Origin of the sequence: Xanthobacter sp. (genome assembly GCF_041911315.1) — a bacterium.
GTDB lineage: Bacteria > Pseudomonadota > Alphaproteobacteria > Rhizobiales > Xanthobacteraceae > Xanthobacter > Xanthobacter aminoxidans.
This window is the reverse complement of record NZ_JAYRPE010000059.1, coordinates 56406-111412: the sequence shown is the minus strand read 5'-3', so window position 1 is coordinate 111412 and position 55007 is coordinate 56406. Positions and strand designations below refer to the sequence as shown.

56 protein-coding genes (2 of these 56 cut by a window edge) are annotated in these 55007 nt (G+C 68.1%); 38 read left to right on the top strand and 18 right to left on the bottom strand.

The window, feature by feature from the left end; translation table 11 throughout:
- The 10 genes from ahcY to ACE3QW_RS17675 form a co-directional block, all read left to right on the top strand.
- Nucleotides 1–870: the 3' portion of an adenosylhomocysteinase gene (gene ahcY / locus ACE3QW_RS17720; protein WP_029556181.1), read on the top strand. The gene continues 528 nt to the left of window position 1, outside the view; only the last 870 of its 1398 coding nucleotides appear in the window; the start codon falls outside the window, past its left edge; its stop codon occupies nt 868–870.
- 483 nt (nt 871–1353) lie between these two features.
- The gene (locus tag ACE3QW_RS17715; protein ID WP_029556180.1) at nt 1354–3240 is read left to right on the top strand and encodes a potassium transporter Kup; all 1887 of its coding nucleotides are present in this window, start codon (nt 1354–1356) and stop codon (nt 3238–3240) included.
- A 184-nt stretch (nt 3241–3424) separates the two neighbouring features.
- Nucleotides 3425–4468 carry a lysylphosphatidylglycerol synthase domain-containing protein gene (locus tag ACE3QW_RS17710; protein ID WP_250165392.1) on the top strand — a complete coding sequence of 348 codons (1044 nt, stop codon included), beginning with the start codon at nt 3425–3427 and terminating at the stop codon, nt 4466–4468.
- 143 nt (nt 4469–4611) lie between these two features.
- The gene (locus tag ACE3QW_RS17705; RefSeq protein ID WP_374252879.1) at nt 4612–5016 is read left to right on the top strand and encodes a DUF1398 domain-containing protein; all 405 of its coding nucleotides are present in this window, start codon (nt 4612–4614) and stop codon (nt 5014–5016) included.
- A gap of 95 nt (nt 5017–5111) precedes the next feature.
- Nucleotides 5112–5588: a TerB family tellurite resistance protein gene (locus ACE3QW_RS17700; RefSeq protein ID WP_029556177.1), complete on the top strand. Its 477-nt coding sequence runs from the start codon at nt 5112–5114 to the stop codon at nt 5586–5588.
- Between the two features lie 11 nt (nt 5589–5599).
- Nucleotides 5600–6349 (top strand): glutamine amidotransferase, encoded by a 750-nt coding sequence (locus ACE3QW_RS17695; RefSeq protein WP_374252877.1) that lies wholly within the window; start codon nt 5600–5602, stop codon nt 6347–6349.
- A gap of 165 nt (nt 6350–6514) precedes the next feature.
- Nucleotides 6515–7438: a sugar phosphate isomerase/epimerase gene (locus ACE3QW_RS17690; RefSeq protein WP_029556175.1), complete on the top strand. Its 924-nt coding sequence runs from the start codon at nt 6515–6517 to the stop codon at nt 7436–7438.
- A 139-nt stretch (nt 7439–7577) separates the two neighbouring features.
- Nucleotides 7578–9287: an FMN-binding glutamate synthase family protein gene (locus ACE3QW_RS17685; protein ID WP_250165388.1), complete on the top strand. Its 1710-nt coding sequence runs from the start codon at nt 7578–7580 to the stop codon at nt 9285–9287.
- 143 nt (nt 9288–9430) lie between these two features.
- Entirely contained in the window at nt 9431–9856 is a 426-nt protein-coding gene (locus ACE3QW_RS17680; protein WP_024276707.1) for an Hsp20 family protein, read from the top strand.
- Nucleotides 9857–9899: 43 nt separating this feature from the next.
- Nucleotides 9900–10166: a DUF1150 family protein gene (locus tag ACE3QW_RS17675; RefSeq protein ID WP_374252875.1), complete on the top strand. Its 267-nt coding sequence runs from the start codon at nt 9900–9902 to the stop codon at nt 10164–10166.
- Between the two features lie 84 nt (nt 10167–10250).
- On the opposite strand, the gene ptsN is transcribed toward ACE3QW_RS17675, so the two are convergent.
- The 4 genes from ptsN to ACE3QW_RS17655 form a co-directional block, all read right to left on the bottom strand.
- On the bottom strand, nt 10251–10715 hold the full coding sequence (gene ptsN / locus ACE3QW_RS17670) for a PTS IIA-like nitrogen regulatory protein PtsN (RefSeq protein WP_029556172.1): 465 nt from the start codon (nt 10713–10715) through the stop codon (nt 10251–10253).
- Nucleotides 10716–11111: 396 nt separating this feature from the next.
- Complete coding sequence (hpf, locus tag ACE3QW_RS17665) at nt 11112–11696, bottom strand: ribosome hibernation-promoting factor, HPF/YfiA family (protein WP_029556171.1); 585 nt, start codon at nt 11694–11696, stop codon at nt 11112–11114.
- 177 nt (nt 11697–11873) lie between these two features.
- Entirely contained in the window at nt 11874–12425 is a 552-nt protein-coding gene (locus ACE3QW_RS17660) for a cytochrome b (protein ID WP_374252872.1), read from the bottom strand.
- Entirely contained in the window at nt 12382–13194 is an 813-nt protein-coding gene (locus ACE3QW_RS17655; RefSeq protein ID WP_374252870.1) for a RibD family protein, read from the bottom strand. Before ACE3QW_RS17655 ends, ACE3QW_RS17660 begins: the two co-directional genes overlap by 44 nt.
- 129 nt (nt 13195–13323) lie before the next feature.
- On the opposite strand from ACE3QW_RS17655, the gene ribA reads away from it, so the two are divergent.
- Both ribA and ACE3QW_RS17645 read left to right on the top strand, forming a co-directional pair.
- On the top strand, nt 13324–14436 hold the full coding sequence (gene ribA, locus ACE3QW_RS17650) for a GTP cyclohydrolase II RibA (protein ID WP_250165385.1): 1113 nt from the start codon (nt 13324–13326) through the stop codon (nt 14434–14436).
- Nucleotides 14437–14522: 86 nt separating this feature from the next.
- Entirely contained in the window at nt 14523–15278 is a 756-nt protein-coding gene (locus tag ACE3QW_RS17645) for an SDR family oxidoreductase (protein ID WP_374252868.1), read from the top strand.
- A 90-nt stretch (nt 15279–15368) separates the two neighbouring features.
- On the opposite strand, the gene ACE3QW_RS17640 is transcribed toward ACE3QW_RS17645, so the two are convergent.
- Complete coding sequence (locus ACE3QW_RS17640; protein WP_029556166.1) at nt 15369–16154, bottom strand: Bax inhibitor-1/YccA family protein; 786 nt, start codon at nt 16152–16154, stop codon at nt 15369–15371.
- 318 nt (nt 16155–16472) lie between these two features.
- On the opposite strand from ACE3QW_RS17640, the gene ACE3QW_RS17635 reads away from it, so the two are divergent.
- Nucleotides 16473–17255, top strand: a complete 783-nt coding sequence (locus ACE3QW_RS17635; protein ID WP_374252866.1) for a hypothetical protein — start codon at nt 16473–16475, stop codon at nt 17253–17255.
- Here the strand turns inward: ACE3QW_RS17635 and ACE3QW_RS17630 are convergent.
- A complete protein-coding gene (locus ACE3QW_RS17630; protein ID WP_250165383.1) occupies nt 17243–18169 on the bottom strand; it encodes a DMT family transporter in 927 nt (308 codons plus the stop codon). The two genes, ACE3QW_RS17635 and ACE3QW_RS17630, sit on opposite strands and share 13 nt — an antisense overlap.
- Nucleotides 18170–18265: 96 nt before the next feature.
- Here ACE3QW_RS17630 and ACE3QW_RS17625 point away from each other — a divergent pair, with 96 nt between their 5' ends.
- Nucleotides 18266–19123 (top strand): LysR family transcriptional regulator, encoded by an 858-nt coding sequence (locus tag ACE3QW_RS17625; RefSeq protein ID WP_374252865.1) that lies wholly within the window; start codon nt 18266–18268, stop codon nt 19121–19123.
- A gap of 9 nt (nt 19124–19132) precedes the next feature.
- On the opposite strand, the gene ACE3QW_RS17620 is transcribed toward ACE3QW_RS17625, so the two are convergent.
- The 4 genes from ACE3QW_RS17620 to ACE3QW_RS17605 all read right to left on the bottom strand — a co-directional run bounded on the left by ACE3QW_RS17620 (nt 19133) and on the right by ACE3QW_RS17605 (nt 23188).
- The gene (locus ACE3QW_RS17620) at nt 19133–20074 is read right to left on the bottom strand and encodes an ROK family protein (protein ID WP_024276719.1); all 942 of its coding nucleotides are present in this window, start codon (nt 20072–20074) and stop codon (nt 19133–19135) included.
- A gap of 121 nt (nt 20075–20195) precedes the next feature.
- The gene (locus ACE3QW_RS17615) at nt 20196–21686 is read right to left on the bottom strand and encodes a tripartite tricarboxylate transporter permease (protein ID WP_374252864.1); all 1491 of its coding nucleotides are present in this window, start codon (nt 21684–21686) and stop codon (nt 20196–20198) included.
- Nucleotides 21683–22150 carry a tripartite tricarboxylate transporter TctB family protein gene (locus ACE3QW_RS17610; RefSeq protein ID WP_029556161.1) on the bottom strand — a complete coding sequence of 156 codons (468 nt, stop codon included), beginning with the start codon at nt 22148–22150 and terminating at the stop codon, nt 21683–21685. The genes ACE3QW_RS17615 and ACE3QW_RS17610 overlap by 4 nt, the downstream gene beginning before the upstream one ends.
- A 63-nt stretch (nt 22151–22213) precedes the next feature.
- On the bottom strand, nt 22214–23188 hold the full coding sequence (locus ACE3QW_RS17605; RefSeq protein ID WP_374252862.1) for a tripartite tricarboxylate transporter substrate binding protein: 975 nt from the start codon (nt 23186–23188) through the stop codon (nt 22214–22216).
- Nucleotides 23189–23504: 316 nt separating this feature from the next.
- Between ACE3QW_RS17605 and ACE3QW_RS17600 the strand changes: the two genes are divergently transcribed.
- From ACE3QW_RS17600 to ACE3QW_RS17590, 3 genes are read left to right on the top strand one after another with little or no spacing between them, the layout of a single operon-like run.
- A complete protein-coding gene (locus tag ACE3QW_RS17600) occupies nt 23505–24218 on the top strand; it encodes a Tim44/TimA family putative adaptor protein (protein WP_197024095.1) in 714 nt (237 codons plus the stop codon).
- A gap of 3 nt (nt 24219–24221) precedes the next feature.
- Nucleotides 24222–25517, top strand: coding sequence for a murein transglycosylase A (locus tag ACE3QW_RS17595; RefSeq protein ID WP_374252861.1), 1296 nt, complete (start codon nt 24222–24224; stop codon nt 25515–25517).
- Entirely contained in the window at nt 25514–26107 is a 594-nt protein-coding gene (locus tag ACE3QW_RS17590) for a Smr/MutS family protein (protein ID WP_374252859.1), read from the top strand. Before ACE3QW_RS17595 ends, ACE3QW_RS17590 begins: the two co-directional genes overlap by 4 nt.
- An 11-nt stretch (nt 26108–26118) precedes the next feature.
- On the opposite strand, the gene pdeM is transcribed toward ACE3QW_RS17590, so the two are convergent.
- The 3 genes from pdeM to ACE3QW_RS17575 form a co-directional block, all read right to left on the bottom strand.
- A complete protein-coding gene (gene pdeM, locus ACE3QW_RS17585) occupies nt 26119–26820 on the bottom strand; it encodes a ligase-associated DNA damage response endonuclease PdeM (RefSeq protein ID WP_374252858.1) in 702 nt (233 codons plus the stop codon).
- A 67-nt stretch (nt 26821–26887) separates the two neighbouring features.
- Nucleotides 26888–27349 (bottom strand): NUDIX hydrolase, encoded by a 462-nt coding sequence (locus ACE3QW_RS17580; protein WP_374252857.1) that lies wholly within the window; start codon nt 27347–27349, stop codon nt 26888–26890.
- Entirely contained in the window at nt 27346–29523 is a 2178-nt protein-coding gene (locus ACE3QW_RS17575; RefSeq protein ID WP_374252855.1) for a primosomal protein N', read from the bottom strand. The genes ACE3QW_RS17580 and ACE3QW_RS17575 overlap by 4 nt, the downstream gene beginning before the upstream one ends.
- Before the next feature lie 153 nt (nt 29524–29676).
- Here ACE3QW_RS17575 and ACE3QW_RS17570 point away from each other — a divergent pair, with 153 nt between their 5' ends.
- From ACE3QW_RS17570 to ACE3QW_RS17520, 11 genes are all read left to right on the top strand, one after another.
- Nucleotides 29677–30126 (top strand): ricin-type beta-trefoil lectin domain protein, encoded by a 450-nt coding sequence (locus ACE3QW_RS17570; RefSeq protein ID WP_374252853.1) that lies wholly within the window; start codon nt 29677–29679, stop codon nt 30124–30126.
- 123 nt (nt 30127–30249) lie between these two features.
- A complete protein-coding gene (obgE, locus tag ACE3QW_RS17565; protein ID WP_024276730.1) occupies nt 30250–31287 on the top strand; it encodes a GTPase ObgE in 1038 nt (345 codons plus the stop codon).
- A 62-nt stretch (nt 31288–31349) separates the two neighbouring features.
- Nucleotides 31350–31442, top strand: a complete 93-nt coding sequence (locus ACE3QW_RS17560; protein WP_374252851.1) for a type II toxin-antitoxin system VapC family toxin — start codon at nt 31350–31352, stop codon at nt 31440–31442.
- 24 nt (nt 31443–31466) lie between these two features.
- A complete protein-coding gene (gene proB / locus ACE3QW_RS17555; RefSeq protein ID WP_374252850.1) occupies nt 31467–32654 on the top strand; it encodes a glutamate 5-kinase in 1188 nt (395 codons plus the stop codon).
- A gap of 144 nt (nt 32655–32798) precedes the next feature.
- Complete coding sequence (locus ACE3QW_RS17550) at nt 32799–33746, top strand: hypothetical protein (RefSeq protein WP_374252849.1); 948 nt, start codon at nt 32799–32801, stop codon at nt 33744–33746.
- Between the two features lie 182 nt (nt 33747–33928).
- Nucleotides 33929–35170: a glutamate-5-semialdehyde dehydrogenase gene (locus tag ACE3QW_RS17545; protein WP_374252906.1), complete on the top strand. Its 1242-nt coding sequence runs from the start codon at nt 33929–33931 to the stop codon at nt 35168–35170.
- Nucleotides 35170–35847 carry a nicotinate-nucleotide adenylyltransferase gene (locus ACE3QW_RS17540; RefSeq protein ID WP_374252847.1) on the top strand — a complete coding sequence of 226 codons (678 nt, stop codon included), beginning with the start codon at nt 35170–35172 and terminating at the stop codon, nt 35845–35847. Before ACE3QW_RS17545 ends, ACE3QW_RS17540 begins: the two co-directional genes overlap by 1 nt.
- A gap of 85 nt (nt 35848–35932) precedes the next feature.
- Complete coding sequence (gene rsfS / locus ACE3QW_RS17535; protein ID WP_024276735.1) at nt 35933–36337, top strand: ribosome silencing factor; 405 nt, start codon at nt 35933–35935, stop codon at nt 36335–36337.
- A 34-nt stretch (nt 36338–36371) separates the two neighbouring features.
- Nucleotides 36372–36854 (top strand): 23S rRNA (pseudouridine(1915)-N(3))-methyltransferase RlmH, encoded by a 483-nt coding sequence (gene rlmH, locus ACE3QW_RS17530; protein WP_029556148.1) that lies wholly within the window; start codon nt 36372–36374, stop codon nt 36852–36854.
- Nucleotides 36855–37000: 146 nt separating this feature from the next.
- On the top strand, nt 37001–37126 hold the full coding sequence (gene ykgO, locus ACE3QW_RS17525) for a type B 50S ribosomal protein L36 (protein ID WP_024276737.1): 126 nt from the start codon (nt 37001–37003) through the stop codon (nt 37124–37126).
- A 143-nt stretch (nt 37127–37269) separates the two neighbouring features.
- Nucleotides 37270–37944, top strand: a complete 675-nt coding sequence (locus ACE3QW_RS17520) for a tetratricopeptide repeat protein (RefSeq protein WP_374252844.1) — start codon at nt 37270–37272, stop codon at nt 37942–37944.
- Between the two features lie 6 nt (nt 37945–37950).
- Here ACE3QW_RS17520 and ACE3QW_RS17515 read toward each other — a convergent pair whose 3' ends face one another.
- Nucleotides 37951–38478, bottom strand: a complete 528-nt coding sequence (locus tag ACE3QW_RS17515; protein ID WP_029556146.1) for a DUF1036 domain-containing protein — start codon at nt 38476–38478, stop codon at nt 37951–37953.
- Nucleotides 38479–38549: 71 nt separating this feature from the next.
- Nucleotides 38550–39482: a DMT family transporter gene (locus ACE3QW_RS17510; RefSeq protein WP_374252843.1), complete on the bottom strand. Its 933-nt coding sequence runs from the start codon at nt 39480–39482 to the stop codon at nt 38550–38552.
- Between the two features lie 201 nt (nt 39483–39683).
- Here ACE3QW_RS17510 and ACE3QW_RS17505 point away from each other — a divergent pair, with 201 nt between their 5' ends.
- A complete protein-coding gene (locus tag ACE3QW_RS17505) occupies nt 39684–39947 on the top strand; it encodes a DUF2312 domain-containing protein (RefSeq protein ID WP_029556144.1) in 264 nt (87 codons plus the stop codon).
- A 33-nt stretch (nt 39948–39980) separates the two neighbouring features.
- Here ACE3QW_RS17505 and ACE3QW_RS17500 read toward each other — a convergent pair whose 3' ends face one another.
- The 3 genes from ACE3QW_RS17500 to ACE3QW_RS17490 all read right to left on the bottom strand — a co-directional run bounded on the left by ACE3QW_RS17500 (nt 39981) and on the right by ACE3QW_RS17490 (nt 44685).
- On the bottom strand, nt 39981–41516 hold the full coding sequence (locus tag ACE3QW_RS17500; protein ID WP_374252841.1) for a DUF882 domain-containing protein: 1536 nt from the start codon (nt 41514–41516) through the stop codon (nt 39981–39983).
- A 355-nt stretch (nt 41517–41871) separates the two neighbouring features.
- The gene (locus tag ACE3QW_RS17495) at nt 41872–43863 is read right to left on the bottom strand and encodes a murein L,D-transpeptidase (RefSeq protein WP_374252840.1); all 1992 of its coding nucleotides are present in this window, start codon (nt 43861–43863) and stop codon (nt 41872–41874) included.
- A gap of 96 nt (nt 43864–43959) precedes the next feature.
- On the bottom strand, nt 43960–44685 hold the full coding sequence (locus tag ACE3QW_RS17490; protein WP_374252838.1) for a response regulator: 726 nt from the start codon (nt 44683–44685) through the stop codon (nt 43960–43962).
- Between the two features lie 277 nt (nt 44686–44962).
- Here ACE3QW_RS17490 and ACE3QW_RS17485 point away from each other — a divergent pair, with 277 nt between their 5' ends.
- The 9 genes from ACE3QW_RS17485 to atpA form a co-directional block, all read left to right on the top strand.
- Nucleotides 44963–46825, top strand: a complete 1863-nt coding sequence (locus ACE3QW_RS17485) for a M3 family oligoendopeptidase (protein ID WP_374252904.1) — start codon at nt 44963–44965, stop codon at nt 46823–46825.
- 92 nt (nt 46826–46917) lie between these two features.
- Nucleotides 46918–48351 carry a murein hydrolase activator EnvC gene (locus ACE3QW_RS17480; protein WP_374252836.1) on the top strand — a complete coding sequence of 478 codons (1434 nt, stop codon included), beginning with the start codon at nt 46918–46920 and terminating at the stop codon, nt 48349–48351.
- Nucleotides 48348–49697 (top strand): S41 family peptidase, encoded by a 1350-nt coding sequence (locus tag ACE3QW_RS17475; protein WP_029556138.1) that lies wholly within the window; start codon nt 48348–48350, stop codon nt 49695–49697. Before ACE3QW_RS17480 ends, ACE3QW_RS17475 begins: the two co-directional genes overlap by 4 nt.
- Before the next feature lie 237 nt (nt 49698–49934).
- Nucleotides 49935–50744: a transporter substrate-binding domain-containing protein gene (locus ACE3QW_RS17470; protein WP_374252834.1), complete on the top strand. Its 810-nt coding sequence runs from the start codon at nt 49935–49937 to the stop codon at nt 50742–50744.
- A gap of 74 nt (nt 50745–50818) precedes the next feature.
- On the top strand, nt 50819–51493 hold the full coding sequence (locus ACE3QW_RS17465) for an amino acid ABC transporter permease (protein ID WP_374252832.1): 675 nt from the start codon (nt 50819–50821) through the stop codon (nt 51491–51493).
- Nucleotides 51490–52149 carry an amino acid ABC transporter permease gene (locus ACE3QW_RS17460; RefSeq protein ID WP_029556135.1) on the top strand — a complete coding sequence of 220 codons (660 nt, stop codon included), beginning with the start codon at nt 51490–51492 and terminating at the stop codon, nt 52147–52149. Before ACE3QW_RS17465 ends, ACE3QW_RS17460 begins: the two co-directional genes overlap by 4 nt.
- Nucleotides 52127–52852: an amino acid ABC transporter ATP-binding protein gene (locus ACE3QW_RS17455; protein ID WP_024276750.1), complete on the top strand. Its 726-nt coding sequence runs from the start codon at nt 52127–52129 to the stop codon at nt 52850–52852. Before ACE3QW_RS17460 ends, ACE3QW_RS17455 begins: the two co-directional genes overlap by 23 nt.
- Nucleotides 52853–53088: 236 nt before the next feature.
- On the top strand, nt 53089–53643 hold the full coding sequence (locus ACE3QW_RS17450; RefSeq protein ID WP_347881300.1) for a F0F1 ATP synthase subunit delta: 555 nt from the start codon (nt 53089–53091) through the stop codon (nt 53641–53643).
- Nucleotides 53643–55007, top strand: the 5' portion of a protein-coding gene (atpA, locus tag ACE3QW_RS17445; protein ID WP_250165366.1) for a F0F1 ATP synthase subunit alpha. 168 nt of this gene lie beyond the right edge of the window; only the first 1365 of its 1533 coding nucleotides appear in the window; its start codon is at nt 53643–53645; its stop codon lies beyond the right edge, outside the window. Before ACE3QW_RS17450 ends, atpA begins: the two co-directional genes overlap by 1 nt.

Genomic DNA, 55007 nt, shown 5'->3' with positions numbered 1-55007 from the left:
TGGTACTCGCAGCTCGCCAAGAACATCCAGGGCGTGACGGAAGAGACCACCACGGGCGTGCATCGCCTCTACGAGATGCAGAAGAAGGGCACGCTGCTGTGGCCCGCCATCAACGTGAACGACAGCGTCACCAAGTCGAAGTTCGACAACCTGTACGGCTGCCGTGAATCGCTGGTGGACGGCATCCGCCGCGGCACCGACGTGATGATGGCCGGCAAGGTGGCCATGGTCGCGGGCTTCGGCGACGTGGGCAAGGGCTCGGCCGCCTCGCTGCGCAATGCCGGCTGCCGCGTGATGGTCTCCGAGGTCGATCCCATCTGCGCCCTGCAGGCGGCGATGGAAGGCTATGAGGTCACCACCATGGAGGATGCCGCCACGCGCGCCGACATCTTCGTGACCGCCACCGGCAATCTGGACGTGATCACCGTGGACCACATGCGGGCCATGAAGGACCGCGCCATCGTCTGCAACATCGGCCACTTCGACAGCGAGATCCAGGTGGCCGGCCTCAAGAACCTGAAGTGGCACAACGTGAAGCCGCAGGTGGACGAGGTCGAGTTCGCCGACGGCAAGCGCATCATCCTCCTGTCCGAGGGGCGCCTCGTGAACCTCGGCAACGCCACCGGCCATCCGAGCTTCGTGATGTCGGCGTCGTTCACCAACCAGACGCTGGCGCAGATCGAGCTGTTCACCAAGCCCGGTCAGTACGACAAGAAGGTCTACACCCTGCCGAAGTCGCTGGACGAGAAGGTGGCGGCGCTGCACCTCGACAAGATCGGCGTGAAGCTCACCAAGCTCACCGATCAGCAGTCGGCCTATATCGGCGTGGCGCAGAAGGGCCCGTTCAAGCCCGAGCACTACCGCTACTGATTGCGCGATGGAGCGCGGCGCGCCGCGTCTGTCCTGATGTTCGCGAACGCCGGCCCTCGGGCCGGCGTTCTGCGTTTGGGGGCCTCGCGCGGGGTCCGTGTGGCACCGCATTGTGTTCACCTGCGAACGGGGATAGGTGTTGGGAACCCGCAACGCGCGGGAAGCCGGTTCCGCGATCGCCATGCGGCGGGGTGTCGGAACGGATCGATCCGGGGCATACCGCGCTCCGGGGCGAAGGCTTCCGGCGCCGAGCGGGGGCGGGTTCGGGCCTCGGGACGACCGGGGCGGAGACCTGCAGCGGGGCATGTGCGGGGGCTGGTTGCGGGGGCTTGGCCTTGGACGGTTACGTGCGACGCTCGCGAGGCGCCTTCCTGCGCGATGCATCCGGTTGCGATGCGCATTCTCCCGCCGGCCGGAGCGCCGGTCGCGGTTCGTCACGCTCACCCCTGACGTTCGCGCCCGGCTGAGAGGCAGCCGCCCTTCATGTCCACGAGCTTTTCCCGCGACCGTTCGCGCACCCTGCCGTTCGCTGCGGAGATCGGCGCCCTCGGCGTCGTCTTCGGCGACATCGGCACCAGCCCCCTCTACGCCCTCAAGCAGGGCGTGCTGGCGGTGGGCGGCACCAATTTCATCGGCGCCGACGTGCTCGGCCTGCTCTCCCTCATCACCTGGAGCATCATCCTCTCCGTCACGGTGAAGTACGTCTTCCTCGTGCTCAGGGCGGACAATGACGGCGAAGGCGGCATCCTCGCCCTTGTGACGCTGCTCGATCTCCATCGCAGCGCCATCGGCCTCAGATGGTATTTGCTTGCAGCCGGCCTCCTCGGCGCTGCCATGCTCATCGGCGACGGCGTGCTCACGCCGGCCATGTCGGTGCTCTCCGCCATCGAGGGCCTGCAGGTCATCGCGCCGGAGCTGGAGCATTGGGTGGTGGCGCTCACCTGCCTCGTGCTGGCGGCCATCTTCTTCTCCCAGCGCCTCGGCACCGAGCGCATCGCCTCATTCTTCGGCCCGGTGATGCTGCTGTGGTTCGGCTCGCTGGCGGCGCTCGGCATCTACGGCATCCTCCAGGCGCCGCAGGTGATCGCGGGCCTTGATCCGCGCCACGGCATCATGCTGATGGTCCAGCACCCCGGCCTTGCCGGCGTCATCCTCGGCGCCTGCTTCCTGGCGGTGACGGGCGGCGAGGCGCTTTATGCGGACCTCGGGCATTTCGGCCGGCCGGTGATCGCGCGGGCCTGGCTGTTCGTGGCCATGCCGGCGCTGCTGCTCAACTATTTCGGGCAGGGCGCGATCCTGCTGGTGGACCCGAGCGCGGTCCGCAATCCCTTCTACGACCTCTGCCCCGACATGTTCGACATTCCGCTGCTGTTCCTCGCGACGGCGGCGACCGTGATCGCCTCGCAATCCATCATCACCGGCGTGTTCTCGCTGGCGAAGCAGGCCATCGAGCTGGGCTATCTGCCGCCCATGCGCATCCGCTACACCTCGGAGCATAACGAGCAGCACATCTATGTGGGCCGGCTGAACTGGCTGCTGATGATCGCCTGCATCGCCGTGGTGCTGGGCTTCGAGGCGTCCGACCGGCTGGCGTCGGCCTACGGCATCGCGGTGGCGTTCGCCATGGTGACGACCTCCATCCTGTTCATCGCCCAGGTGAAGCGGGCGTGGGGCTGGCCCTCCTTCGCGGTGTGGGCCATGGCGGCGGGCCTGCTGACGGTGGATTTCGCCTTCGCCTCCGCCAACATGACCAAGATCCATGACGGCGGCTGGCTGCCGCTCTCTATCGCGGCGGTCATCATCTTCGTGATGGTCAGCTGGCGCCGCGGTCTCGAGGCGGTGGTGGCCCAGCAGGTGCGCTTTACCGAGCCGCTGGACAATTTCGTCGCCCGCAAGGACCGGGTGAACGATGTGGAGGCGCCGCGCACTGCCATCTTTCTGTCTCGTGCAGGTGCGATGACGCCCGTGGCGCTTTCCCGGATGGCAGACCTGCTGAAGGTCCGGTTCGAGAAGGCGGTTATCGTCTCGGTCTGGATCGCCGCCCGCCCCAGGGTGTCGGTGGAAGACCGGGTCAAGGTGACCACCCTCAATGAGGGGTTCGTGCGGGTCGATCTGCGCTTCGGCTACATGCAGCAGATCGACGTGCCGTCTGTGCTGGGTCCGGCGCTGAGCGCGCGGGGCATCGATCCGGACGCGGCGATCTACGTGATCGGCCACGAGCGGATCATCCCGCCTGACGAGGTCATCAAGCTGAGGGACGTGGTCGCCCACGTCTTCGCGTTCCTCGCGCGCAATGCCGAGCGTTCGGTGGACCGGTTCGGCCTGCCGCGTGCCCGGACGGTGGAGATCGGCTATCCGGTGAAGCTCTGAGCATCCGCTCCGGCACCGGCGGCCAGTCCGATCCCAGCCTTAGGCAGGGCTTACAGTGTATCACGAACCGCAAGACGGCCTGGCTTCGAACGATGCTCCGCAAAAAAAGGCTCCCCATAGGGCAGGGGAGCAAACTACAACAGGGGCGTCCGAGGTCGTCGCGGGCGGGGGGAACGGTGACGATATGGGTACGCGCACTCTGGCGGTGAGAGTATCGACGTTCTTCAAGGAGCGGGTGGGTCTGCACGGCCTCGGCTTCATCCTGAGCCTGATCGTGATCGCCTTCGCGGCGACCGTGCTCTACCGGATGCTGCACAACCTCAAGTGGTCGGATGTGCTCGACGCCCTGCGCGAGAAGAACCCGCGCGACGTCGCCATCGCCTTCTTCCTGGTGGCCGGTGCCTATCTGACGCTCACCTTCTACGACTGGTTCGCCCTGCGCACCATCGGCAAGGACCACGTGCCCTATCGCATCGCGGCGCTGTGCGGCTTCTGCTCCTATTCGGTGGGGCACAATGTGGGCTTCACCGTCTTCACCGGCGGCTCGGTGCGCTACCGCATCTATTCGGCCTGGGGGCTCGGCGCCATCGATGTGGCGAAGATCTGCTTCGTGGCCGGCCTCACCTTCTGGCTCGGCAACATCGCCGTGCTCGGCCTCGGCATCACGCTGCACCCCGAGGCGGCCACCGCCGTGGACCAGCTGCCGCCCTTCATCAACCGGCTCATCGGCGTCGCGGCCCTGAGCGCGCTGGTGGCCTACATCACCTGGGTGTCGCTGGCGCCGCGCACCATCGGCCGCTCCACCTGGTTCGTCACGCTGCCGCGCGGCCGCACCACGCTGCTGCAGGTGGGCATCGGCATCCTCGACCTCAGCCTGTGCGCCGCCGCCATGTACATGCTGATGCCGGCGTCGCCCTATATCGACCCCATCAGCCTGTCGGTCATCTTCGTCACCGCCACCCTGCTGGGCTTCGCCAGCCACGCGCCGGGCGGGCTCGGGGTGTTCGATGCGGCGCTCCTCGTCGCCCTGCCGCAGTTCGACAAGGCCGAGCTTCTGGGCGCGCTGCTGGTGTTCCGGCTGTTCTACTACATCGTGCCCTTCGCCTTCGCCCTGACCCTGCTCGGCGCCCGCGAACTGAGCCTGCGCATCGCCGGCAAGGAGCAGGCGGCGGCCGAGAAGGCCGAGGCCAAGGCCCGCGCGGCGGCGTCCAAAACGCCGGCGGAATAAGACCCCGGCGGAATAGGCTTCAGCGGACCACGGCTCCGGCGCGACGGCGGCGGAGCGGGAAACGCCGGAGCGCCTGTTGCGGCAGGCCGCCGGGCACGGCAGCATGACGGCTGTTCCCGCCGAGTGAGCCCTGGGGCGAAGCCATGACCGACGACCAGAAGGCCGTTGCCCGCGCCTGCCTTGCCGCCGCCGAGGGCGACACCATGATCTTTCCGGAGATCGTGGGCGCGCTCATCGCCGCCGGCTTCGAGAGCTACGTGGTGGATCTGCGCCGCGCCACCGCGACCTATTATCGGCCCGACGGCGACAGCCTGGAGCTGCCCGCCCACCGTGTCGCGACGGCCATCGCGCCCGCCTTCGACACCGCTCGCCTTAAGGCCGCGATCCGCGAGGCGCAGCAGCAGGTGCCGGGCTACACCTATCGCGGCTTCTGCGAGACGGCGGCGGCGGCCGGCTGCGCCGGCTACATCGTCTCCTTCCCCGGCCGCCGTGCCCTCTATTTCGGCCGGACCGCGGAGACACACGTGGAGCTGTTTCCGGGCTCTTGAGGGGCGGCCTCCGGGTCGGGTCCTTCTTCCTCCCTTGCACCGCCGCAGCCGTCATGGCACAGGCGAAAGGAGCCCGAGCCCCAGGACCCAGAGGCATGTTCCGCACCCTCTCCGACTTCATCTCCGACATCACCGGAGGCCACCGCGAGGCCGCCGCCTTCGACGAGACCGACTATCGCCTCGCCGCCGCGGCGCTGCTGGTGCATGTCATGTCCATCGACGGGGCGGTGACGCCGGAAGAGCGGGCGGTGCTCAAGACCATCCTCGCCGGCCGCTTCGCCCTCGACGAGGTCGAGACCGAGCAGCTGGTGGAGCTGGCCATCGCCAAGGACGCCGAGGCGGTGGACCTCTACGCCTTCACCAGCGTGCTCAACCGGGCGCTGGACGAGGAAGGCCGCCTGCGCATCGTCGAGATGATGTTCGAGGTGGCCTATGCGGACGGCGGCCTCTCCGAGTTCGAGGACAATCTCGTCTGGCGCGCCGCCGAGCTTCTGAACGTCGGCTCCCGCGACCGCATCCGCATCCGCCGCGAGGTGCGCGAGGAGACCGAAGGCGGCGACACGCCGGCCTGAGGGGGCGCGTCGTGGCCGCACCGGAAGACGACCCGCGCACCCTGCTGGTGGTGCTCCATCAGGAGCGCTCCACGCCCGGCCGCGTGGGCGAGCGCCTGAAGGCGCGCGGGTTCGCGCTGGACGTGCGCCGTCCGGCGCTGGGCGATCCCCTGCCGGACACGTTCGCGAACCACGCCGGCCTCCTCGTGTTCGGCGGCCCCATGAGCGCCAATGACGACAGCGACTTCATCCGCGCCGAGACCCGGCTGATGGAGCGGGCGCTGGCCGCGGACCTCCCCACCCTCGGCATCTGCCTCGGCGCGCAGATCCTCGCCCGGGCGCTGGGCGGACAGGTGGCGCCCCACGCCGAGGGCATCTGCGAGATGGGCTATTACCCGCTCCGTGCCACCGCGGCCGGCGCCGCGCTGATGCCGTGGCCGGGCCATGTCTATCACTGGCACACCGAGGGCTTCGACGTGCCCGCCGGTGCCGAGCTGCTCGCCACCGGCACCGTCTTCCCCAACCAGGCCTTCCGGGCGGGGGCCGCCTGGGGCGTCCAGTTCCATCCCGAGGTGACGCGGGAGATGATGGTGACCTGGATCGAGCGCGGCGCCCACCGCTTCAGCCGGAAGGGCGCCCAGCCAGGGGAGGCCCATCTCGCCGGATGGGCCCTGCACGACGGCGCGGTGGTGAGCTGGCTCGATGCCTTCCTCGCCACCATCTTCGCCACGGAGGAAGAGGACGGACGCGCGATCGCGCTTGACGAGAATGGTGGTATCTGAGGGGGTGTTCGGGACTGACAGTGCCTGATGGCACCGATACCCCACCTGAATCGATGCTGAACCCCGCCGATTCTTCTGTACAGTTCGATCAGCCGGCCGGCTGTCACAGGCGTCTCATTTCTCTTCGCTAGCCTGAGGCGAAAAATCCCCGAGGGAGCATCGCCCATGGACGCGCGCACGCCTTTTCCCGCCATCCGGGGCATCGGATATTCCATCCGAACCACGTCGCCGGACTTCGACGACCTGCCCGCCGCCCTCGATGAGGCCGAGCGCTTGGGCGTTGATTTCGTTGAGCTTCCCGTCTTCGCCTGGACGCTGGTGGTGGACGGCCGGGTGCTGCAGGACCGCCTCGATCGGCTCGTCGCCGCCACCCGCGACCGCCCCTTCGGCTATACCGTGCACGGGCCGCTCGCCATCAATCTCATGTCCCCGAAGGAGCGCCTCCCCCGTCACGAGGCCTTCCTGGACGCCATGATCGCCATAGCCGGCTCACTTTCCGCCCCCCACCTCGTCCTCCACTCCGGCTGCGTCCGGGGGGACGATGATGTGGCGATGGCCTATGAGCGGCAGCGCAACGCCTTGCTCAAGGCCGGCGACAAGGCCGGCGTGGCAGGTGTAACCCTTTGCGTGGAAAACATCTTCCGCTACGAGACCATGCGCGAGACGGCGCTGCCCTCGCGCCTCGCCGGAGAGCTGGACGCCATCGATCATCCCCACGTCCGCGCCACCCTGGACGTGAGCCACGCCCTCCTGCGGTCCACCGACGCCCGGGTGGATTTCGCCGCCGAAATCGCCGCTCTGGCCCCCTATGCCCGCCATGTCCATGTCCACGAAAGCTTTGGCAGGCCTCAGGAAAGCTGGGCCATCGACGATGCCGAGCGGGCCGGCCTCGGCGAGGGCGACCTGCACCTGCCGCTGGGCTGGGGCGGCATCGACTGGGACCTCGTCGCCCGCCGCTGCGCCTTCCCGGCCGGCACCATCGTCAATCTGGAGCTGAACCGCCGCTACTGGCGCGAGTTGCCTGACCAGATCGTGCGCCTGCGCGCCCTCGCCGACAGCTTCGCCAGCCACGCCGACGCCCCGGCCTGAGACGCGTGCAGTGCGGCGGGCGGTGGATCGCCAATGCCGCACCGCACATTCATGCCTTTGATTCGACGCGTCTTTTTTATCGCGCCGGTGCTCCCCTCCGGCGCCAAATCGACTAGCTTGGCGGCGAAGGAGACTGCCCATGCCCGTCGCCACCAAGCCCGAATACAAGTCCGCCCCCCAGCCCGAAGGCGGTGCGGATGGCCTGTTCATGTCCTCCAGCGCCCGCGGGTTGCTGCGGCGGTGGAGCGTGTTCATCGCCGTGACGGTGATCGCGCTCGTCAGCCTCCTGCTCTCCTTCACTTCCCACCAGGCGTGGCTCATCGTCTTCTGCGTGCTCTTTCCCCTTGTTCTGGTTGGGATTTTCGACGTCACACAGTCCGAGCACTCGCTCCTGCGCAACTACCCGGTGATCGGCTCGGTGCGCTGGATCTTCGAGGCGATGCGCCCCTATCTCCGGCAGTATCTGATGGAGGACGACCAGTCCGAGCGACCCTACAACCGTGAAGACCGGTCCATCATCTACGCCCGGGCCAAGAACGAGGAAGACCGCCAGCCCTTCGGCACCGAGCTCGACACCTATGCGGCCGAGTATGAGTGGATGACCCACTCCCTCGCCCCCGCGCCGGTGGCGCACGAGCCGTTCCGGGTGACGGTGGGCGGCAGCGCCTGCGCAAAGCCTTATTCCGCTTCAGTTCTCAATGTCTCCGCCATGAGCTTCGGCTCGCTGGGACGCAACGCCATCGAGGCGCTGAACCTCGGGGCGAAGACCGCCGGCTGCTATCACGACACGGGCGAGGGCGGACTGTCGCCCTATCACCGCATCCACGGCGGCGACATCGTGTGGGAGCTGGGCTCCGGCTATTTCGGCGCCCGCAACCGCGATGGCACCTTCTCGCCCGAGCGCTTCGCCGAGCGCGCGACCGACCCCCAGGTGAAGATGGTGGAGATCAAGCTCTCCCAAGGCGCCAAGCCGGGTCACGGCGGCGTGCTGCCGGCCGCCAAGGTGACGCCGGAGATCGCCGAGATCCGGGGAATCCCGCTGGGCGAGGACTGCATCTCGCCGTCGCGTCATTCCGCCTTTTCGACGCCGGCGCAGATGATGGAATTCGTCGCGCAATTGCGGGAGCTGTCCGGCGGCAAGCCGGTGGGCATCAAGCTCTGCGTCGGCCATCCCAGCGAGGTGTTCGCCCTCGCCAAGGCCATGGTGAAGACGGGCATCCAGCCCGATTTCGTCGTGGTGGACGGGGCGGAGGGCGGCACCGGCGCCGCGCCGCACGAGCTCGCGGACCATCTGGGCATGCCGCTGCGCGAAGGGCTCATTCTGATGCGCAACGCACTGGTGGGCACCGGGCTCCGGCAGAATGTGCGCCTCGCCGCCTCAGGCAAGGTCACATCCGGCTTCTCCATGGCGGCGAACATGGCCATCGGTGCCGACTGGTGCAACGCGGCCCGCGCCTTCATGTTCTCGCTCGGCTGCGTCATGTCCATGCGCTGCCATACCGGCACCTGCCCGACGGGCGTCACCACCAACGATCCTCACCTGCAACGCGGCCTCGTCGTGGACGAGAAGGCGGAGCGGGTGGCGAGCTTCCACCGGCATACGGTGCACGCGCTGGCGGAACTGATCGCGGCGGCGGGGCTGGAGCATCCCGGCGACCTCTTGCCCCATCACGTCTGGCACCGGGTCAGCCCCATCGAGGTCAAGGCGCTCGACCGCATCTACACCTTCCTTGAGGCGGGTTCCCTTCTGGATGCGCCGGACGAGACACCCTATGCCGCCGAGTGGCATGCGGCCGACGCCGACAGCTTCGCCCCGCGCCAGACCGTGGGTCCGCGCCGCGCCGCCTGAGTCCGCCCGCGGCATCGAGCCTTGCGGGGGGATGGGGTGCCCCCCATATGCACCCTTGTCGGGATGCCGAGAGGGTCCCGGCGGGCATGGCCGGATAGGTGCATGCCCGGCAATGCAAAGTCGCTTGACGAGGACTTTGGCTGATGTCGCGGATGTCTTCCCTGTCGTCCCCCTTTCTTCTGGGGTTCGACGAGGTCGAGCGGGCGCTCGACCGGGTGGCCAAGAGCGCGGACGGGTATCCTCCCTACAATGTGGAGAGGATCGAAGCCGCCGGTGAGCCGCTGCGCCTCAGGATCACCCTGGCGGTGGCGGGCTTCACGGCGGAGCAGCTTGAGGTCGTGCTGGAGGAGAAGGAGCTGACCATTCGGGGCCGTCAGGTCGAGGATGGACAGGGCCGGACTTTCCTGCACCGGGGGATCGCCGCCCGGCAGTTCCAGCGCACCTTCGTGCTCGCTGAAGGCATGAATGTGCTGGGTGCCGAATTGAAGCACGGCCTCCTGTCCGTGGATCTGGTTCGCCCCGAGCCGGCCCGCCACGCCAAGCGAATCGACATCGTCTCCCGCTCCTGAAGGGGAGAGGTGCCGGATTTGCCAGGAGTAGAGGAGTAGATTGATGACCCACGATACCGAACACGAAGTCCTGTCGGACATCACCCCGGAGGCTCTGGCTGTCCTGGGCGGCGGCGAAATCGCCTACGTGCGCAGCATCAAGTCGGAGGACGTGCCGTCCCTGTTCCCGCAGGCGCCGGAGATCGCGCCCGGCATGACGTTGTTCACGCTGCACGCAGCCGATGGCACGCCCATCATGCTGACCGACAGCCGCGAGGCCGCGCTGGCCAATGCCATGCAGCACGAGCTGGTGACCGTCAGCGTGCATTGACGGCAGGAAGGCCGGTCAACGGGCAAAGGTTCTGAATTTTCCCGCCGGGTCGGCAACGGCCCGGCTTTTTGTTGCCGCTCGCGCTCAGGCGGCGTTTGAGGCCGAGGTGGCGGTGAGCAGTGCGTGCATCGCGCCGGCATCGCGCGTGGCCCGGAGCTTTTCCACAACATCGGGGTCTCGCAGCATTCGGGCAACCCGTGCCAACGCCTTGAGGTGATCCGCGCCGGCGGCTTCAGGGGCCAGAAGCAGGAACACGAGATCCACCGGCGCGCCGTCCAGCGATTCGAAATCGATGGGCTTCTCCAGCCGCGCGAACAGGCCGAACAGCTTGGTGAGACCGGGGAGCTTGCCGTGCGGAATGGCGATGCCGTTGCCGACGCCGGTCGAGCCCAGGCGCTCGCGCTGCAGCAGCGTATCGAAGATGTCCCGCTGATCGCGGCCCATCAGCAGGGCTGCATGGTGGGAGAGTTCCTGCAGGGCCTGTTTCTTGCTGCTCGCCCGCAGCATCGGAAACACTGCGTCCGGGGCAAGGAGGTCGGCGAGCGGCATCGATCAGGTCCCTGGGGCGAGCGGCCGAGGCTCGGTAAAGCGGCGGGCGCAAGGAACGGATCAAAGGCGGCGGCGCCCCCAAAGCGCCGATGCATTGCTCCGTCCCCATTCAAAACGCGGGAGGGTTGTCCCTCCCGGAGGTCTTCATGCGGCCTCCATCTAGCGTTAACCAGCCTCCGGCTCAAGCCGGGGCGGTATGCGCAGAGATTCGTTGGTGCGGGTCGGCGCTGTTCCGAAGCGTCCCGGCCCGCCCGCTTGGCAAGGCTCCGGCACGGCTTTCAGCATCTGCCCCCCGGCATTGCCATGACCCGAGAGGGCACCGTTCCCGCCCGGGCTCGACTTCCAAGATCTTTGGCGCGCATCGGGGAGCCTGCAAGCAGGCCCCCCGCGCGTGGTCTAGTGCAATTCCTCGGCGCCCGGGTCGATCCACCCCACGTGGCCGTCGGGCCGGCGGTAGACGACGCTGACCCGGCCATGGCCGGCGTGGCGGAAGACGACGACGGGAGCACCGGTGATGTCGAGCTCCACGACGGCATCCGCCACCGAGAGCGTGCGCAGGCGCGTCACCTGCTCCGCCACCACGGTCGGGCTCCAGCCGACGAGTTCTTCCTCGGTCTCGGTTTCGGGCGCGGCGCTGAGGATGTAGCTCTGGGCGGCATGATCGACACCATTGCCGTTGCCATGCCCGTGACGATCCTTGAGGCGCTGCTTGTAGCGGCGGAGGCGCTTCTCGATCTTCTCGACCGCCACGTCGGCGCAGGCATTCGGATCCTGCGCATTGCCGTGCGCCTGAAGGTTCACGCCCGAATCAAGATGAAGCATGCATTCGGAGCGGTAGCCGGAGCCGTCCCTCGTGACGGTCACGTGCCCTGACCATCCACCGTCGAAGTATTTTTCGAGGACTTCCGAGACCCGCTCGGTCAAACGCTGGCGAAGAGCTTCGCCGACGTCGAGATTCTTTCCGGACACGCGTAGGGCCATGCGATTTGATCCCCTATGAACGGTCCCGCGAGGGACCGTCTCATGCATTGCAAACCGGCCGGCTACCTAAAGAGGTAGGAGTGCTTCGCCGGCATGTCAACGGAAACAGCGGCCGGAAACCGAACGGTTTTTTGGGATCGCCAATCGTTAACGGAACGCGGCGCCTCAGCTCCTCGATCAGCGCGACAGGCCCGGCCACATGCGCGAGAGCACGCCGTCGCGCAGGATGACGCCATGCCAAAGGCCCGCCCCCGCGTGCATGATCACCAGCGCGGTCATGACGAAGCCGAGCCGCGCGTGCCAGTCGCCGAAGAGATCGGCGAGGGCGTCGTTCTTGGCAATGATGTTGGGCAGCGTGAACAGCCCGAAGATGCTCACCGCGCTGCCGAAGGCGTTGGAGGCCAGCCACCCGAGCATGGGCATGACGAAGATCAGCACATAGAGCGCGTAATGCACCGTATTGGCGACGATCCAGAGCGCCTTCGGCATGCCCTCGGGCGGGGCTGGAGGCGGATTGAGGATGCGAATCAGCACGCGGATCACCGCGAGGCAGAGGATGGTGAAGCCGATGGAGCGGTGGAGATCAAACAGCCGGTCCTGCGTGGGGCCGGAATCCATGTTCATCATGGCAAATCCCAGCGGGATCACGAGGATCACCAGGACCGCCATGATCCAGTGGATACGCCTAGCCGGCGGCGCGTAGGGCTCGTGATGAGACGTGCTGTTCATCGGGGGGATTGGCCTCCACTGGCGAAGGCGCGTCCCGCGGACCGGCACCGCGGGCGCTCTCCCGCAGATCGCACCGGAACAGGACGTCGCCATCGGCGAATACATGCACCTGCGCCTTCGGGCGCAGCGCGTGAGCCAGAGTGTCGCATGCCTTGCGGGACAAGCCGATGCGGCCGGCTCCCAGGATGACCGGGGACACGAAAACGTGAAGCTGGTCCACGAGGTCGGCTTCGAGGAAGGCTGAGAGGGTAGTGGGACCTCCCTCCACGAGGATGCGCCTGAATCCCTGCTGCACGAGTGACTCGAGGATCGCGCACGGATCGAACGCGGGACCGTCGTCCATCTCCACCAGGTCCACCCCCGCGGGAAGCGGAGCGTAGACACTCCGCCGCCGAACCACGAGCCGGCGCACGCCATCCTCGGCGAAACAGCGCGCATTTGGATCGACCCGGCCCGACGGATCGATCACCACCCGCGCCGGACTCACGCCGGCGATGCGGCGCACCGTCAGCAGCGGATCGTCCGCGCAGACCGTTCCCACCCCCACCACCACAGCGTCAACGGACGCCCGCAACGCGTGCAGGTGGTCGAGGGCATGGGGGCCGTTGATGTATTTCGACTCGCCTGAGGTGGTGGCGATGCGCCCGTCCAGCGATTGGCCGAGCTGGGCGATGACGTGGGGGCGCGGATTTACCGCCGCTTCCTGGTCCTGCACCGGATATCCACTCACTCGCTTGTGCGACCGGAGCCGCAGGGTCGTGTCATCCATCGGTCCTCGCCCGGCGTAAGCAGACAGTTCGATCAGGAACGCGTCATCATGCCGTTTGTTACGCTCCTGCCGATACGACAGATCGTTCGCGCCGTCGGCTGGTCGCGTTTCCCGCTGTGAGAGGTCAAAATGGCGTCCATCGTTGAAGGTCTTGGGTTTGCGCCGGACGCGGGGCGGCTTTCCGTGGAGCGCGCCATTGCCGAGGTCCGGTCCGCTCGCGCCGTTGTGATCGCGGCGGGTGACGTCCGTTTGGTGGTCGTGGCTGCGGAGGCGTTTGACGCGACGATGGCCGGAGTGCTCGAGGGCGCTGGCGCCGCTGATGCCAGCCTCGTGCTGGCGGCCCCGCGGCTGAATCGGTTGGGATCGCCTCGTGCCCAGGCGGGCGCGGTTGCCCTTCCGCATCTCGATATCGCCCGAGTGACAAGTCTGGCGCTCAAGCCCGAGACGCGGCTCGATGCGCCGGTCGCCCCGGCGACGCCTGCTCAAGTCGCTGCCCTGGAATTGCTCGCGCTCGCTTTGGTGCTGCCGGCGGCGGTGGTCTGCTCGGTACCGGAGGGTATGGCTGCCGGTCTGGTGACGGTGGAGGCGCACGACATCATGGCCTTCCGGGCCGCAGAGGTTGCGCGGCTAACAATTGTCGGGCGCGCGCCAGTGCCGCTCGAAGGCGCTCCGGAAACCGAGTTCGTCGTCTTTCGCGGTGGCGATGGACTGCGCGACCAGGTGGCGATCATCGTCGGCCGTCCGGACCTGTCGCGGGCGGTGGCGGTGCGGCTGCATTCCGCGTGCCTGACCGGCGATCTCTTCGGCTCGCTGAAGTGCGATTGTGGAGATCAGCTGCGCGACACGGTGCGACGGATGGCGCAGGGCGAGGGCGGCATCCTGCTCTATCTGGACCAGGAGGGCCGCGGCAACGGCATCTCCAACAAGATGCGCGCCTATGCCCTGCAGGCCCAGGGCTTTGACACCTACGATGCGGACGCCGCGCTCGGTTTCGACCTCGATCAGCGCCGGTTCGATTTCGCCGCCGCCATGCTCCGCCAGCTCGGCGTGTCCGCGGTTCGGGTGTTCACCAACAACCCGCAGAAGATCGAGGCGCTGAACGCGGCCGGGCTGGAGGTGGTTGCCGACCAGCGGGTGCTCGGTCGCCCGACGGCGGAAAATGTCCGCTATCTCGCCTCCAAGCGCGACCGCGCGGGCCATTACATCGATTTCGAGGCCCTCGCCGCCCGCGCGCCGGACTGAGATTGGCGCGCCCACCATCCGATCTGCCTTGTCGACGAGCTTCGAAACGATTTAGAACCGCCCGGCAAAAAGGCGGGAGGAAGCAAATGAGCAAGGCAGGACGAAAGGTCGCCATCGTGACCGGAGCCGGCTCGGGTGTCGGTCGGGCGGTGGCCGTGGGGTTGGCCGAAGCGGGCTATGCGGTGGCCCTCGCCGGACGCAGGCTGGATGCTCTGGAAGAGACCGTGGCGGCTCTCGGTGACGCGCCGAGCCTTGCCGTCCCGACCGATGTGACCGATCCGGATGCCGTGCGCGCCCTGTTCGCGGAGACCGTCGAGACGTTCGGGCGCCTCGACCTTCTGTTCAACAACGCCGGCACCGGCGCCCCGGCGATCCCGCTGGAGGATCTCACCTTCGCCCAGTGGCAGCAGGTGGTCTCCACGAACCTCACCGGCCCCTTCCTGTGCACTCAGGAGGCGTTCCGGGTGATGAAGGCGCAGGAGCCGCGCGGCGGGCGGATCATCAACAACGGCTCCATCTCGGCGACGGCACCCCGGCCGTTCTCGGCGCCCTACACTTCCACGAAGCACGCCATCACCGGGCTCACCAAGTCCACGTCGCTGGACGGGCGCGCCTATGACATCGCCTGTGGCCAGATCGATATCGGCAATGCCGACACGCCCATGGCGCAGAAGATGAAGGCGGGCGTGCCCCAGGCGGACCTCTCCATCAAGGTGGAGCCGGTGATGGATGTCGCGCATGTGGCGAGCGCGGTGGTCTACATGGCGAGCCTGCCGCTGGACGCCAACGTGCAGTTCATGACGGTGATGGCCACCAAGATGCCCTTCATCGGCCGCGGCTGACCCGTCGTCCGATCGTCGCGCGCAAGAAAAAGGCCCCGGCAATGCCGGGGCCTTCCTGTTTCGGGCGAGCTCCCCCAAGGGGGCGTCGCATCAGTTGTTGCGGTTGCCGAAAAGCTGCAGCAGCATCATGAACATGTTGATGAAGTCCAGGTAGAGCGCGAGCGCGCCCATGATGGCCTTCTTCCCCGCGACGGCGACGTCGTCGCCAGCGAAGTACATTTCCTTGATGCGCTGCGTGTCGTAGGCGGTGAGGCCCGCGAAAACCAGCACGCCGACCACGGACACGATGAACTGAAGCATCGTCGAGCCGAGGAAGATGTTCACCAGCGAGGCGATGATGATGCCGAACAGGCCCATCATCAGGAAGGAGCCCATGCCGGAGAGGTCACGCTTCGTGGTGTAGCCGTAGAGGCTCAGCGCACCGAACGAGGCCGCGGTGATGAAGAACACCCGCACGACGCTCTCGTGGGTGTACACGAGGAAGATCGTCGAGAGCGAGATGCCCACCAGCGCCGCATAGACCCAGAAGGTCAGCTGGGCGGCCGATACGCTCATGCGCTCGATGCGGAAGCTCAGGAAGAAGACCGCCGCGAGCGGGGCCAGCATCACCACCCACTTCAGCGGGCTCACGAACAGCGCGTAGCCGAACTGCGTCAGCATGATGCCGCCCGCGATCCGGCCCGCGGCGGACGCGGGATCGGTCGTCACCGACAGCATGTAGATGCCGAGCGCAGCAGCACCCGTGATGGCGAGGCCGAGCGCCATATAGTTGTACACGCTGAGCATGTACGTGCGCAGCCCCTGGTCGATCGCGGCCTGCGAGCGTGCCACCGACGGGTTGAAACGCCCGGCGACGTTGCGATCATAATCGGACATCGTCGTTCCCCTTGAAGAAATCTCAAACGTCCAAGACCGGCCGGGGCCGCGCCTGTACGTTCGCCGTCAATATGGTGGGTTCGCGTTGGGGCGGCAAGACAAGGCTGGATGAAATTTACGCAAGGTCACTTTACGTCAGGCGTGCCCTTACGCGGCGTTAAGGTATAGTTTCAACCCGCATGGGGTCAGGGCATGCGGATGGGGGATTATCTCAAGCACCGGATCAAGGCCGGGTGGGCATGTCTTGCCGCCGGCGGACTGGCGCGCGGAAAAATCCACTTCGGCAAATCGGCTTGCGATTGGTCCGGGTTCGGCCCCGTGCTCATCGCCTTGATCCTCCTTGCCGTTCCCGCGCCGGCGCGCGCTGGCGCTTGGACGCAGGAGGAGGGGCACGGGCAGGTGATCCTGCAAAGCTCGGCGGCCTATTCCGCGACCGAGTTCGGCCCGTCCTACGATCTCTACGCCAGCCGGCCCTACGACAAGGTGGAGGTCACTCTCGTCTTCGAGTATGGCGCGACCGACTGGCTGACGCTGATCGCGGCGCCGCAATTCCTCTATGTCTCGTTCGGCGAGCCGTCGCCCTCGTCCTATACCGGGCCGGGCTATCAGGATGTGGGCGCGCGCATGCGCTTGTGGCGGGATGAGGCGAGCGTAGTCTCGGCGCAGGTTGTGGGCCGCTTTCCGGGCACGGGCAATTCCCAGAGTGCTGCAGCGGTGGGGTACGAAGACCCCGAGATCGACCTCCGTCTGCTCTACGGCTTGTCTTTCACCATGTTCGGAAAAGCGGCCTTCCTCGATGTCCAGCTGGCCCAGCGCATGCGCTTCGGTCCGCCGCCGGACGAACTGCATCTCGACGTCACGCTGGGCTGGCGCGTCGCGGAGCGCTGGCAGCTGCTTGCCCAGTCGTTCAACGTGATCTCGGAGGGGGCGGGCACGGGGCCGTACTTCGGCGACTCCTACGAGTATTACAAGTTGCAGTTCGGTGCGGCCTACGATCTCTCGGCGGCCGTCACCGTGCAATTGTCCGTGGTCAGCACCGTTTTCGCCCGCAACGCGCCGCAGGAGAACGGCGTGGTGCTCGCCGCCTATTACCGTTTCTGAGCCGATGGCGTTGTCGTCACGAGGCGGATGCCGAGGGCGATCGGCACGATGCCGACGAGGTCGAGCGGCGGCACCGGTTCGCCCAGCAGCAGCCATCCGAACATCAGCCCGAGCGGCGGCATCAGGAAGTGCAGGGCGCTCGCGCGGGTGGCGCTGGTGCGGCCGAGGATGAAGAACCACAGGCTGAAGGCGCCGACCGAGCCCGCCAGCGTCAGCCAGGCGAAGGAGAGACCGAGCGACAGGGTCGGGTGGATGGACGCCACGTCCTCCCGCCACAGCGCCACCGGCAGCAGCGCGAGCCCGCCGGCTAGGGACTGGATGCCGCTGCCGACGAACAGGGACGCAGAGGTGCGCACCTTCTTGAACATGAGCGTTGCCGCCGTGAGCGCCAGCAAAGCGCCGACCACATAAGCGGTGCCCAGCGGGTCCTCGTGGCCGGAGACGATGCGCGAGCGCACCACGATGGCCACTCCAATCATGCCGAGGACGAGCCCGAGCAGCTTGCGCCCCGTCAGCCGCTCCCCCAGCAGCACCGCCGCGCCGAGCGCCGTCAGCAGCGGGTTGGCGGAGACGAGGACGGCCGTGAAGCCCGCCGACACATGGGTCATGCCCACATAGCTCAGGCCCAGATAGACCGCGTTGTTGAGGATGCCCATCGCCGCGAGCGCCGCGATATCGCGCAGGTCCAGGCGGCGGAAATGGGAGGCGGGCAGGAACAGCACGCAGCCGACGAGCACAAGCAGCCCGGCCGCAAGGAAGCGCCCGGACAGGAGCAGCAAAGGCGGGCAGTCCGCCAGCGCCACCTTGGCGACCGCAAAGGCCGAGCTCCAGATGATGCAGAACGCTGCGATGAAGACGGGCAGCAGCGCGTCTGTCCGGCGCGAGGCGACGAGGGGAAGGGGCGTGGCGGTCATGACATCTCCTGAACCGCAGAGAAGCACGCTCAGGCGACATTGAAAAATTGAATGATTTGATGTTGGATAGTGGAAATTCAAATATCAGGTGCAGCCATGTTGGACATGGATCTTCTCAAGGCGTTCGTCAGCGTGGTGGATGCAGGCGGCTTCACCCGCGCGGGAGAGCGTGTCCATCGCACCCAATCCACCGTGAGCCAGCAGGTGCGGCGGCTGGAGGATCAACTCGGCCACCAGCTTTTGAACCGCGATGCCCGTGGCGTCAGCCTCACGGCCGAAGGCGAGCGTCTGCTCGGCTATGCCCGGCGCATCCTCGCGCTTGGTGCGGAGGCTCGCGCGGCCCTGTCGGGTGTTGCCCCTGCGCGGGTGGTGCGGCTTGGCATTCCGGACGATTTCGCCCTTGCGGCCCTGACCTCCGTGGTGGCCGAGTTCGCGCGGAGCCGGCCCGCGGTGCGTCTCGCGGTGGAGTGCGGGCTGAGCTGCGATCTCGATGCCGGCTTCGCCCGCGGCGAGCTGGACGTGGTGCTGCTGAAGCGCGAGCCGGGGGCCGGCCCCGCGGTGGAGGCCTGGCCGGAGCGGCTGGTGTGGGTCTGCGGGGCGGGCTTCGAGCCGGACGAGGCGGTGGTGAGCCTCGCGGCTTTCCGGCAGGGCTGCCTTTACCGCAACCGGGCCGTCCACGCCCTGGAAAAGGCCGGTCGTTCCTGGCGCGTGGCCTATGAATGCCCGAGCCTGATCGGTATCGAGGCGGCGCTTGCGGGCGGGTTGGGGGTGACGGTCCTGAGCGATCTCGCGCTCAACCCGAAGCTCCGGGAATTGCCCACATCCGACCTCTGGCCGGCCATCCCGCCGACGGAACTCGCGCTTCGGGCTACGAGCAATGCGTGCTCCGCCTCGCGGGAGCTTGCCGGCCTGATCGCCGCCTTCTGCGGCCGGGAGGCCCGCGCCGCAGCCTGACCGATTGGGTCAGCACTCCACCAGCAGGCGGCGGCCGATCTCGCCGATGCCCACGAGGCCGGGGGTCGCGTGCATCACCACATGGATGGGGATCTGCGCGAGACGGTCGTGATAGGGCGGGTGCTCCTCGAACGCGGTGCGGAACGGACTCTCGGCGAAAAGATGCGCCATGGCCCGGCCCACGCCGCCGCCCACATAGACGCCACCCTTGGCATCCACGGCGAGCGCGAGGTCGCCCAGCACCCGGCCGAGCAGCCGCAGGAAGATGTGGCAGCTTTCCTTTTCCTGCCGCTGACCGTCCAGCGCCGCCTTGATGATGGCGTGGGAGGACAGGCTTTCGCCGGAGAGGATGCGGTGCAGGCGCACCAGTCCGGGACCGGAGAGCACGTGCTCCACCGACACCGGGCCAAGGTCGCGCACCAGATGGGCGACGATGCGGGCCTCGTCGGTCGTCACGGCGCCGAGGCGCATATGCCCGGCCTCGCTGGCCAGCACCTCGTAGCCGGCCTCGCGCGGCAGGATGAGGGCGGTGCCGAGCCCGGTTCCAGGACCGGACAGTAGCATGGGCGCGCCGGCGACCGCACGGCCGGTGCCCACCTCCAGCAAATCGTCGCGGGTGAGCAGCGGCAGCCCGTGGGCGAACGCCTCGAAATCGTTGAGCACCGAGAGCCGGCGAAAGGAGAGATCGGCCGCGAGCTTCTCCGTCGAGAAGCGCCAGTTGCGGTTGGTCAGCCGCACGTCGTCGCCGTCGATGGGGCCGGCAACCGCCAGTGCCCCGCAGCTCGGGGCCTCCCCGCTCACGGACGCGAGGTAGGTGCCCAGCAGATCCTCGAGCGAGGCATAGGAATCGTTGGCTTCGAGCCGGACATCGAACGGGATGCCGTCGGCACCGGCCCGGGCGACCCGGGTGGTTGTACCGCCGATATCCGCAAGCAGGACTGTGGGAGCCATTGGAGAGTCCGATGATGGAGAGCTTCTACTGCGCCAAGCGTGGCCGCGACGCAAGCGTGCCGGCTTCGCCTTTGCCGGCAGGACCTCAAGCCCGGCGGAGCCGATGCGGTTCCCCGATGCCTCAGGTCGCGGCCGCGCGCCGTCGCTTCAGCGCGCCCCAGATGGGCAGGCAGAAGATCAGCAGCGTCAGCACGCCGAGCCCGCCCGCGATGGGTCGCTCGAAGAAGGCGAGGAGGTTGCCGTCCGCCTTGATCATGGAGGTGACGAAGCTCTCCTCCAGCATCTTGCCGAGCACGATGCCCAGCACGCATGGGGCAATGGGAATGTCGTGCTCTTCCATGAGGAAGCCGAGCACGCCGAACACCAGCATCAGCACCACGCCATAGGCCGAGTTGTTCACCGCATAGGCGCCGACGATGCAGAACAGCAGGATGAGCGGGATGAGAATGCGCCGCGGGAAACGCAGGAGGGCGGTTCCCGCCTTCAGCGCGGCGAGGCCGAGGGGGATCATCGCGAGGTTGGCGATGATGAAGATGATGAAGACCGCGTAGATGGATTCCGGGTTGTTCAGGAACAGGGTCGGACCGGGATTGAGCCCCTTGAGATAGAGCACCCCGATGACGATGGCGGTGATGCTGTCGCCCGGAATTCCGAACACCAGCGCCGGCACCCAGGCGCCGGCGAGGGCCGCATTGTTGGCGGACGTGCTCTCGATGATGCCTTCCACATGGCCGGTGCCGAACTTTTCCGGTGTCTTCGAGAACTTCCGGCTCATGGCGTAGGACACCCAGGCGGCGATGTCCGCGCCGGCGCCGGGCAGGATGCCGATGGCGGTGCCCGTGATGTTGCCGCGGATCTGCTGCGGCCAGTATTTCACTATGAGGTGGCCCCAGCCCTTCAGCGGATTCCCGAGCGAGGTCTGGCGCACCGACCAGTCGGGCGCGCCGGCCGCCATGGTGCGGATCACCTCCGACATGGCGAACAGGCCGATCATGGCCGGGATGAAGTCCACGCCGCCGAGCAGGTTGGAATTGCCGAAGGTGAAGCGCGGCACGCCGGCCGGATTGTCGATGCCGATCTGCGACACGAACAGCCCGAGGAAAAGCGACACCAGCCCCTTCACCGGGGAGCCCGAGCCGATGAAGATGGCGCAGGCGAGCCCCATCAGCGCCAGCCAGAAATATTCGAACGAGGAGAAGCCCAGCGCGATCTCCGCGAGCAGCGGCGCGGAGACGATGAGGATGGCCGTGCCGAACAGGCCGCCCAGCGCCGAGAACAGCACGTTGGCACCGAGCGCGACTTCCGCCTCGCCCTTGCGGGTCATGGCGTAGCACTCGTCGGAATAGGCGGCCGAGGCCGGCGTGCCGGGCATGCGCATGAGCGTTGCCGGGATGTCGCCGGCGAAGATCGCCATGGCCGAGCAGGAGATCATGGCGCCCACGGCGGGGATGGGGTCCATGAAGAAGGTGATCGGGACGAGGAGGGCGATGGCCATCGTCGCCGTCAGGCCCGGTATGGCGCCGACCACGAGGCCGAAGGCCGACGCGACGAGGATGGTGAGCATCACGTCCCAGCGCAGGACGAGGTCGAGGCCGGCGAGCACGGCATTCATGGCAGGAAGCCTTCCACGAGGCCGCGCGGCAGCGGGACGCGCAGGAACATGTTGAAGGAGAGGTAGGTGAAGAGGGCCGTCGCCAGCGCAATTCCGATCGCCTGCGCCACCGGCACCCGCACCACGAGAAAAAGGCCGGTCAGGACCACGGTCGCCGTGGCGACGAAGCCGATGAGCGGTGTCAGCACGATATAGGCGAGGACAAGGGCGATCGTCGCCGCTGCCCTGAAGCTGGCGCCGGGCGTGCGCACCCATGTGGTCTGCGCGAGCGGAAATGGCCCCGCGCGAACCGAGCCCACCGTCAGGATGAAGCCGCAGGCGGCAAGGCCTGCGGCTGTCAGAACGGGGAAGACATCCGCGCCGTAAGCCTGCCCCGGTATGGGTGGCAGCCCGGATGCGGCCGAGAACAAGACGGCAGCCCCCGCGAGCAGCAGCAGGCCGAGGATCAGGTCACTGAAGCGCATGATGCGGCTCCGGCGTCGCGGGGAGGAAGCGGCGGCGAGGGCCGCCGCGTTCAGGAGCCGTCGCTATTTGGCGAGACCGACTTCCTTCATGACGGCGCCGAGGGAGGCATCCGCCTTGGCCATGAACTCGGCGAAGCCGGGGCCGTCCGCATAGCGCCCGCCGAACCCGCGATTGGTGAGGAAGTCCTGATATTCCTTGCTGTCATAGACCTTCTTGAGGGCCGCCTGGAGCTTGTCCGAGGCCGCCTTGTCGAGGCCCTTGGGGGCGGCGAAGCCGCGCCATGCGCCGATGGTCCAGCTGCTGCCGGTGGCTTCCTTCAGGGTGGGAATATCGGGCATCAGCTTGGAGCGCTCGCTCGCCATGATGGCGAGGCTCTTCACGCGCTTGGCGTCGATGAGCGAGCGCGCCTCGGGGATGGAGCAGGTGACGACCTGCACGCCGCCCGCCACGAGGTCCTGCAGGCCGGGCGCCGCGCCGTTGGAGGGCACCCACGGCACGCTCTTCGGATCGAGCTTGAGCGAGGACAGCATTCCGGCGAGGGCAAGGTGCCAGATGCCGCCCTGACCGGTGCCGGACGCCTTGAACTTGCCGGGGTTGGCCTTGATGTCGGCGATCAGGTCGTCGAGCGTCTTGTAGGTGGCGTCCGTACGCACCTGTACGCCGGCGGGGTCCTCGTTCATGAGGGCGAGGGGGGTGTAGGAGGCGCCGGTGAGCTGGGTCAGGCCCTGCCAGTGCATCATCCCGATTTCGACGGTGATGATGCCGATGGTGTAGCCGTCCGGTGCCGCATCGGCGATGGCCTGATGACCCACCACGCCCTGCCCGCCGGTGCGATTCACCACCGCGATGGGCTGACCCAGATCCTTCTCAAGAAGCGAGGCGACGATGCGCGCGACCGCGTCGGTTCCGCCCCCGGCGTTCCACGGCACGATGAGCGTGATGGGGCGATCGGGGTAAGCCGCTGTCGCAGCGTTCGGTGCAATGGCGGCAAAAGCCGACGCTGCGAGGGCAAGCCCCGCCATCATAAACCGGCGCATGGTGTCTCTCTCCCTGGCATTCGGCTTCTCTGGCCGAAATCTAATCGTTTTGAATAACTGTAGGTCAGTGCCTCCTCGAGGTCAACGCGATGACAGCCTCCGCGATCCTGCCGGCTGGAGGTGGCGCATGCGGCCCCGGTGGCTTAAGCTTCCTTGGAAAATGTGAGCTTCTGAGGCGCAGGGGCTGGCGATACGTCAGCTTCGACGTACATAAGCTGATGGGCAGGAAGCGCACGCGGCGGGGCGCGCGCAACCGGTCGAGGCAACCCGGCGGGCCGAAGATCGGCGCGCCCGAGAGGCATGGCGAAGCGCAGTGCTGGACATCTATACGATCATCTTCCTGGCCCTTGCGGTCTTCATCTTCGTCCGGCTGCGCAGCGTTCTGGGGCAGAGGACGGGGCGTGAGCGCCCGCCTTATGATCCCTATTCCCGCGATACCGCACGTCCGCCGCAGCCGGCCCCCGAGGGCAAGGTGGTGACGCTGCCCGAGCGCAACGGACCGCCGCCCGGCGCCGCAGGCCCGGCCGAGGTCGAGGCGCCGGCCTTCCGCTGGGAGGGTGTTGCGGCGGAAGGATCTGCCACCGCCACCGCACTCGACGAGATCGCCCGTATCGAGCCGGACTTCGACGCCAAGCACTTCCTGACCGGCGCCCGCGCAGCCTACGAGATGATCGTCACCGCCTTCGCCACGGGGGACCGTCGCCAGCTCAAGGATCTGCTCGCCAAGGACGTCTATGACGGCTTCGTCTCCGCCATTGCCGACCGCGAGAGCCGCAAGGAGACGATGGAATCGCGCTTCGTCTCCATCGAATCGGCGGACCTGCAAGACGTCACCGTGCGCGGGACCAATGCGCAGCTGACCGTTCGGTTTGTGTCGAAGCTCATTTCCGTCACCCGCGGCCCGGACGGCTCGGTGGTGGATGGCAGCCCGGACACGGTGGCCGATGTGACCGACGTGTGGACTTTTGCCCGCGATCTCGGCACGCGGGACCCCAACTGGAAGCTGGTGGCGACGGAAGCCGCCCAGTAGCCCATGGCACAGGCGCGCGCCGTCACAGCCGGCGTGCGGCGCTTCGCTCCTGGCGTTGCCGCACGATGCGCGAGCCTCACCGGGATGGTGGTGGCGCTCTTCGCGGCCACCTCATCCTGCGTCGCCGCCCCGGCCTCCCGACCCATCCCAGCACCGGCCATGTCGCTCCAGCCCATCGTTCCCGTCGTGGCCGGCGCGCGGCTCGAGCCCGTCGCCTTCACGGACCTCGACGGCTGGATCGCCGACGACCACGCCGCGGCTTTCGCCACCTTCCGCGTCAGCTGTGCGGCTTTGAAGTCGCCGCCGAAAGATGTGGGGCCGGCCTCCGCGCCAACGCTCCGGCAGGGACTGCGCCACGCCTGCGCCGCGGCCGCGCGGCTTGGTCCGGACGCACCGTCGCCCCTTCTCGCCCGCCTGTTCTTCGAGGCCAATTTCCGCGCGTGGCGGGTGATCCCGGACGGCGGTTCAGGGGGCTACTATACCGGCTATTACGAGCCGGAGGTGGAGGGCGCGCTCCAGCCCGGCAACGGCTTCGATGTTCCAGTCTATGGACGTCCCGGTGATCTCGTCATGACCGGGCCCGGTGCCACGCCCAATTCCGGCTCCGCCTTCCGGCGGGAGGGCGACGCCCTCGTGCCGTATCACGATCGCGCCGCCATCGAGGATGGCGCCTTGGCGGGACGCGGGCTGGAGATTGTCTGGCTCAAGGATCCCGTTGATCTGTTCTTCATGCAGATCCAGGGCTCCGCCCGCGTGCGCCTCCCGGATGGCCGGATTCTTCGGCTGGGTTATGACGGCTTCAACGGCCAGCCCTATGTGGCGGTTGGGCGTCTCCTGGTCCAGCGGGGGCTGGTGCCGCGGGAAGAGATGTCCATGGCGCGCATCCGCGCCTTCATGGAGGCTGATCCCGCGGCGGGCCGCGCCTTGCGGCGGGAGAACCCGACCTTCACCTTCTTCAAGGCCCTGACGCTTGGTGCCGATGCGGGTGCCATGGGCGCGCAGGGCGTTTCGCTCACGGCGGGGCGCTCGCTGGCGGTGGATCGCAAGCTCCACACCTACGGCACGCCCATCTTCGTGGAGGCCGACCTGCCGCTCTCCGCTCCCGGCACGGCCGAGCCGTTCCGTCGGCTGATGATCGCGCAGGACACGGGGTCGGCCATCGTCGGGCCGGCGCGGGCGGACGTGTTCTTCGGTGCGGGCGATGCAGCGGGCGCGGTAGCGGGCCGCATCCGGCATTCGGGCAAGTTCACCATGCTGGTGCCGCGCTTCGCCAAGGTGGACTCCGGAGGCACGCCATGAGCCGCCGGGGCCGGCGCCGGATACTTGACGCGGAAGAGCGCGCGCTGTGGGACCATGTGGTGCGCTCGGTGAAGCGCCTGCGGCCTGAGAAGCCCGTTGTCGCGCCGCCTCTGGTCCCCGCCCCCGAGCCGCCCCCCGTCGTCGCGCCGACGCCCGAGTCGAAGGCGAAAGCGAAAGCCAAGGCCGGAACCCCGCCCAAGGTCGTCGCCCCCACGTCCCCGCCGCCCCCGCCTCTGGCTGCGCTGGAGCCGAAGACCCGCCGCCGCCTCACCCGCGGGGCTGAGGTGGATGCGCGCCTCGACCTGCACGGCCTCACCCAGGCGGCCGCCCATCGCCGCCTGCGCCTGTTCCTCATGGAGGCACAGGCGAGCGGCCATGCGCTGGTGCTGGTCATCACCGGCAAGGGCGATCCCGAGCGCCTGATGAGTTCGGGGCCGGCCTTCGGCGAGGGCCGGGGCGTGCTCAAGCGGGCGGTGCCGCTGTGGCTGGCCGAGCCGGACCTGCGGGCGGTGGTGGTGGGGTTCGAATCCGCCGGACGCCGCCATGGCGGCGAGGGCGCGCTCTATGTCCGCATCCGCCGCCGGCGCTGAGCGTTCTTATTTCAGAGGCAGGCGGACGACGGCATTCCGTAGGTGCGTCCGGCCCCCAGCAGGTGGGCGGTGAAGCGTCGCGCCGGGAACAGCCGTGCGATGGCGGGATCGGCGACGCTGAGGCCGCCGGCATAGGCGCCGAACGCCGGCAGGATCATCCGGCTGCCATCGGTGACGAAGCAGCGCCGCCGCACGCCCCGTCCGCGTGTCACCACCCGCGCTGCCGGATGCAGATGGCCGCACACCTCGCCCGGTGCCGGCCCCTCCTCCGGCTCATGGCGGAAGAGCAGGGGGCCAAGGGCGAGCATGGCGGTGCCCTCGCCGCCGAGGTCGTGGGGCAGGGGATCGTGGTTGCCGGCGATCCAGATGAAGGTGCGGCCGGTCTGGATGCGGCGGATCTCGTCGCGGAGCGGGTTGGCCATGCGCTCGCCGGCCCAGCGGTCGTGCAGGCTGTCGCCCAGCGCGATCACCATGCGCGGCTGGTGCAGGGCAACCACGGCCGAGAGGCGCTTCAACGTGTCCAGGGTGTCGTAGGGCGGCAGCATCTGGCCGCGCCGGGCGAAGGCGGAACCCTTCTCCAGGTGCAGGTCCGCCACCACCATCAGCCGCTCGTCCGGCCAGAGCAGGGCACCGGACGGGTCAAGCTCAAGCTCCGCACCGCGGAGGTCGATCCGCGCGAGGGAGAGGTCCGCTGATTCGGCGAGGGCGAGCATGGCGGCGGATTGTGCCCAACGGCGCGCGGCGAGCAAGCGGGACAGTGGCGCCGGCATCGACGCACCATCAGGGCCAGACGCCGGCCTCTGCGAGCATCACGAAAATATCTTCCGGCCACACCTGCTCCGCGAGAGAGGCCAGCGCATCCCGCGTCCACCAGGCGTGATGCACGAGCGCCTTGCGCTCATCGTCCGACCAGCCGGCGGACGAGACCACGAGGCCCGGTGCGCGCACGAGGAAATAGCACTCCCGCGAACGCACCCGCTGCCCGTCCGGCATCGTGAACGAGACCTCGCGGCGGGCGACGGCCGGGCCGGGATGGGCAATGCGGAGGCCGGTTTCCTCCAGAAGCTCGCGGCAGGCGGCGGCCTCATAGGTCTCGCCCGGCTCCAGCCCGCCGCCGGGCGGTGCCCAGAAGACGTTTCCGGCCAGCGCGCCCTCGGCATAGGCGAAGCGGAACAGCAGCAGCCGGTCCTCCCCATCGAGCACAAGGAGCCGGGCGGCGGGGCGGTCGATGGCGCTGCTCACAGGAAGCTCTGGGGGTCCACGTCGATGGCCACCTTGATGTTGCCCGTGATCTTCGGTGCCACGGCCCGCCATTCCCTGAGATAGGCCGGCAGGTCGAAGTTGCGCGGCGATCGCACCAGCAGGCGCCAGCGGTGGCGCCCGCGCAGCAGGGCAAGGGGCGCCTCCGCCGGGCCGAGGATGCGCACGTCGGGCAGGACGGGCGCGGAAGCGGCGAGGCGCCGGGCATGGCCTTCGGCCACATGGGCCTCGCTGGCGGAGACGATGAGCGCCGCCATGCGGCCGAAGGGGGGCAGGTGCGCCTCCTCGCGGGCGGCGATCTCCACGTCGTAAAAGGCGTCGCGATCGCCGGTCACGAGCGCGCGCATCACCGGATGCTCGGGCATGTGGGTCTGGATGAAGCCACGCCCCTCCGCCTTGCCGCGCCCGGCGCGCCCGGCCACCTGATGCACCAGCTGGAACGTCCGCTCGGCGGCGCGCGGGTCGCCATGGCCGAGGCCGACATCCGCATCCACCACGCCGACCAGCGCGAGGCCGGGGAAATTGTGGCCCTTGGCGACGAGCTGGGTGCCCACCACCACATCCACGTCGCCCTTCGCCACGGCATCGAGTTCGGCGCGCATCCGCTCCACCCCGCCGAGCAGGTCCGAGGAGAGGACGAGGGCACGGGCATTGGGGAAGAGGGTCTGCACCTCCTCCTGCAGCCGCTCCACGCCGGGCCCGACCGGAACGAGGCTGTCCGGTGCGTCGCAGGCGGGGCACTTTTCCGGCACCGGCGCCTGATAGCCGCAATGGTGGCAGGTGAGGCGGCGGCGAAAGCGGTGCTCCACCAGCCAGGCGGTGCAGGAGGGGCAGCGCATCCGGTGGCCGCAGGAGCGGCACAACGTGAGCGGCGCGTAGCCCCGGCGGTTGAGGAAGAGCAGCGCCTGCTCGCCCGCCTCCAGCGTCGTGTTGATCTCGGCTTCCAGCCGCGGCGCGATCCAGCGGCCGCGCGGCGGGCCTTCCTTGCGCAGATCGATAGGGGAGAGGCCGGGCACCTTGGCGCCGCCGAAGCGCACGGGGAGGGCGAGCCGCCGATAGCGCCCGCGCCGGGCATTCACCTCGGTCTCGATGGAGGGCGTCGCCGAGGCCAGCACGATGGGGGCGGAGGCGAGGCGTGCCCGCACCACCGCCATGTCGCGCGCGTGGTAGCAGACGCCGTCCTCCTGCTTGTAGGCCGGGTCGTGCTCTTCATCGACGATGATGAGGCCGAGGTCGCGGAACGGCAGGAAGAGGGCGGAGCGCGCCCCCGCCACCACCTTCACCTGTCCCGAGGCGACCTCGTTCAGCACCTTCGCGCGCCGCCGGGTGGAGACGCCCGAGTGCCATTCCGCTGGCTTCACGCCGAAGCGCTCGGTGAAGCGGTCGAGGAAGGCCTGGGTGAGGGCGATTTCCGGCAGCAGGATCAGCGCCTGCCGGCCGCTGCGGATCGCTTCCGCCACCGCCTCGAAATAGGTCTCGGTCTTGCCGGAGCCAGTGACGCCGTCGAGCAGGTGCACGGCGAACGTCTTCGCCTTCACCGCCGCGACCATGGCCGCCGCCGCCTCCGACTGCGGCTGCGACAGCTCGGGCACCGCGTGGTCGGGATCGGGCGGGTAGGCGGCGGGCTCGGGCGGCAGCACCACGGCTTCCAGCGTTCCGTCATCCACCAGCCCGTCCACCACGGAGGGCGACACGCCGGCCTCCCGCGCCGCTTCGGTCTTCCCGCGCACGAAGCCATCCGCGAGCGTATCCAGAAGCCGTGCGCGGGCGGCCGTCATGCGCGTAGGCGCCGTGCCGGTGAGCCGCACGCCGACCCGCTCGCGCGCCGCGCCGGGGCTCTCGCCATGCCGCAGGGCCATGCGCAGCACCATGCCGCGCGGCGCCAGCGTGTAGTCGGCCATCCAGTCGATGAGCCTGATGAGGTCAGGCGGCAGCGGAACGTAATCGAGCTTGGCCTTCACCGCCTTCAGCTTGCCGGTCTCCACCGCCTTGCCACCGGCCTGCGCGCGCGGCCAGACCACGCCGATGACGCTCTTGGTGCCCAGCGGGACATGAACGAGGTCGCCGGGCGACACCTCCATCCCCTCGGGCAGGAGGTAGGAATAGGCGGCGTCGAGGCCGAGGGGGAGCAGGACGTCGACGGTGCGCGGGCTCATGTTCGTCTTTTGGTCCGGCGCGCGGGAAAGGTCAAAGGGCGGGGTGGCTCTGACAGGGGATCGGATGAGCCCAACCCATTTTCTCTGCAAGCTCGGAGGGGTTGCGAAGCTTGGCTGTAATGGTAGGGTGGAACCTCATTCCGGGGGGAAACAATGCGAATTCTGATGACGGCGGCCGCCTTCTGCTGTGTGCTGGTGGGCGGGGCAAGTGCGGGCGAACTGCGGCCGGGCCATGCGAGCAACCTCTGCCTCGACGTCAAGGGCGGCCTTGACCAGCCCAATGGCACGTCGATTATCGTCTTTCCGTGCAACGGCGGCGACAATCAGTCCTTCACCTTCATGGGTGACGGGACGATCCGGGCCGGCAGGCGTTGTGTCGACATTTCGGGCGGTGCGGCGCGCGCCGGGGATCGGGTCATCATCTATTCGTGCAACGGCGGCGCCAATCAGCAGTGGCGGGTCGGCGCGAACGGCGAAATCATCGGCCAGAACAATATGTGCCTTGATGTGCCGCGTTTCGGCGGGGCCGGAACGGGCGTGGTTGCCTGGCCGTGCAAGAGCGGCGGTGAAGACCGTTCCAACCAGCAGTGGGGCACGCGCTGAGGCAGGGAAGGGCGGATGGCCCGGCCGCATCGGGGCTGCATCTGCGGCCCTGATGGCGGGTTTCGTGCCTCCTCGTGCGTCGGCGGCCTTGCTTTGTGGGCCGTCGGCCTCTACCTCGAACCCATGAAATTCCTCGATCAGGCCAAGGTCTATGTGCGCTCCGGAGACGGCGGGGCAGGGTGCGTCTCGTTCCGGCGCGAGAAGTTCATCGAGTTCGGCGGTCCCGATGGCGGCGACGGCGGACGCGGCGGTGACGTGTGGATCGAGTGCGTCGACGGTCTCAACACGCTGATCGATTACCGCTACCAGCAGCATTTCAAGGCCAAGAAGGGCGACCACGGCAGGGGCGCCAGATGCACCGGCGCCAAGGGTGCCGACGTGGTGCTGAAGGTGCCGGCCGGTACCCAGATCCTCGACGAGGACGAGGAGACCATCCTCGCCGACATGACCGAGGTGGGGCAGCGCATCAAGCTCCTCGAAGGCGGCAATGGCGGCTTCGGCAACGCCCAGTTCAAGACCTCCACCAACCAGGCTCCCCGCCGCGCCAATCCCGGCCTCGAAGGTCAGGAGCGGTGGATCTGGCTGCGGCTGAAGCTGATTGCCGACGCCGGTCTCGTCGGCCTGCCCAATGCCGGCAAGTCCACTTTCCTCGCGGCGACCACGGCAGCGAAGCCCAAGATCGCCGATTATCCCTTCACCACACTGCATCCCGGCCTCGGCGTCGTGCGGGTGGACGGGCGCGAGTTCGTGCTGGCCGACATTCCCGGCCTGATCGAGGGCGCCCACGAGGGCATCGGCATCGGCGACCGCTTCCTTGGCCATGTGGAGCGCTGCCGCGCGCTGCTGCATCTGGTGGACGGCACCTCCGAGCATGCCGGCAAGGCCTACAAGACCGTCCGCGCCGAGCTTGCCGCCTATGGCCACGGTCTCGACGAGAAGCCGGAGATCGTCGCTCTCTCCAAGGTGGATGCCCTCTCGCCCGAACTGCTCAAGCAGCAGAAGGAGCGCCTCCAGCGCGCGGCGAAGAAGAAGCCTTTGCTCCTCTCCGCCACCTCGGGCCAGGGCGTGCCGGAGGCGCTGAGGGCGCTTCTCGAGGTTGTGGAGGAGGCGCGCGGCGTCGAAAAGGAAGAGGCGGCGCCGCGGGATGGGTGGCGGCCCTAGGCCGGGTTCCCGTCTCCATTCCGTTTCGCCATGTGCCGGCGGGCTTGAACTTCAGCAGCCCGATGGCCTATGCCGTGGCCAAGGCGCATGACGTGCCGCTCCTCTTCAAGGGGGATGACTTCTCCCGCACCGACGTGCGCCGCCCGCACGCCTGAAGTGCCCTGCCGGTTCGCATGTCCATGTCCTCCCCCGAAACCGCTTCTCCCGAGTCTGCATCCTTCGAAGCGTCTTCCGATGCGCAGGCGAAGACGCCCGCCTTCGCCGATTTCCGCCGCATCGTCATCAAGGTGGGCTCAGCCCTGCTGGTGGACCGGGCGCAGGGCCGGGTGCGCCTCGCCTGGCTGACCTCGCTGGTGGAGGACATCGCGGCCCTGCACGCCAAGGGCTGCGAAGTGATGGTGGTATCGTCCGGCGCCATTGCACTGGGGCGCACCGTGCTCGGCCTGCCGTCGGGGCCGCTGAAGCTGGAGGACAGCCAGGCGGCCGCCGCAGTGGGGCAGATCGCGCTCTCCAAGACCTGGGCGGACATCCTCGGCCATTACAACATCACCGCCGGGCAGGTGCTGCTGACGCTGGGCGACACCGAGGAGCGTCGCCGCTATCTCAACGCGCGCTCCACCCTCGGCCGGCTGATGGAGCTGCGCTCCGTGCCGATCATCAACGAGAACGACACGGTCGCCACCACCGAGATCCGCTACGGCGACAACGACCGCCTCGCCGCACGCGTCGCCACCATGGCCAGTGCCGACCTGCTGGTGCTGCTCTCCGACATCGACGGCCTCTACACCGCCCCTCCGGCGCAGGACCCCAATGCGACGCTGATCCCCGTGGTGCCGCGCATCGGTGCCGAGATCGAGGCCATCGCGGGCGATGCCGGCTCCGAGCTGTCGCGCGGCGGCATGCGTACCAAGATCGAGGCGGGCAAGATCGCCACCTCTGCCGGCACCCACATGGTGATCGCCTCCGGCCACGTGAAGAATCCGCTCAAGCGCATCATGGAGGGCGGGCGCTGCACCTGGTTCCTCACGTCCGCCAATCCCGTGCGCGCCCGCAAGAGCTGGATCGCCGGGGCGCTGGAGCCGCGCGGCACGCTGCATCTCGATGACGGCGCGGTGGCCGCGCTGCGCCGTGGAGCGAGCCTGCTGCCGGCCGGCGTGAAGCGCATCGACGGCCAGTTCGACCGCGGCGACGCCGTGGTGCTGCGCGGTCCCGACGGCGCTGAAGTCGGGCGCGGCCTCGTCGCCTACGATTCCACCCACGCCGCCCGCATCATGGGGCACTCCACCTCGGAGATCGAGGCGCTGCTGGGGGTGAAGGGCCGCTCCGAGATGGTGCACCGGGACGATCTGGCGCTCGGGGTAGAGTGAAGGTCATCAGCGCAACGCGATACCGCTAGGTAAGGCGCTGAAACCCCTCGACAGGTTGTGTGCGGCGGGATAGCGGTTGTGATCGCGGGGGCGAGGGGCGCGCCGTCGTCCGTCGTCCGCGTCGCCTCCCACAGGCGCCTCGTGATGGCCCAGCGCGTGAAGTTTCCCGTCTTCCAGGCGCTCAAATTCACCTATCGGTGGACACTGACGGTTCTGCGCAAGCACTGGATCGTGGCGCTGATCTATGCGGTTGGAACGCTGGCCTGGAACTATGTGGGCCTGATCCTGCTGGGGGATGTTGTCGAGGCCGAACGACTGCCCACTGCGATGGCGTTCGTGAAGATCTACGGGCTGAACGCGATAGAGGGCTTCGCCTTCATCTATCTGGCGTTGCTGACCCATAACGAAATCCTGCGTGGATCAGGCGGCTTCAATGCCGCAACCATGGGCCCGCTCGGCATTCGCGGCCTCACCTACCTGTTCGATTCCCTTGTCTTGCTTCTGGCAACTCTCATTCTGGCGATGCTCTCCGTTGCCGGGATCACTGCCGTCGTCGCCCTGGCGCGTATCGGAAGCTGGTCGACATTCGCTGTCTTCGTCGGCGCGCTTGCCGTTTGGCTTGCCGCGATCGGTGTGGTCACCCGGCTGAGCCTCAGGCTGCCGTCCCGGTCGATCGGCCAGCCGATGCCATGGAACGACGTCTGGCGTCTGGGGCGCGGAAATACCCTGCGGCTGGTCGGCGGCACGTTGCTCCTTTCGCTCGCCATGCTGGCGGTCGTCATTGTCGTGGTGCTCCCCGTGCAGTTCCTCTTCGGCTCATTCTCGGCGACGGACATGCACGTCGTATCGGAGACGAAATCCACGCCCCTCGGGCCGCTTCACCTGGAGATGCGGTCGTTCGAGACGCCCGGCACGCCGTTCATCCCGGCCCTCATCAACGGCCTCCTCTCCAGCATCATGTCTGTCATTGGCGCGATCGCTCTCGCCGCCTATGTTTCGCTCGCCTTCGCCTATCTCCGTCAGGTGACTGAGGACGCCCCGTCCGCTCCGCTCATGGATCGGGACCCCAACGAGCCGCCCGAGGACTTCTGACCCTCCGCGCCCACCTGTCGCACCCGGCGGGCAATGTGCTAGGGAGAACCTGCGCCCCCATATGAGGGCGAACGTCCTGTCCTGCTTCTGAGAGTCATCCCATGTCCACCGCCTCCGCCCTTCGCACCGATGCCGCCGCCACTGCGGGCCGGCCCGTGCCGCCGGCGGAGCTGGAGGGGGTGATGCTGGCCATGGGCAAGCGCGCCCGTGCCGCCGCCCGCAGCCTCGCCCTCGCTGCGCCCGAGGTGAAGACGCAGGCGCTCAAGGCCGCGGCCGCAGCGATCCGCGCGGCAGCCGGTGAAATCCTCGCGGCCAATGCCATCGACGTGGCCAAGGCGAAGGCGGAAGGCATGACCGGCTCCTTCCTCGACCGGCTCACCCTCACCGCCGCGCGGGTGGAGGCCATGGCCGAGGGCGTGGAGCAAGTGGCCGAGCTTGCCGATCCCATCGGCCTCGTCACCGAGCGCTGGACCCGCCCCAACGGCCTCATCATCGAGCGCGTGCGCACGCCGCTGGGCGTCATCGGCGTCATCTACGAGAGCCGGCCGAACGTGACGGCGGACGCTGCTGCCCTGTGCCTGCGCGCCGGCAACGCCGTGATCCTGCGCGGCGGGTCGGACAGCCTGAATTCCTCCGGCGCCATCCATCGCGCCTTCGTCGCCGGGCTCACCGCCGCCGGCCTGCCCGAGGATGCGGTGCAGTTCGTCAACGTGCCCGACCGCGCAGCGGTGGGCCACATGCTGGCCGGCCTCGGCAACACCGTGGACGTGATCGTGCCCCGTGGCGGCAAGAGCCTCGTCGCGCGGGTGCAGAGCGATGCGCGGGTGCCGGTGTTCGCCCATCTCGACGGCATCAACCACGTCTATGTGGACAAGGCCGCCGACCTCGACATGGCCAAGACCGTGGTGCTGAACGCCAAGATGCGCCGCACCGGCGTCTGCGGCGCCGCCGAGACGCTGCTGATCGACCGGGCGGTGGCTGGAACGCACCTCGAGCCGCTGGTGGAGATGCTGATCGACGCCGGCTGCGAGATCCGCGGCGATGCCGATGTGCAGGCGGTGGATGCGCGCGTGAAGCCGGCAACGGCCGAGGATTGGGACACCGAATATCTCGACGCCATCATCGCCGCCAAGGTGGTGGATGGGGTGGGCGACGCCATCGCCCATATCGAGGCGCACGGCTCCCATCACACCGATTCCATCGTCACCGAGGATGCGGCGGCGGCCGACCGTTTCCTCGCCGAGGTGGACAGCGCCATCGTGCTGCACAACGCCTCCACCCAGTTCGCCGATGGCGGCGAGTTCGGTTTCGGCGCGGAGATCGGCATCGCCACCGGGCGGATGCATGCGCGCGGGCCGGTGGGGGCCGAGCAGCTCACCTCCTTCAAATACCGCATCCACGGGTCGGGACAGACCCGTCCGTGATGTCGTCCGGCCCTGCCGTGGAGCTTGTGACGCCGCGTGCCGCGCGGCGCCTGCCCTTCGTCACGCAGGGGCTGCGCGTCGGGCTGTTCGGCGGCAGCTTCAACCCCGCCCATGCCGCCCACCGCGCGGCGAGCCTCCTCGCTTTGCGCCGGCTCGGCCTCGACCGGGTGTGGTGGCTGGTGACGCCGGGCAACCCCCTGAAGGACAACCGCGCCCTGCCGCCACTGGAGGAGCGCATCGCCATCGCCCGCGCGGTGGCGCGCCATCCGCGCATCGACGTCACCGGCTTCGAGGCCGGCATCGGCACCCGCTACACCTACGAGACGCTGGCCTATCTCGTGCGGCGGCTGCCGGGCGTGCGCTTCGTCTGGATCATGGGGGCGGACAATCTCGCCCATTTCGACCGCTGGCAGCACTGGCGCGGCATCGCCGACCTCGTGCCCATCGCGGTGGTGGACCGCATGGGGCAAAGCCTTGCCGCGACCGCATCGCCGGCCGCGCAGGCGCTGGCACGCTATCGTCTCGGCGAGCATGAGGCCCGCCTCCTGGCGGACTGCGCGCCACCCGCCTGGGTGTTCCTCCACGGGCTGAAATCTCCCCTCTCCTCAACGGGAATCCGGGCCGCACGCGGGGGGCAGGGAGGGCACGAGATCGAGGCCGTCCGCCATACGTCTTGAAAATTCATTGATTTGCAGGCATTCTGAGGTGGTGCGACGGTTTGGACCGTCGCCTTGAGCGAGAGGATTTGGACCCCTGTCCACGATGGCACTTCAGGCGGCCGCTGAGATGACACCGCCCGCCACGGTTTCAGACGCCAAGGTTTCCGAGGCGCTTCCCGACGCTGCGGAAATTCTCGCCCTCATCCAAGCCCGGCTGGATGACGACAAGTCCGAGGACATCGTCTCCATCGACCTGCGCGGCAAGACCTCCATCGCCGACTACATGGTGATTGCCTCCGGCCGCTCGCAGCGGCACGTGGGCGCCATCGCCGAGCACCTCATCGAGGCGCTCAAGGCGGCGGGGATCAAGCACGTGCGCGTGGAAGGCCAGCCGGCCTGCGACTGGGTGCTCATCGATGCGAACGACGTGATCGTCCACGTCTTCCAGCCCGAGGTCCGCACCTTCTACAATATCGAGAAGATGTGGTCCGGGACGCCCCGCTCCTGATGGCGTTTCCGGTTCAGGCGGGCCTGTAGACGACGTGCGCCTCGTCCTCGCCTGTGTCGGCCGGCTGAAAGCCGGCGCCGAGCGGGAGCTCGTGACCCGCTACGTGGATCGCATCCGCCCCGCCGGCCGGCCCTTGGGCCTCGGCCCGTGCGACATGATCGAGATCGCCGAATCCGCCGCCCGCCGCGCCGAGGACCGCATGGCCGAGGAAGCGGCGGCGCTTCTCGCGGCGCTGCCTGCGGGGGCTGGACTCGTGGTGCTCGATCCGCGCGGGCGCAATTTCTCCAGCGAGGACTTCGCCCGCCGCATCGCGTCCGACCGGGACGGCGGGCTCTCCGCCCTCGCCTTCGTCATCGGCGGTGCGGACGGGCTCGGGGAAGAAGTGCGGGCGCGGGCGTCCCTGATGATCGCCTATGGCACGGCCACGTTTCCCCACCAGCTGGTGCGGGTCATGCTGGCGGAGCAGATCTATCGGGCTGTCACCATCCTCGCCGGGCATCCCTACCATCGCGCGTGAGGGCGCGGCGCGGGAATCGGCTGCTTGCATTGACATCCGGGTCCCGGCCCCTTATCACGCCGGCTCCGATCCAATTCCCGGTGTCGATAGGCCGCGCGGCAAGCGCGCCGCGGTCGGCTCCGAACTTCGACACGAGCGAGTTTGTCATGAAGATCCGCAATTCCCTGAAGTCGCTGCTCGGCCGCCACCGCGAGAACCGTCTCGTGCGCCGCAAGGGCCGCGTCTACATCATCAACAAGACCCAGAAGCGCTACAAGGCTCGTCAGGGCTGAGCGCTCAGGCTGGACTTCCGGTCCGGTCCTTCGATCTTGAGCAAACGTGATCTGCTGCGCCGGCCCGGGACTCCCCTGTGGCCGGCGCAGTTGTTGACGGCGCGTGCGTCGCGGCGGACACTTCGCCGATGATCTTCCGCGCGATGCCTCTCCGCCTTGCCGACCGCACTCTGCGTGCGCCGTGTCTCTTGCTTGCCGCCGTGCTGACGGTGGTGATCTCCGGCGGTCTCGCGCAGGCGCAGCAATTGCGCGGCGACAAGGCCATGCCGCAGCCCGGCCCTCCGTCCGCCGGTCCGTCCGATTCCGCCCCGGCGCGTCCGCGCCTGCCGAGGGACAAGCGGACCCAGGTGGAAGGCCTGTTCGCTGCCCTGAAGGTCGCCCCCGACGATCGCAGCGCCAAGATGATCGCCGACCGGCTCGACCAGATCTTCGGCGATTCCGGAAGTCCCAGCGCCGATCTCCTCATGGCCCGCGCGGCGGCGGCAGCCGAGGCGAAGGAGACGGACCTTGCCGTGCAGCTGCTGGACGAGGTGATCGAGATCGAGCCCGACTATATCGGCGCGCTCAGCCGCCGGGCGACGATCTTCTACATGCGCGACGACTATGGCGCGGCCCTTGCGGACATCCGGGAGGTGCTGGCGCGCGAGCCGCGCCATTTCGCCATGCTCTACGGCCTGGCCTTGATCATGCGGGACCTCGGCGACGACAAGCGGGCGCTGCAGGCCGTACGGCAGGCGCTCGCCGTCAATCCGCATCTCGATGGGGCGGGCGAGCTGGAGAGCCAGCTCACCATCAAGGTCGAAGGCCGGGGAATCTGATCTGCTTCAGGGCTTCGCGCGGGGGGGTGGCAGCGGAGCGGCGGCCGGACTTGGCTTGCTCTGGCTCGATTCCGTGAGCTGCACCGTCCAGGACTTCTGCTCCTGGGTGTCCACCTCGAAGAAGCCGGTGCGGTCGAAGCCGCGGGCGAGGCAGTCCTCGGCGCCCTTGATGGTGAATTCCTTTTCCCGGGTGCACATGTAGGCCTTGCCGGCCCACTCCCCGCCCTGGTCGTAATCCACGGCATAGAGGTAATAGAAGCGCGCCGCGAGGTCGCCGCGCAGCAGCGTCTCGCAGCTGTTGGCCGCGACGTTCCACCAGCCTTCGGTGGCCCAGGCGTCGCCGTCCTTGTAGCCGAGGGCGATACCGACACGGCTCTGGGTGCGGTTGCACAGCCGGAATTCGGCGGCAGCGGGCGTGGGGATGAGGCTGATGCCCAGCCCAAGCGCGAATGCGGCGCTGAGCGCGAGCGCAAGGCTCCGTGGCGCGGAATTCACCCGTCGGGCCGGCGCAAGCGCCGCGCAGGGTTCGGGCATGCCGTCGAAGCGGAGGGGCGTGGCGGCGAAGGGCATGATGGTGTGTTGTGTGCCCCGTGGGGACCGGGGCGTCAATGCCTGCCCTCCCGGTAGCCGGTGGCGGAATGGTCCTTCCCGGCCTCTCCCGTGCGTGCCGGACGTGGGCGCGGACGGGCCACCACGATGCCGGCGAGGATCAGCGCGCCACCCGCCGTCTGAAGCCCGGTAATGGGCTCATCCAGGAGCATGGCGCCGAGCGCGGCGGCGGACGCCACCTCCAGAAAGAAGACCAGCGCGCCGAACGCCGGTGGCACGGAGGCAAGGCCCACAGCCATCAGGCCCTGTCCGCCCACCTGCGAGACGAGGGCCAGCGCCACCAGCGCCGCAAGACCGCCAGCGCTGGCGGGCCACAGGGTCGGCTCTGCAATGAGGGCGACTGCCAGCAGGATCAGCGCGGTGGTGGCAGTGGAGACGAGGGTGATGGCCGCCGCTCCGCGTGAGGCGCGGGCCCGGCTGACGGCGAGGAAATAGCCGGCGAAGAATACCGCTGTCGCCAGCCCTGCGGCGTCCCCCGGCAGATGCTGCGGATCGAACTGCCACGAGCGCCCCACCAGTGCCAGCGCCCCGGCGATGCACAGGCCAAGCCCGAGGAGGCCGGCACGGGACACCTTCTGCCGCAGCACCAGCACGGCGAAGGCGGTGATCCACAGGGGCGACGTGGTGGCGAGCACCGTGGCGTTGGCGACGGTCGTGCCAAGGATGGCAAGGTGCCAGAAGAAGAGGTCCCCGGCGAAGAAGGCGCCGGCGAGCAGCGACAGCCGGTCGGGCCGGAAGGCGCGTGTCCCCTCGGCGAGAGCCGCCCAGAGCGCCAGCGGTGGCAAGGCGAGCGCCACCCGCCAGAAGGCGCTGGCGAACGGCCCCACATCCGCGAGGCGGACGAACAGCACCGAGGCGCCCATGGCCAGCGCCCCGAGCGTCAGCATCAAGGTACCGAACGCCAGGGTAAAGGAGGGGTTTTTGCTCACGAAAACCTGTCCCGCCGCGGGTCCCGGGCCGGTTGTGGATCACCGGCGGGGTGGAAAGCGGGGACGCATCCTTGACGCGCGGCTTTCCGCCCGCCTCTATCAGCTTTCCCTCCGGAGCCATCAAGGCTCCACCCTTTGACCCGCGCGCCGGCCCGGCATGGCCTCGACGGACGCGCGGCGGAACCCAAGGAGACCGTCCAGGTGGCGGAAGACGCTTCAGATTCCCCCGCGGGCTTTGCCAAGGAACAGCTCAAGTCCTTCATCGAGCGCATCGAGCGCCTCGAGGAGGAGAAGAAGGCCATTGCCGACGACATCAAGGACGTGTTCGCCGAAGCCAAGGCCAACGGCTTCGACGTCAAGGCGCTGCGCACCATCCTGAAAATCCGCAAGGAAGACGTCGACGAGCGCAAGGAGCACGAGGCCATCGTCGATCTCTATATGCAGGCGCTGGGCATCTTCGTCTGAGACGGCAGCGGGCGGAGGGACCGCCCGCGCGGATCACATGCGCTGGCTGTTGTAGGCCACCTGGGGCGCACGGAACACGTAAGTCGGCAGGTCCGCCACGGCGGTGCCGGCGAAGCGGGCCTTCAGGCCGAACGAGCCGTCCCGCGAGAAGGCCGTCGCCACCACTTCACGCGGCGGCGCCATGAAAGTCGCCAGCTGCCGCATCTCCGGCACGCGCAGATACAGCTCGTTGGAGAGGCTCGGCGACAGGAACAGCCGCCCGAAGGCGATTTCGGAAAGCTTGGTGCGCGGGCGTGCGCTCGCCGGAGCGCTTGTCGCGGTCACTGGCGCCGTTGCGACGGCAGCCGGATGTCCGTGCGCGCCGGCCATGAAGCCGCCCGTCAGCGGCATGCGCTGATCCATCATGGAGCCGGCGGCGGCGTAGCCGAGAACCGGCCCGGTCTCCCCTTCGGTGCCGCGGGTGATGACCGAGGGCAGCGGCACGGGCGCCGAGGTGAGGCTGGCGGTGCGGGTGTTGCGGTCGGCCTCCGCCGGGCGGGGCAGGGGCAGCGGCGCGAGGAAGCCGTTGCGCGTCGCCTGCGCGCTGACCATGGCGCCGGCGACGATTTCGGCTGGCCGGGTCGGGGGAATGGGCATGGTGGCGGACGCGGTCCGCACCGCGCGGGCGGGCGCGGAAGCCGGCGTCTCGCGGCTGGCCGTCTCTTCGGCGGACGCGACCGTGGAGGAGGCGGCGGTCGGGGCCTCGCCGCCCTCGTCGTCGTCCGCATCCTTCTTGCCGAACAGGCTGGCGAAGAAGTTCTTGCCCTTGCCGGCGCTTGCGACGCCCACGCCGGGCTTGGAACCGCGCGCCTGGATCTCGGCCAGCGCCACGTCATATTTCGCCAGCGGACGCCCGTCGGTGGGCACATGCACCGTCTTGCCATCGGGGAAGACGCGGGCGAGCTGGTCGTGGGTCATGCGCGGCCAGTGGCGCACGTTGCCGGTGTCCATGTGGACGAAGGGCGAACCGGAGGTGGGGTAGAAGCCGACGCCGCCGCGCTGGAGCCGCAGGCCGGCGACGCGCAGGTCGGTGAGGTTCACGCCCGGAATGTAGAAGTCCATCGCCTTGCCCAGCATGTGCTGGGAGAATTTCGCCACGCCGCTGGAGCGGGCGCGCAGCATGGAGTTGGTCTCCGGCGAGCGGTAGGACGAGACGATCTGGATCGGCGCACTGGCGTCCACCTCCCGGTAGACCTCCCAGACGATGTCGAACAGCTGGGGGTCCATCTGGGTCGACTTCTGGTTGCGCCAGTCGCGCAGGAAGTGATTCAGCTGGGCGAGCACCGCCTGGTCGTAGCGGCCGTCCTTCTTGAAGGTGAAGCTGCCGCTCTCGCCGGAATGGGTGTGGTGCAGGGTGATGGTGCGGGTATCGCCGTTGGCTACCGCATTCTGCAGCGAGGTGGTGCCGGCGAGGATGAGACTTCCCGCCATGGCGAGGGCTGGCAGGATCGCCTGAAAGGCGGACCGGCCGCGCTGGCCGCTGGGGCGGCGCGTGTGGCGGACGGTTTCAGGCGTGGTGCGGATGGCCAATGTCTCGAACCCGAGGCTCAGATTTCAAGGACTTCGCGATGTGTTGCCGCGAAGCGATGGAGACGGAGTCTTGTCGGGTTCGGTTAAGGGTGCGTTGACACCCGGCTCCCCCAGCTCACCGAGGGCGGCAGATGGCCTTGCCTCGGGTCACGGTCCCGTGAGTAGCGGCGGAGTATGGCGAAAACGTGCCAGACGTTGCGTCGGGCTGTGGCCTCCATGCATCAGGCAAGGGGCAGTAGTGCTGACTTTCCTGCCGGAATCGCGGCAGGTTGTCGCGGTGTAGATGGCGGTAGGCAGCTAAGCTATTGATAAAAAAGAAGGCCCGCCGGAGCGGGCCTTCGCGATCGATCAGGGATCAACGGGCGCGGGGCGCCGTCTTGGGCGTCGCGCTGTCGGCGATTCGCTGCTTGCCGTCGAGGCCCAGGTAGGTCTTGGTCGCGGCATTGATGCCGTAAAGATCCTCGCGCATCACGAGGCGGCCGGCCCCATCCACGAAGGCGTTGAAATAGACGATGTGGACCGGGAAACGCTGCTTCAGGTTGATGTAGCGCTCCGAGCCCCCGAACATCTTCGAGATGCGCTGCTCGGTCCAGTTGTCGCCCGGCAGGCCGGCGTTGAAGATGACTTCGCCGAACTTCAGCGGCTCGTAAACGCGCACGCAGCCGTGGCTGTAGGCGCGGCGGTCGTTCTGGAACAGCGCCTTGGACGGCGTGTCGTGCAGATAGACCGAGTGGTCGTTGGGGAACATGAACTTGATGCGGCCGAGGGCATTCCGCTCGCCCGGGTCCTGGCGGAACGAGTAGCCGCCCGAGCCGTTGCGCACCACCTGGATGCCGCGACGGGCGAGGGCGCTGGGGTCGCTGCGCAGCAGCGGCATCATCTCGTTGCGGGCGATGCTCGGCGGGATGTTCCAGGCCGGATTCACCACGATGTACTGCATTTCGCGGGTGAGCAGCGGGGTCGGCGTCTCCGGCTTGCCCACCACCACGCGGGTCTCGTGGATCACCCGGCCGTCCTGATAGATCCGCACCATGAACTCGGGGATGTTGACCATCACGAACTTTTCGCCGAGGTCGCGCGGCAGCCAGCGCCAGCGCTCCATGTTGGCGATGACGTCGTTGCGCAGGCTGCCGCTGGAGCTGGTGGCGCCCACATTGAGGGCGGCGAGGGTCGCCGGGCCGATGATGCCGGTCGGCTTGATCTTCGAAGCTTCCTGGAAGGCCTTCACCGCCTCCACCAGCGCCGGATCGTAGACGAGATCATCGCCCGGCTTGCCGACGATGCCGAGGCGGGCGCGCAGGGTGGGCATGCGCGGGTCGCTGGCGCCGGGCTTCACCTGCGGGCCGGGCGGAATGGCGGGGATGGTGGGCGCGCTTCCGTTCGCCTTGGCGAGCTGCGCCTTCAGCGCCTTGTAGCCCGGGTGGGGCGGGTTGAAGGCGGCGAGGGCGGCGTTGGCGTCGGGGGCATAGGCGATCTTGGTCAGGGTGGCGGTCGGGTCCGGGATGTCGCGCACCGGGGTGACCAGCGAAGAGATGCGGCCGGGATCGAAGCGGCCGGACTGCGCATGGCGCGCATAGGTCATGGCGGCGACGGCGATCTTCAGCTCCGTGCGGGCGAGATCGGCGGCGGTGGCGCCCTTCTTCGGCAGGGGCACCTGATAGTCGGCGGGATCGAGACCGTCCTCGCCGGCGGCGTCGAGGCGCGCGATCACGGCCTTGCCGCGCGCGTCGAGCCCGGTGTCGGTCACGAAGACCGGCATGGTCTGGCGCGCGCCATAGAAGGTCGCGAGCGCCTCCTGCTCCTTCTTGGAAGGGGTGATGCTCTCGGGCGTGGAGAGGAGCGCGGCAATGGCCTCGCTCACCGGCGCGAGCGGACTGGCGGCGACGACGGGCTGCGGCACGGGAGCGGGCGTTGCCGCCTGGGCCGGAGCCGGCTGGGCGGGGGCGACCGGAGCGGGATTGAATTGGGCTGCGGCGGGCGTTTGAACCGGGGCGGGGGCCGGGCTGTCGCCAGCCGAATCGACGCCGCCGCGAACGGGGCTCGCAACGGAGGCGGGAGCGGCGGCACGGGGCGCGGGCGCCGGGGCAGCGGCCGCCGGGGGCAGGGGCGTAGTGAGCGGAACCGCGGCATTGCCGGCGCCGTCGATACCACCGGTCGCGCGGGCGCCGGAGGGGGCGGCATCGCTTGGGCCCATATCCCCAGTGCCCATGCCGGCATTGGCGGTGACGGGAATGTCGCCCGTTGCTGCGGCGGCCGGGGCGACGCCGAGGGAGAGGCCCACCAGGCCAGCGCTCATCAGCCGGCACAACGTGCCCGCGACGCTAACCTCACGCTGCGCGATACCCATTGTGCTCTCCTCGCCTCCACCCGCTGTGTTGGTGCCGTGCCGGGAGGCTTCAATCAACTCACAAGCTTGGGCGAATGCCGGGTTTGTGGTGTCTTGTCACTCGGCTGCAACAAATTGTGCCGCCGACGGTTCCATCTGATGGTTGGTCTCTACCTCTGTCTCGCCCAGCTCGGCGAGCTTGCGGTAGAGCGTCGAGCGGCCGATGCCGAGACGGCGCGCCACCTCGGCCATCCGCCCGCCATAGAGATGGCAAGCGAAACGGATGGCTTCGGCCTCGATCTGGTCCAGTCTGCGGGTGTGGCCGGAGGCATCGAGCCGGGCAAACGCGGTACCGATCATCTCTTCCGTCCCACGCTCTGGGCGAGCCTGAGTCGCGGCCGAGGGGAAGGCGATCACATTGTCCTGAGCGACGGGCGTGGGAGCCCGTAGCGGGGCGGGGCGGCTGCCCGAAGCAGCCCGCGCGAGGGCTACTGCATTGCCGAGTGCCACCTCCAGGCGCAGCGCGCCGGCGGGCTTCACGACGAAATCGCGCGCGCCGGCGCGGATGGCGCCGCCGGCCGCATCGAGGCCGGCCGGGGTCACCTGAACCACGACCGGGGTCTCGTTGCCGCCTGCCGCGAGGGCGGACAGCACGCCTATGCCGTCGAGGCCGGGCAGCACGAGATCGAGCAGCACCGCGTCGAATTGCTCGGCCGCAAGACGGGCGAGAGCCGCGTCGCCGTCATGGGCGATGGTGCAGCGGTAGCCCATTCGGGTGAGCGCCTGTTCGAGGCGGCGCGCCTCGTCGGAATCGTCTTCGACGATCAGAAGGGAAGAAGACATGGAAGGGCGGGCGACTCGGTCGGGTGAGATTCGTCCCCGACATTGGGCGGCGATGGTTAAGAACCCCTCACCCTGATGCCGTACGCTCTCCCGCGGTCCGACCGCGCCCTTGCCGACCGCGCCTTCGCCGACCCGGCTTGCGGCGCGGGGCCATTGCGGCGATTTTGTCCGCCACGATCGAGTGCAAGAGCGGGTGCGGCCCAAACGGACCGCGCCGCCCGTTTCCGGAGGTTCCATGCCGCACACTCTTCCGCACGCCATTGCCCGCGTTTCGGCGATGCCCGTTCGTTCGCACGATTTCGAAAGCGCCTTTTCCGCCGCCCGTCACGCCGCCCAGACCGCCGTCGCCTCCGCCGCAGCCACCGAGACGCTGCCGGAATGGAACCTCACCGACCTCTATGCCGCCATGGACGCGCCGGAGCTGGCGGCGGACATCGCCAAGGCCGATGCCGAGTGCACCGCGTTCGAGGAGGCCTACAAGGGCAAGCTCGCCGCCATGCTCGCCGCGCCCGGCGCCGGTGCGGCGCTGGCCGAGGCGGTGAAGCGCTACGAGGCGGTGGACGACCTCCTCGGCCGCATCGCCTCCTATGGCAGCCTCATCTATGCCGGTGACACCTCGGACCCGGCCCGCGCCAAGTTCTACGGCGACATCCAGGAGAAGCTGACCGATTCGTCCACGCACCTCCTGTTCTTCACGCTGGAGCTGAACCGCCTCGACGATGCGGCGCTGGAAGCCGCCATGGCCGATCCGGCGCTCGGTTACTACCGGCCGTGGATCGAGGACCTGCGGAAGGACAAGCCCTATCAGCTCGACGACAAGATCGAGCAGCTGTTCCACGAGAAGTCGAGCCCCTCGCGCAGCGCCTGGAGCCGGCTGTTCGACGAGACGATCTCCTCGCTGCGGTTCAACGTGGACGGGCAGGAGCTCGCCATCGAGCCGACGCTGAACCTGATGCAGGACCCCAAGGAGGAGGTGCGCCGCACCGCCGGCCTCGCCTTGGCCGATACCTTCTCGAAGAATTTGCGCCTGTTCACCCTCGTCACCAACACGCTGGCGAAGGACAAGGAGATTTCCGACCGCTGGCGCGGCTTCCCCGATGTCGCCTCCTCCCGCCACCTCGCCAACCGGGTGGAAAAGGAGGTGGTGGATGCCATGGTCTCGTCCATCCGCGAGGCCTATCCGCGCCTCTCGCACCGCTATTACGCGCTGAAGGCCCGCTGGTTCGGCAAGGACAAGCTGGAGTTCTGGGACCGCAACGCGCCTCTGCCCAAGGTGGAGAGCCGCGACATCGGCTGGGGCGAGGCGAAGGACACGGTGCTCACCGCCTACGGCAACTTCTCGCCGAAGATGGCCGACATCGCCCGCACCTTCTTCGACAAGTCCTGGATCGACGCGCCCGTCCGCCCCGGCAAGTCGCCCGGCGCCTTCGCCCATCCCACTGTGCCGTCCGCCCACCCCTACGTGCTTCTCAACTACCAGGGCAAGCCGCGGGACGTGATGACGCTCGCCCATGAGCTGGGCCACGGCGTCCACCAGGTGCTCGCTGCACGCCAGGGCGCGCTGATGGCGCCCACCCCGCTGACGCTGGCGGAAACCGCCTCGGTGTTCGGGGAGATGCTGACCTTCCGCAAGCTGCTGGATTCGGCGGAGAATCCGCGGATGCGCAAGATCATGCTCGCCCAGAAGGTGGAGGACATGATCAACACGGTGGTCCGCCAGACCGCCTTCTACACCTTCGAGCGCAACGTCCATTCCGAGCGCCGCCAGGGCGAGCTGACCTCCGAGAAGATCGGCGAGATCTGGATGCAGGTGCAGAGCGAGAGCCTCGGCCCGGCCATCCATCTGGGCGCGGGCTACGAGACCTTCTGGACCTACATCCCGCACTTCATCCACTCGCCCTTCTACGTCTACGCCTATGCCTTCGGCGACTGCCTCGTGAACTCGCTCTATGCGGTCTACGAGAAGGCTTCCGACGGCTTCGCGGAGCGGTATCTGGAAATGCTGGCCGCCGGCGGCACCAAGCACCATGCGGAGCTGCTCGCCCCGTTCGGCCTTGATGCCCGCGATCCGGCCTTCTGGCAGACCGGCCTCAACCTCATCGACCGCATGATCTCCGAGCTGGAGAGCATGGAGGGCTGAGCAGACCCGGGCCTTGCGCGCCGCCTGAGAAAGCCGCTTGCGGACGCCTTGGGCTTTACCGATCCTCAACCCTGTTCGTTGAGGATCGGTTCATGAAGCCGCGGTCGGTCCTGATCCTCCTGACGCTGGCCGCGACCCTCCTGGTCGCGGCCCCGTGGCTGCGTGTTCCGCTGGCCCTCGTTTCCCAGGCTCTCGTTTCCCGGGCCTTGGCCCAGCCGGGCGCGCCCCCACCGGCGGTGCCGCTGCCGCCGCCCGTCCCCAACCGCACCGGCATCGACACCGATGCGCTGAAGGCCGACGTGAAGGGCTCCGAGGAGGCCCAGCGCAAGCTCCGCGCCGACCTCGAAGCGGCGAAGGGCGATCGCGGCCGCCTCAACCAGATGCTGCTCGACACGGCCGCCCGCACCCGCGCGGTGGAGCAGCAGCTCATCAATGTGGAAGGCCGCATCGCCCAGCTGGACCGCTCCGCCGCAGACCTCAACACCTCCCTCGGCAAGCGCCGGGGCGTCCTCGCCCAGGTGCTGGCGGCCCTGATGCGCATGGGGCGCGAGCCGCCACCCGCCATCCTCATGCGCCCGGACGATGCGCTGGACGCGGTGCGCTCGGCCATCCTGCTTGGCGCCCTCCTGCCGGAACTAAGAGTAGAGGCGGAGACATTGGCCTCCGACCTGTCCGAGCTGTCCCGCGTGCGTACGGAGCTGGCGTCCGCTCGCGACAGCCTGACCAGCCTGCGCGCTGACCTCGACGAGGACAGCCGCCGCCTTGCCGTGCTGGTGGGCGAGCGCCAGAAGCGGCAGGCGGAGGAGCACCCGGTCGCTTCCGCCGACAAGGCGCAGGCGGAAAGCGTCGCCAAGGCCACCGGGGACGTGCACGATCTCGTGACGAGGCTGGAGAACGAGGTTGGACCTTCCGCAAGGGCAGCTGACGCCGCGCAGGCGGTGACGCGCCCGCAGGAACCCGGGCGGCCCGACCTGACCGCGCTCAAGGACCCGGCGCGCCTGACGCCGGCCATCGCTTTCCCGCAGGCCAAAGGCTTGCTGCCGCTTCCGGTGGCTGGCGTGACGCTGCGGAATTTCGGGGCGGCGGACGGGGTGGGAGGTACCGAGAAGGGCATCACCATCGCCACCCGCGCCGGTGCCCCGGTGAGCGCGCCGGCCGACGGCTGGGTGGTCTACGCGGGACCCTTCCGCAGCTATGGCCAACTCTTGATTATCAACGCGGGCGGTGGCTACCATATTCTGATGGCAGGCATGGAACGGATCACCGTGGACCTCGGCCAGTTCGTCCTCGCGGGCGAGCCGGTGGGGGTCATGGGGGGCCTGTCCCGTACCGTGGCCAATACGGTGCAGCGCGGTCCGGGGGGCATCGGTCCCGGGGGGAGTGGCGCATCCGCCCAAAACGGCTCACCGTCGCCCGCAACGGCCACGGGACAGCCCCAATTGTATGTCGAGTTCCGAAAAGACGGGCTCTCGATCGACCCCACGCCATGGTGGGCGGCAACGGACAGTCAGAAGGTACGTGGATAATGCGTCGGACGTCTCTCTTTCTATTTGGCGTGGCGGCTGGCGCCCTCGTGGCGGTTGCAGCGGTCCAGCCACGGCTGATCCTCGGGACCGCGGCAGAGGCCGCGTCGTCCGATACCTACAAGCAGCTCAATCTGTTCGGCGACGTCTTCGAGCGCGTGCGCTCCGACTATGTCGAGAAGCCCGATGACGCCAAGCTGATCGAGGCGGCCATCAACGGCATGCTGCAGTCGCTTGATCCGCACTCCTCCTACATGGACGCGAAGAATCACCGCGACATGCAGGTGCAGACCCGCGGCGAGTTCGGCGGGCTCGGCATCGAGGTCATCATGGAAGACGGCCTGGTGAAGGTCGTCACCCCCATGGAGGGCACCCCCGCGGCCAAGGCCGGCGTGCTCTCCGGCGACCTCATCGCCAAGCTCGACGGCGACCAGGTTCAAGGCATGACCCTGAACGAGGCGGTGGACAAGATGCGTGGGCCGGTCAACACGCCCATCACGCTCACCATCCTGCGCAAGGGCGCGGAGAAGCCCATCGAAGTGAAGCTGGTGCGCGACACCATCAAGCTTCAGACGGTGCGCTCCCGCGTCGAGGCGGATGACATCGCCTATATCCGCATCAATTCCTTCACCAACGAGCAGACCTTCGAGACCCTGAAGAAGGCCATCGACGACCTGACCGCGAAGATCGGCCCGGACAAGATCAAGGGCTACATCATCGACCTGCGCAACAACCCCGGCGGCCTGCTCGATCAGGCGGTGGCGGTGTCCGACGCGTTCCTGGAGCGGGGCGAGATCGTCTCCACCCGCGGCCGCAACCCGGAAGAGACGCAGCGCTTCAACGCCCGCGGCGGCGACCTCACCAAGGGCAAGCCTGTCATCGTGATGGTGAACGGCGGCTCCGCCTCGGCCTCCGAGATCGTCGCCGGCGCGCTGCAGGATCACAAGCGGGCGACGATCCTGGGCTCGCGCACCTTCGGCAAGGCCTCGGTGCAGACCATCATCCCGCTCGGCCAGCAGGGCGCCCTGCGGCTCACCACGGCGCGCTACTACACGCCGTCGGGCCGCTCCATCCAGGCCAAGGGCATCGAGCCCGATATCGTCCTGGTGCAGGACCTGCCGGACGAGATGAAGCAGAAGCTGGGCGTCTCCACGGACTCCACCCGTGGCGAAGCCTCGCTGAAGGGCCACCTCAAGAACGGCGACGACGAGCAGACCGGCTCGCCCTCCTATGTGCCGCCGGACCCGAAGGACGACACCCAGCTGAAGCTCGCCGTCGAGCTGATGAAGGGCACCGTGAAGAACGCCGCCTTCCCGGCGACGCCAAACAAGTCCTCGCAGGCCAATTGATGCCCTGACGGAAGCTGAACGGCGCGCCGTTCGGCATCTGCTTAGACTTTAGGCAAATGCCCCGTCCGAATGCTCGGGCGGGGCATTTTTCGTTTTAGGGCACTGGCGGCGACCCGCCGCCATCAAGGGTTGGTCCGATCGCGCCGCTCGCGGCGGTATTGTATGCACGCTGGCATACCGCTTGCTCCTCAGGGGTGGATGGCGCGATCGCGCCGCCCACGGAGTTTCGGTCCCGCCATGCAGGCAACCCGCAGATCTTTCCTCTCCCGGACCCTGGCCGGCGCCGCCCTCGGCAGCGCGATGGTCCTCGGCCTTGCCGCTGCCCCCGCGCATGCGGAAGCCCTTGATGACATCCTCAAGGCCGGCGTCATCAAGATCGCCGTGCCGCAGGACTTCCCGCCGTTCGGTTCGGTGGGCACCGACCTCAAGCCCGTGGGCTACGACATCGACGTCGCCAACCTCATCGCCAAGGGCCTCGGTGTGAAGGCCGAGCTGGTGCCGGTGTCGAGCGCCAACCGCATCCCCTACCTCCAGACCAAGAAGGTCGACCTCGTCATCTCCAGCCTGGGCAAGAACCCCGACCGCGAGAAGGTGATCGATTTCTCGGTGGCCTACGCGCCCTTCTTCAACGGCATCTTCGGCCCCGCCGACGTGAAGGTGGAGAAGGTGGAGGACATCGCCGGCATGACCGTCGGCGTCACCCGTGGCTCGGTGGAGGATCTGGAGCTGACCAAGGTCGCCCCGCCCACCGCCGACATCAAGCGCTACGAGGACAACAACTCCACCATCTCGGCCTTCCTCTCCGGCCAGGTGAAGGTGGTGGCGACCGGCAACGTGGTGGCCGCCGCCATCCTCGCCCGCAACCCGCCGAAGAAGCCCACCGTGAAGGTGCTGATCAAGAACTCGCCCTGCTACGTCGGCCTGAACAAGGACGAGCCGAAGCTGCTGGAGAAGGTCAACGCCATTCTCGCCGCGGCCAAGGCCGACGGCGCGCTGGAGAAGATTTCCGAGAAGTGGCTCGGCGCCCCGCTGCCGAAGGACCTCTGAGGACGCCGCTCCCTGTCCGGTGACGGGGCAGGGAGCGATCCACGGGCATTGCGCCATCGGGGGACCAGCCGGACATGGCCTACAGTTTCGATTTCTCATCCCTGGCCGATTACGGGCCGGTGCTGGCGAAGGGTGTCGCCATCACCGTGGAGCTGATCGTGGTCGGCGGTGCCCTCGGCGTCGGGCTCGGCATCGCCTGCGCCTGGGCGAAGGCGCTGGGGCCGCGCTGGCTCCGGCCCATCGTCTCGGCCTATGTGGAGCTGATCCGCAACACGCCGTTCCTGATCCAGCTGTTCTTCATCTTCTTCGGCCTGCCGGCGGTCGGCGTGGGGCTCACCGAGATGCAGGCGGCCATCCTCGCCATGGTCATCAATCTCGGCGCCTATGCCTGCGAGATCATCCGCGCCGGTATCGAGGCGACGCCGCGCGGCCAGTTCGAGGCCGGTGCCAGCCTCGCCATGAGCCCCATCCAGACCTTCCGCCACGTGGTGCTGGTGCCGGCACTGCAAAAAATCTGGCCGGCGCTGACCTCGCAGATCGTCATCGTCATGTTCGGCTCGGCGGTGTGCTCGCAGATCTCGGTGGAGGAGCTGACGTTCGCCGCAAACTTCATCCAGTCGCGGACCTTCCGCGCCTTCGAGTCCTACATCGTCGCCACCGTCCTCTACCTCCTGCTGGCGGTGCTGCTGCGCCAGGTCATGCGGGGGCTCGGGCTGTTTCTCTTTCCGCGCCGGAGGAAGACGACATGACCCAATTCTCCACCTGGGACATCGTCTCCAACCTGCTTCTGGCGGCACGCTGGACCGTGCTGCTCTCCATCCTCGCCTTCATCGGCGGCGGCGCGGTGGGGCTCGTGGTGCTCTACTGCCGCATCGCCCGCAAACCGTGGTTGCAGCGGGCCGCCAATCTCTACATCGAGCTGTTTCAGGGCACTCCGCTGCTGATGCAGCTGTTCCTCATCTTCTTCGGCCTGCCGCTGATGGGTCTCGACGTCTCGCCCTGGGCGGCGGCCTTCGTCTCGCTGACCCTGTGGACCTCCGCCTTCCTCGCCGAGATCTGGCGCGGCTGCGTCGAATCGATCCCGAAGGGGCAGTGGGAGGCCTCCTCGTCGCTGGCCATGAGCTTCTTCGAGCAGTTGCGCTACGTGGTGCTGCCCCAGGCCCTGCGCATCGCCGTGCCGCCCACGGTGGGCTTCTCGGTGCAGGTGGTGAAGGGGACGGCACTGACCTCCATCATCGGCTTCGTGGAACTCTCCAAGGCCGCCACCATCATCACCAACGCCACGTTCGAGCCGTTCACCGTCTACGGCTTCGCCGCCCTCATCTATTTCGTGCTGTGCTGGCCTCTGTCGAAGAGCAGCCAGCTTCTCGAAAGGAAGCTGAATGTCGCTCATCACCATCACTGAGGTCCGCAAGAGCTTCGGCCAGAACGAGGTCCTGAAGGGAATCAACCTCGATGTGGCGGCCGGCGAGGTGATCGCCATCATCGGCAAGTCGGGCTCGGGCAAATCGACCCTTCTGCGCTGCATCAACGGGCTTGAGACCATCAACGACGGTTCCATCACCGTCGCCGGCGCCCAGCTGGCGCCGGACGAGGTGCATCTGCGTGCGCTCCGGCTGAAGGTCGGGATGATCTTCCAGGGCTTCAACCTGTTTCCCCACCTCACCGCCGGGCGCAACGTGATGCTCTCGCCCATGGTGGTGAAGAAGGTGTCGCAGAAGGAGGCCGAGGCCGAGGCGCGGGTGCGGTTGGAGCAGGTGGGCCTCGCCCACAAGTTCGACGCCTATCCCGACGAGCTGTCCGGCGGCCAGCAACAGCGCGTCGCCATCGCCCGCGCCCTGGCCATGAAGCCGCTGGCGCTGCTGTGCGATGAGATCACCTCCGCCCTCGACCCCGAACTCGTCAACGAGGTGCTGGCGGTGGTGAAGAAGCTGGCCGAGGAGGGCATGACCCTCCTCATGGTCACGCACGAGATGCGCTTCGCACGGGAAGTGTGTGACCGGGTGGTGTTCATGCACCAGGGGCGGGTGCATGAGATCGGTCCGCCGGAAGAAGTATTTGCGAATCCTCAAACGGCGGAGCTCAGGCAGTTTCTCGGCCAAAGCTGAGGCCGCTGTGGGCGTTGCGTTACGGTCAAGCCTGTCGCGGTGCGGCAATGCGGCCTATGCGCCATCCTCCCGTCATGTTGCCGCCTTGATCTGCCTGTGTTAGGCACTCCGGGATTTCGAGGGACGGGTTAAGCCCCCTCGCGAGGTCGCACAATTATATTCCCAACAGATCAAGGGCTTGGGGAGAGGTGACGCAAGGTGCGTGACCGGCCCTGGAAGTCCGAGAGAGGTGCGGGGTGGCGGATACGATCGTGTCAGGCATGGCGGGGCGCTATGCGACCGCGCTGTTCGAACTGGCGAGCGAGGCCGGCGCCGTCGATTCCGTTAAGGCGGATCTCGATCGCCTGTCGGCTCTGATTGCTGAAAACGCGGATCTGGCGCGGCTGGTGAAAAGCCCGGTCTTTTCGGCCGAGGAGCAGCTGAAGGCCATCTCCGCGGTTCTTGGTCAGGTGGGCATTTCCGGCCTGGCCGGAAATTTCGTGAAGCTGGTGGCGCAGAACCGCCGCCTGTTCGCGCTGCCCAGGATGATTTCCGACTATGCCGCCCTCGTGGCCGCCCAGCGCGGTGAGACGACGGCGGAAGTGACGGTGGCTGCTCCCCTGAGCGACACCCACTTCGCCGCGCTCAAGGACGCGTTGGCGCAGCAGACGGGTAAGGACGTGAACCTCGACGTCACCGTCGATCCGTCCATCCTCGGTGGTCTCATCGTGAAGCTCGGCTCCCGCATGGTCGACGCCTCGCTCAAGACCAAACTCAATTCTATCCGGCATGCGATGAAAGAGGTCCGCTGATGGACATTCGAGCCGCTGAAATCTCCGCCATCCTCAAGGAGCAGATCCAGGGCTTCGGCCAGGAGGCTGAAGTCTCCGAGGTCGGCCAGGTCCTCTCCGTCGGTGACGGCATCGCCCGCGTCTACGGCCTCGACAACGTCCAGGCCGGCGAGATGGTCGAGTTCGAGAACGGCACGCGCGGCATGGCGCTGAACCTCGAAATCGACAACGTCGGTATCGTGATCTTCGGTTCGGACCGCGAGATCAAGGAAGGCCAGACCGTCAAGCGGACCGGCGCCATCGTGGACGCCCCGGTCGGCAAGGGCCTGCTCGGCCGCGTCGTGGATGCCCTCGGCAACCCGATCGACGGCAAGGGCCCGATCATGTTCACCGAGCGTCGCCGCGTCGACGTGAAGGCGCCGGGCATCATCCCGCGCAAGTCGGTGCATGAGCCCATGCAGACCGGCCTCAAGGCCATCGACGCGCTGATCCCGATCGGCCGCGGCCAGCGCGAGCTGATCATCGGCGATCGCCAGACCGGCAAGACCGCCGTGGCGCTCGACGCCATCCTGAACCAGAAGCCCCTGAACGCCGGCGACGCCCCCGAGAGCCAGAAGCTCTACTGCGTCTACGTCGCGGTGGGCCAGAAGCGCTCCACCGTCGCGCAGTTCGTGAAGGTGCTCGAGGAGCAGGGCGCGCTCGAATATTCGGTCGTCGTCGCCGCCACCGCCTCGGACGCCGCGCCGATGCAGTTCCTGGCGCCGTTCACCGGCACCGCCATGGGCGAGTATTTCCGTGACAACGGCATGCACGCGCTCATCATCCACGACGACCTGTCCAAGCAGGCCGTGGCCTACCGCCAGATGTCGCTGCTGCTGCGCCGCCCGCCGGGCCGCGAAGCCTATCCCGGCGACGTGTTCTACCTGCACTCCCGCCTGCTGGAGCGCGCGGCCAAGCTGAACGACGCCCACGGCGCCGGCTCGCTCACCGCCCTCCCGGTCATCGAGACCCAGGCGAACGACGTGTCGGCCTACATCCCGACCAACGTCATCTCGATCACCGACGGCCAGATCTTCCTTGAGTCCGACCTGTTCTACCAGGGCATCCGCCCGGCGGTGAACGTCGGCCTCTCGGTGTCGCGCGTGGGCTCCTCGGCCCAGATCAAGGCGATGAAGCAGGTCGCCGGCAAGATCAAGGGCGAGCTCGCCCAGTATCGTGAGCTCGCGGCCTTCGCCCAGTTCGGCTCGGACCTCGACGCCTCCACCCAGAAGCTGCTCAACCGCGGCGCCCGCCTGACCGAGCTTCTGAAGCAGAGCCAGTTCGCGCCGCTGAAGGTCGAGGAGCAGGTGGCGGTGATCTACGCCGGCACCAACGGCTATCTCGAC

What these genes read in the sequence shown, in the direction of transcription:
- ACE3QW_RS17715 (WP_029556180.1), top strand. Translation starts at nt 1,354, where the DNA reads ATGTCCACGAGCTTTTCCCGCGACCGTTCGCGCACCCTGCCGTTCGCT.
- ACE3QW_RS17710 (WP_250165392.1), top strand. Translation starts at nt 3,425, where the DNA reads ATGGGTACGCGCACTCTGGCGGTGAGAGTATCGACGTTCTTCAAGGAG.
- ACE3QW_RS17705 (WP_374252879.1), top strand. Translation starts at nt 4,612, where the DNA reads ATGACCGACGACCAGAAGGCCGTTGCCCGCGCCTGCCTTGCCGCCGCC.
- ACE3QW_RS17700 (WP_029556177.1), top strand. Translation starts at nt 5,112, where the DNA reads ATGTTCCGCACCCTCTCCGACTTCATCTCCGACATCACCGGAGGCCAC.
- ACE3QW_RS17690 (WP_029556175.1), top strand. Translation starts at nt 6,515, where the DNA reads ATGGACGCGCGCACGCCTTTTCCCGCCATCCGGGGCATCGGATATTCC.
- ACE3QW_RS17685 (WP_250165388.1), top strand. Translation starts at nt 7,578, where the DNA reads ATGCCCGTCGCCACCAAGCCCGAATACAAGTCCGCCCCCCAGCCCGAA.
- ACE3QW_RS17680 (WP_024276707.1), top strand. Translation starts at nt 9,431, where the DNA reads ATGTCGCGGATGTCTTCCCTGTCGTCCCCCTTTCTTCTGGGGTTCGAC.
- ACE3QW_RS17675 (WP_374252875.1), top strand. Translation starts at nt 9,900, where the DNA reads ATGACCCACGATACCGAACACGAAGTCCTGTCGGACATCACCCCGGAG.
- ptsN (WP_029556172.1), bottom strand. Translation starts at nt 10,715, where the DNA reads ATGCCGCTCGCCGACCTCCTTGCCCCGGACGCAGTGTTTCCGATGCTG.
- hpf (WP_029556171.1), bottom strand. Translation starts at nt 11,696, where the DNA reads ATGGCCCTACGCGTGTCCGGAAAGAATCTCGACGTCGGCGAAGCTCTT.
- ACE3QW_RS17660 (WP_374252872.1), bottom strand. Translation starts at nt 12,425, where the DNA reads ATGAACAGCACGTCTCATCACGAGCCCTACGCGCCGCCGGCTAGGCGT.
- ACE3QW_RS17655 (WP_374252870.1), bottom strand. Translation starts at nt 13,194, where the DNA reads ATGGATGACACGACCCTGCGGCTCCGGTCGCACAAGCGAGTGAGTGGA.
- ribA (WP_250165385.1), top strand. Translation starts at nt 13,324, where the DNA reads ATGGCGTCCATCGTTGAAGGTCTTGGGTTTGCGCCGGACGCGGGGCGG.
- ACE3QW_RS17645 (WP_374252868.1), top strand. Translation starts at nt 14,523, where the DNA reads ATGAGCAAGGCAGGACGAAAGGTCGCCATCGTGACCGGAGCCGGCTCG.
- ACE3QW_RS17640 (WP_029556166.1), bottom strand. Translation starts at nt 16,154, where the DNA reads ATGTCCGATTATGATCGCAACGTCGCCGGGCGTTTCAACCCGTCGGTG.
- ACE3QW_RS17630 (WP_250165383.1), bottom strand. Translation starts at nt 18,169, where the DNA reads ATGACCGCCACGCCCCTTCCCCTCGTCGCCTCGCGCCGGACAGACGCG.
- ACE3QW_RS17625 (WP_374252865.1), top strand. Translation starts at nt 18,266, where the DNA reads ATGTTGGACATGGATCTTCTCAAGGCGTTCGTCAGCGTGGTGGATGCA.
- ACE3QW_RS17620 (WP_024276719.1), bottom strand. Translation starts at nt 20,074, where the DNA reads ATGGCTCCCACAGTCCTGCTTGCGGATATCGGCGGTACAACCACCCGG.
- ACE3QW_RS17615 (WP_374252864.1), bottom strand. Translation starts at nt 21,686, where the DNA reads ATGAATGCCGTGCTCGCCGGCCTCGACCTCGTCCTGCGCTGGGACGTG.
- ACE3QW_RS17610 (WP_029556161.1), bottom strand. Translation starts at nt 22,150, where the DNA reads ATGCGCTTCAGTGACCTGATCCTCGGCCTGCTGCTGCTCGCGGGGGCT.
- ACE3QW_RS17605 (WP_374252862.1), bottom strand. Translation starts at nt 23,188, where the DNA reads ATGCGCCGGTTTATGATGGCGGGGCTTGCCCTCGCAGCGTCGGCTTTT.
- ACE3QW_RS17595 (WP_374252861.1), top strand. Translation starts at nt 24,222, where the DNA reads ATGGCACAGGCGCGCGCCGTCACAGCCGGCGTGCGGCGCTTCGCTCCT.
- ACE3QW_RS17590 (WP_374252859.1), top strand. Translation starts at nt 25,514, where the DNA reads ATGAGCCGCCGGGGCCGGCGCCGGATACTTGACGCGGAAGAGCGCGCG.
- pdeM (WP_374252858.1), bottom strand. Translation starts at nt 26,820, where the DNA reads ATGCTCGCCCTCGCCGAATCAGCGGACCTCTCCCTCGCGCGGATCGAC.
- ACE3QW_RS17575 (WP_374252855.1), bottom strand. Translation starts at nt 29,523, where the DNA reads ATGAGCCCGCGCACCGTCGACGTCCTGCTCCCCCTCGGCCTCGACGCC.
- ACE3QW_RS17570 (WP_374252853.1), top strand. Translation starts at nt 29,677, where the DNA reads ATGCGAATTCTGATGACGGCGGCCGCCTTCTGCTGTGTGCTGGTGGGC.
- obgE (WP_024276730.1), top strand. Translation starts at nt 30,250, where the DNA reads ATGAAATTCCTCGATCAGGCCAAGGTCTATGTGCGCTCCGGAGACGGC.
- ACE3QW_RS17560 (WP_374252851.1), top strand. Translation starts at nt 31,350, where the DNA reads ATGGCCTATGCCGTGGCCAAGGCGCATGACGTGCCGCTCCTCTTCAAG.
- proB (WP_374252850.1), top strand. Translation starts at nt 31,467, where the DNA reads ATGTCCTCCCCCGAAACCGCTTCTCCCGAGTCTGCATCCTTCGAAGCG.
- ACE3QW_RS17550 (WP_374252849.1), top strand. Translation starts at nt 32,799, where the DNA reads ATGGCCCAGCGCGTGAAGTTTCCCGTCTTCCAGGCGCTCAAATTCACC.
- ACE3QW_RS17545 (WP_374252906.1), top strand. Translation starts at nt 33,929, where the DNA reads ATGCTGGCCATGGGCAAGCGCGCCCGTGCCGCCGCCCGCAGCCTCGCC.
- ACE3QW_RS17540 (WP_374252847.1), top strand. Translation starts at nt 35,170, where the DNA reads ATGTCGTCCGGCCCTGCCGTGGAGCTTGTGACGCCGCGTGCCGCGCGG.
- rsfS (WP_024276735.1), top strand. Translation starts at nt 35,933, where the DNA reads ATGGCACTTCAGGCGGCCGCTGAGATGACACCGCCCGCCACGGTTTCA.
- ykgO (WP_024276737.1), top strand. Translation starts at nt 37,001, where the DNA reads ATGAAGATCCGCAATTCCCTGAAGTCGCTGCTCGGCCGCCACCGCGAG.
- ACE3QW_RS17520 (WP_374252844.1), top strand. Translation starts at nt 37,270, where the DNA reads ATGCCTCTCCGCCTTGCCGACCGCACTCTGCGTGCGCCGTGTCTCTTG.
- ACE3QW_RS17515 (WP_029556146.1), bottom strand. Translation starts at nt 38,478, where the DNA reads ATGCCCGAACCCTGCGCGGCGCTTGCGCCGGCCCGACGGGTGAATTCC.
- ACE3QW_RS17495 (WP_374252840.1), bottom strand. Translation starts at nt 43,863, where the DNA reads ATGGGTATCGCGCAGCGTGAGGTTAGCGTCGCGGGCACGTTGTGCCGG.
- ACE3QW_RS17490 (WP_374252838.1), bottom strand. Translation starts at nt 44,685, where the DNA reads ATGTCTTCTTCCCTTCTGATCGTCGAAGACGATTCCGACGAGGCGCGC.
- ACE3QW_RS17485 (WP_374252904.1), top strand. Translation starts at nt 44,963, where the DNA reads ATGCCCGTTCGTTCGCACGATTTCGAAAGCGCCTTTTCCGCCGCCCGT.
- ACE3QW_RS17480 (WP_374252836.1), top strand. Translation starts at nt 46,918, where the DNA reads ATGAAGCCGCGGTCGGTCCTGATCCTCCTGACGCTGGCCGCGACCCTC.
- ACE3QW_RS17470 (WP_374252834.1), top strand. Translation starts at nt 49,935, where the DNA reads ATGCAGGCAACCCGCAGATCTTTCCTCTCCCGGACCCTGGCCGGCGCC.
- ACE3QW_RS17465 (WP_374252832.1), top strand. Translation starts at nt 50,819, where the DNA reads ATGGCCTACAGTTTCGATTTCTCATCCCTGGCCGATTACGGGCCGGTG.
- ACE3QW_RS17460 (WP_029556135.1), top strand. Translation starts at nt 51,490, where the DNA reads ATGACCCAATTCTCCACCTGGGACATCGTCTCCAACCTGCTTCTGGCG.
- ACE3QW_RS17455 (WP_024276750.1), top strand. Translation starts at nt 52,127, where the DNA reads ATGTCGCTCATCACCATCACTGAGGTCCGCAAGAGCTTCGGCCAGAAC.